The organism is Occallatibacter sp., from assembly GCF_049510455.1.
In the GTDB taxonomy this organism is placed as follows: domain Bacteria; phylum Acidobacteriota; class Terriglobia; order Terriglobales; family Acidobacteriaceae; genus Telmatobacter.
Genome location: NZ_JBEKYX010000002.1, coordinates 1 through 57,671, shown reverse-complemented (window position 1 = coordinate 57,671; position 57,671 = coordinate 1). Strand labels below are relative to the sequence as shown.

The following is a 57,671-nucleotide window of genomic DNA, read 5'->3' as shown; positions in this document are numbered from 1 at the left end:
GTTCCGTTTCCCGAATCTGGAGCAGGCCGCTGCTCCCCTGATACGCTCCGTTCTTGTGTAGAAGAAGCACCGCAAATAAAGAGACAGCGAAACTCACAGCCGAGGCTTCGCGCAATGGATATTGAATTTGGCTGCCAATGTATAGCGAAGGGTCAGGAAGGTAAGCCGCAAAAATGCCGAGGGCGCAAGTCAGAAAGTCGGCCACCATCTCGATCGCTGCCGAGATGCTCTGAAACAGGCGGATTGACATCGCGCGCGATTCTGGATGAGAAGCCGCGAGAGTTTCGGTATAGAGACGCGGTGTAACGGATTCATTTGTGCTCATTTTTCCTCCTTTCCGCAGGGCAGCGCGAATATGCGATTCTTGAGCTTCATAGAGACTGCCTTTCCGACTTCGCCACGTTGATCGAAGCGGAGGTCCTGGCATTCTCCACGGGAACGGCAGCCGTTATGAGTCTGCTATAGAGGCTGATGTACTGCTTTGCGAGAACGGAAGCGGAGAACTGAGGAAGAACAACAGGCTTTCTCTTTGGATCCTTGAGAACCTCCACAATAGCCTTTGCGAGCGTCATCTCCGCGTCTCGCCCCAATGCCACAAACCGGCATTGACCATCGCCTACTTCCCGATGCGCCGGTATGTCCGAACAAACAATCCGACAGCCAGCAAGAAGCCCTTCAGCAACTGGCAGCCCGAACCCTTCAGTCAAAGAGGGAGCTACGACGGCTTCACACCGCGTGTAGCACCATTGCAGCCCTGCTTCAGACAGCCCTTCAAGAAAGCAAATACTCCGGTCAAGGCTCAGGCTCGACACCAGACTGTGGATATTGTGAGTTTCCTGAGCAGGAATTCCGAGGATGATGAGCTTCATATTTGAAGCGACCTGTCCAGAACGAAGGAGCCGATCGAAGGTCCGAATCAGCAGTGAAAGATTCTTGTTACGGCGATGCTGCGCGACACAAAGCAGAAATGGCTCGCCCCGCCAGTTGGGGAGGGGTGACTGCGTAGCGCAGGCTGACTGCCCCTCAACGCAGTTATAGATCCGGACCCCTTTTTGCGATACGGCGTCCGATGAGTACTGCTCCAAGCGGAGACGCGTAGCGTCGGAAACGCACGCGATGGCGTCGACGTTGCGAAGACATTGCTTCAGGACCAGGCGATTGAAGATGAACTTAGGGAATCCAAAGTTCATAGGGATCTCGTAGGGATACATATCGTGCAGCGTCACCACCGTCGGACATCTGAACACGGCAGCATTGACGGGCATCGGATAGGTGAGATGGACCAGATCGACTTTCAGTCGTGCCGCAAGCTCCGGAAGCCTCCGGTAGTGCCAGACATTCCGGCTCAGTGAGCTTGGCTCCATGTCGGCAATATGCGTTGAAAGCCGTGCATCAGGCGTAATGCCCGCGGCCTGTACCAGCTTGCGCTGCCAGGGCGCGACAACGAGGTGCACAAAAGACACCTCCTGATGCTGCAACAAACTGCGCACGAGATTGCAAGCGTGACGTTGTATGCCGGAGATATTCGAGGCGTATGAGGCGGCAGCAATAAGAATCTTCACGATTGCGATCCCCCCGAAACCTCATAATGGATAGCCACGTATGAAACATAGTGCCTTCCCGTTATTTCCGCGTGTTGCCGACTCACCAGCGGCAGATATGGCGAGAACACGGGCGCACCGTAAAGAGCACGAGCTATGGGTAGGCTCCCGAGAACCGAGACGGTCGGATAGGAGCCATTGTGCGGAAGGTCATACGCGGCGTTCGCCAAGTGTGTTTTCATGCGCCGCCTCGCTTCAGGCGAATGGAGCGAATGCGCCGATGCAATACCGGCAGAACGTCGGCTGCGAGCACCTTGCGCGGATCGCGAGGATCGACCTTCGCCCAGTGATCACGGACCAGAATCAGAGTCGAGGCGCCCGCGAACGCAAGAAACGTAAACAACAGAGTTAGCAACAAGCGCGGGGGGAATGACTTCTTCTCCGGTATTCCCGGAGAATCGATCACATTAACAGCGGGAACGTCTTTGGCTTCTTCGATGCGAGCCATCTCGTACTGCTGCGTCAACAATTCAAAGACTGTCTCCTGCACTCTCACACGACGATAAAGATCGGCGTATGGCACCGCAAGGCGAGGGAGTTGTCGAAGCGGCGGATAAAGTTCGCCATTGTCATCTGCATTGAGCGTCGCATGGCCGGCAGGAGCATTTCCAGAAGGGAGAGGAGCAGATGAGCCCGTCATTTTTTCCAGGTCCCGTTGAAGAGACGCGATACGCGCTTCCGTTTCCCGCACGCGCACGTTCCCATCCCCATAGATTTGCCGGAGCGACTGGAGGCCAGACTGCTCTACCAGGAGCTCTCCTTGTACGCGAGCGCCCGCATCGACCAGCCCACGCGTCTGTTCTTTGATATCAATCGTGCTGGTCTTGCTTGCAAACTCGCTCAGGGCAAGCTGGGCCTGCTCAAGGTCCACTCCAACAGAGTGGAGACGGTTTTCGATGAAGACGCGCTCTTGATGTGCGGAAGAGGTGCTGGTCCGTGTGAGCAGGTTATTCAACTCATCAAGGTACCCCTGCGCCAGGTCACGGGCGCGCACGGGGTCCTTATCCAGGACTGAAATAGTAATGACGCCGCTCTTCTTATCGTCGGTGATAGTCGTGAGACGCGCCAGGTGCTTGGCCGTGGTGTATCGATAGTGTGTGTGATAGACCTGCTGCAAGTGAAAGCGATCTATTAGATGACCACTGACGGTTGCGCTTTTCAGAAGATCTTCATAGAGCGCCGCAGTGGGATGACCGGAGAATAAGCTCCCAGCCAGACTGCCAAGGCCGCCAAGTGCGCCGGCGCGGCCCGCCAGCGCGGAGAGAAGCATTGCGCCCGAACCCTGTTGATCAGGGGGCATAATGCTCGTGACGGCCTTGTAGCGCTTGGGTATGATAAACGCTATACCAAGACTTACGACCAACGCGATAGCCGTCACGCGCACAAGCGTTCGACGGTGCTTCCAAAGCAATGCCGCGCGCGCAACCCAGTTATCGACTGGTTCTGCCGGCATCTGTTCGGCCAGATTCGTAGATGAGGTCACGACCATCGGACTCATGGTTTTCTTCTCGCAATGGCACTGTAAGAGATCTGGATTGTGAGTGCGTCGTTGCGCTGGGGTGTTGGCGAAAGCAGAGGAAAACGCCACCACTCCGCTTGGTTTTCTACACCTGGCTGCCACTCAGGACGAACCTGGAGATTGGCAGCCACCATGCGAGCGCAGGCAATTCGCATCCATGTATAAAGGCTGAAAATAGCACCCGGAACATATCCCTCCGCAGCGAGACGATCGAGGGCGGGATAGACCCAGCTCTCAATTGGCACGTATGCCGACGCCATATCAGCGGTGCTACGCGAATTCGATGTGCCGCTGGCTTGAAGCATCGTAGTGGACATGAGACATACCAAGAAGATTGTTATGAAACGTGGTGAGAACATGGCGCGCTAGATGTTCGCCACAGCTGCGGTAATGGCAATCGATGAAGCGAGTTGTGCGGTCGTCAGCAGATTCCGCCAAAAGAGAGAAGCGCCGATGACCTTCTGGGGTACGACAACAACGTCGCCCGGATCAAGCTTTGTTGAGAGCACGCTTGGATCAAAAACACCCCCAGAATGACGACCAATGACCGAGCCGTTCGCACGGATCACAAAGATATCCTTGCGGTTGGCGGCGTCACTGGTTCCGCCGGCATGCTGGAGATACCATTTTGCGGTCTTGCCCTCCGTGAAGGTGAGTGCGGTGACGTTATAGACCTGGCCAGTCACAAGAACAAAACTGGGACGCTTCGGAATGGTCAGCACGTCTCCTCGGCGCAACTCAATATCTGCAGGCGTATTGGCCCAGCTATCGATGTCAGCGGTAATGTCGACGACCTGACGGCCACTCTCCGGCTGGCTCTTCAATTGCGCCAAGACCTGGTCTTGTTGCGCCTGAATAAGTTTCAATGTTGTCCCTGAATCGCTCGATCCCAGATTCGGTGAAAGACGTGCTGATGCGGAGCTGGTTTCAATCTGACGAATCAGCTCTTCCTTGCTTTTCTTTTCCAACTCGCGCACCTGATCCCGGACCAGCACTGCTCCAGTGGGATAAGCCGTATCGCGGAATCCTCCAGCACGCCGAAGAACGGAGCTAAGCCGCTCTCCCTCCTGAAACCCGTAGGTTCCTGGGAACTTTACCTGTCCAATAATCGTTACCGATTCACCAATGTCATTCCATCCAGTGATCTGGTGGATCGTCAAAATGTCCCCCGCCTTGAGCGGAACGTCCGCATCCGGACTGGTTCCACTGACCGCCGCCCCGATACGAACTGTCACGAGCTTTCCGCTGATCCGATTTCCATCCACTACTCCGTAGCTGGTCAAATCGGCGCTTTCCCGCAGCGCGTCACGCTTGAAGCCTCCGGCCATGCGCACTAATTGCGCGGCTGTAATATCCTTCGACAACGGATAGGTTCCGGGCCGAAGCACCTCGCCCTGGATCTTAACTTTAGGCGCATCGATTTCATAGCGCCCAAGGATGCGAATGGTATCGAACGGTTGGAGGTCGAGGTTTGCATTTCCGATAAGCACTTCAGGTACATCGAACTCGATGGTTTCCGCATGGAGATCCGGAGGTACAAGCCGGACGATCTCACCATGAGCGGCGGGCTCCGGCAGCATGTCACGGTAGCTGTGCAGTACATCGCTGAGACGCATGCCGTCGGTGTAAGGTAAGCGGCCAGGACGCGCAACGTGACCTTCGAGATAGATGGCGCGTTGACTGTACGGCAATATCGGTCCTATGCGGATGCGATCTCCGTCTTTCACCTGGAACGCTGCAACAGCGTCATGTTCGGTTTGCGAATTTTCCTCGTCGGCAGCCTTCAACGTTACCGTCTCACGCTGATGGTTGGCACCTATGCGCTCGATTGTGATATGGCCGAACGAAGCCGCGGCTGTAACGCCGCCAGCATCACCGATCACGGAAGCGAGCGTTGAGTCGTCAGGCTTGACCTCGTAGATTGCCGGCCGCTTCACCGCACCGGAGATTGCGACCTGGGGACCTGCTGGAGGCACAAGCAGGGTGTCCCCGCTTTCGAAATGGGCACTTCCATTACGAACTCCGTGCAGCAGGAAGTCATATAGATCAACATCCTCGACCAACTGGTTCCCACGATAGTGACGCGCGACACGGAGAGAGCCAACGGATGTTGGTCCTCCAGCGGCATAGAGCGCGCTCAACGGAGTTGCCAGTGAGCTGATGTCATAGCCGCCGGGGCGTTGCACATCACCGACGACATATACTCGCACGGAGCGCAAACGCGAGACGGTAACAGTAGCCTGCACATCCCGATATTGTTTCTTGAGCGCTCCTTCGATCAGGCTTTCCGCTCGCCGCAAGGGGAGCCCGGCGACATCGAGGGAGCCCGCATCGGGCAACATAATGCGGCCATCACGATCGACGGCACGACTGAAGCTCTGGGTCATCCCGCCCCACATGTTAATCGTGAGCGTATCTCCTGAACCAACAACATAATCCGGCCCCAACGGCACGTCGAGCGGGGTGTCGCGACCCGCGCCACCGCGCGCCATCGCGGACATATTCCGATTGACGAAGACCTCAGAACCAAACCGCTTCAGTGACGCAGTCTGTTCGGGAATCTGCGTATACAGATCACGCATCGACTGGAGGTTGTAGGGAGTGGGCTGCCGAAGAACCTTCGGCATGTCGGTAGAGGCATTCGCTGTCTCCCGACCTCGCCTTTGCTCAGCATCCAAACTGTTGCTCATGGAATTCATGGAGTTCGTGGAGTTCATGGATTGGATTGAACTCGTGCGAAGGTCGTTTTGATCCGATGAGGACGACCCGGAATCCAAACCAGAAGCTGCAGCGAGCCTCGTGGAGTCGGTGCTGTCAGATCCCGAAAGCGAGCGTTGCCCAGGGAATGGCTCGCCCCCGGTGCTTCCATCGACTACATTCGATCCCGCAGTCGGAAGATCGTTTGATGACGCATATCCGCGCGCTCGCAAAAACGTTGTAATGCTTGTGCGCAAGTTGGCATTCGTCTCGATCTGGTTGTAGAGCATCTGGTCAGTAATGTCGTTGGCATCGATCTCCGTTCCCTGTTGCTGCAGGCGATCGGCGACTTCAGACTTCAACTCCACGACGAGATCCGGATTTTGTTGCAGAATATGAATGATCTGGTCGGAAGAAAGGGAGAGTGGTGCTCCCATGCCGCTTGCACCCAGCGAGGAATTACGATCATCCTCGGAATCCTGGGTATCAGAGGATCCTGTCTCAGGCGAGAGTCCCGTCAAGCCCGAGCCATTGCTCTGCGTCGTGGACTGTGTCGTGCTCTGAGTTGGATCGGAGCCAGTCGGCATCTGGCCATACGCGACAGCGTGAGGGATAAATGTAACTGCTGCCAAAAACACCGCTATCAGAGCCGACTGCGGCATGCGATTGCAACAGGCGGGCATGCGCGATCGATCTCTTCGAGCAACACCGACATAACGGGAGAATACAGAGGATTGCGACAATGGGCTTCTCTCTTCCACTCTCACCGTAAATATCCGGCAATATCCGTGTGTCATGCGCTGGTCAACGAATTGTCATTCCTTTGTTGTCCGACGCAAAACCGCGAGAACTCACAAAATGCCGCCTATATTTCGGAATAAACCTGGTTCCGGGGCGCCGAGGAGTAGCAGAGCCCTCGGTGAGTCGAGTCAAAGGAGCGCATTCAACATAGCAGAAGCCTATTCCATGGATGCGCTTTCTTGATTGCGCCCGGCGTCATTCGATTAAGATCGTGACAATTCTATTACCCTGCGGTGACAACTTCGCTCGGCTCGTTCCTTAATCTCGGAGGCAGTTGCGCCCTTTTACGCCGGGGCTTCAGAAACGCTTTTTAAAATTTGGAATGCCTATGCCGCGAGTTGATGCCTTCGTTCAGACCGAGATGCCTTCTCCACTTTATGGAAAGGAGGAGGATAATGCTGCAGGCAGCGAGAGCATCCGATACAAAGCACGGCAGAAAGATACTACTCACACGTCGAGTAGACCGCAACATGCCCTTCTCTCCGACATGGAGCTACCGCTCCGTCGAACCTTTTTCCCGCTCGGTTTTGCTGTTGAGATTATCACGAATGATCCAGATGTCCTGGAAGCCGCGCATGAGAGCTTTGGGCACAGGCGCCTATGCCGGGGAAGCGCCATCCTGCAGGTGCGCATCGGCATCAGCGAAGGAGGCAGCTCAAAGTGCCCACCCGAACCCACGCAGCGTGAATACAACCACCTGTATTCCCTGGTTGCAGATGGGGATAACCAGGCCCTGCTCGATCTGAGAGCTTGCACGAGCTTCGTTTGGCTGAAGAAAGCCGCGCTGAACAACCGGCTCTATTTCCGTTATAACTTCCTCGAGAAAGTTGTGTACCTGTTGCTCGGTGCGTCCGCCGTGACTGACATCCGCGCCGGCTGCATCAGCAAGAACGGAAAGGGCATTCTGCTTTGCGGCGACTCGGGCGCGGGAAAATCAACTCTTGCTTATGCGTGTGCGAGGGCCGGATGGACCTATACGTCGGACGATACCTGCTACCTGATCAATGACTCGAAGACTCCGCGTGTGATTGGACACTCTCATCGAGTCCGCTTCCGCCCCGAAGCAAAGGCTCATTTTCCGGAGTTGGAAAACCGAAACATTACACCGCGTATGGAGGGAAAACCGTCGATCGAGGTGCAGATTTCCGAGATCCAGGAGCTGTCCATCAGGACTGCCCCCGAAGTCAAGGTTCATTCGATCGTTTATTTGAATCGTTATCCCCTATCAAGAGGAAAGCTCGCAAGATTACCTGACGGAACAGCAACATTGCGTGCCTGCCAGGAACTCTTTTCCGCGGGAGAGATTCGCGAAAAACATGAATCGATATTGCAGATTCTCTCCGACGTTCCTACCTATGAGCTGCATTATCGCAATCTCCACGACGCGTTATGGAAGCTCGAACTCCTGACTTGAAACGCATGGCCCAGACATTGTTCCCAGCCGGCGATGGGAAGAGAGCTTCGCTCTTGTTCCAAGTGGAGTAATCTACAGTCCGCCATTTATATGTTGCGCGATTGTAACTTGCCCTTATGGGAGTACTCGTCGACGCGCCACCGCGGTGAGCCAAAGGCTTCGGCCGCAGTCGGTACTGTAGAGCAGGGTTTTCGAGTCGGTCTCCCAGGATGGCTGAATCTGATTGCATGGCTCATCGGCGATGCGCCGTGTCACGCCTGTTCTCTGGTCGCGAATCCACAGATTCCACGCGCCAGATTCGAAATGACTATAAGCCATCCAATGCCCATCGGGTGACAACGCCGGATAGCGAGATTCACCCAGCGGGAGCGGAGTGTTTGAGTGTGCCGCGTCGGTGAGAAAAATCTGTGGCGGATGCCGTCCTTCAACCGCGGAGAATGCATATTCCTTTTCAGAAAGAAATGTTGCTTCGTAAACGTTGAGTGAAGGCGGCGTGAGTGCGGTCTCGATTGCACTCTCGGGAAGGGAGATTCTTCGCGCCATCAGCCGTCCGAAGCCATGATCATTGCGAATAAAGCCAAGGCTCAGACCATCGGCGGAGAGCATAGGATCATGCGCATCCTTGAGGACCACATGCGCCGGATCCTGCATATCGACGATCCCCGAATATGGACTTGAACTTCGCTCCACCCAAATGTGCCCAGCGCCGCCGGTAAAGGAAAGATCGTCGTCAGAGGAAGGATCGACCCAGGTCGAATTTAAATTCGCCGTTACCAAATGATATCCGCTTAGTGTGAACGCGATGTAACTGGTAGCGCCGCCCAGAAGCCTCGGGTTTGCCTCGAGTAACGCCTGAGTCTTCAGCGGCAGCCGGTACGCATACTCCTGCCGCACGGCGCGTTGCAAGTGAAGAGTGGAGGGTACGCTGATTGCCACCGACGCAAACATAGCGGCCATCCACGCATACTGAGTCCAGTCCCACGAGGACTCCTTGGTTGGATGCTCAGGCCATAGCAGCACATAGATCCCCAATAGAAGCGCGAGCATCAGGAAAAGACGTGGTACATACAACAGAATTGCCAGCCCCATGATTCTGCTTGGGCCAGGCATAGGAAAGCCGATGCCGAGATAAAGGACCAGCAGAACGGCCAGCCACCAATACCATTTGCGCTCCACCAACCTCGCTGCCAATACGCATATCGGTAGCACCATAAGCACAAAGTGATAAGAGGCCGGCATGGTGGAGATGGCCAATGATGCGGTCAACAGCGCTGACCACTCCAGCAAAATCCTGTGTTGCGTGCGGTCATTTCTACGGATGAGCAGCACGGCAGGCGCCAGCACCAACATTTGCAGCGTCGGCTGCAGCAGCGCATACCACAAGGGAGAAGAGTGCCAGGGATGCGGATTCCATTGCGGCTCAGCGAGGAATAGATAGTGCAAAACGCTGGAAATGGATGCGCTCGATGTCACATAAGGCGACATCCCTTCGCCGTGCAACGTCCACGGTAGTATCTCGTGCAAGTACGTGCGATGAGGGCTCCAGCCGAAGATCACGACAGAGACAGCTACGGTGGCCAGTCCTGTAACGACTCCTGAGGCCAGGGCTCGCCAGGATCGGCGCTGTAAGAAAAAAACAAAAAACAAGATAGGGAATATCTTGCAAGCTGCGGCGACTGCTACCAGAGCCCCGGCGAGCACGTAATATTCGCGCAGATAGGCCCAGCATGCCGCAACGATCAGCAGAAGAAGAAGCACATAAAACTGACCGAACTGCAGATTCCGGTAGAGCGGTATACTCAGCGAAAAAGCCAGCGCGATTCGCTGATAACTTAGATGCGTCATCGAGCGCAACATCCAGCCGATCGGAACCAGCAGCACCAGGCTCAGCAATATCCAGATGTGCTTGGCCGTCAGCGGCGCAAGGTCTGTGAGCGGCCACAGGGCCAATGTCGAAAACGGTGTAATGGGAATCATGCCGATGACGCGAATATCGACATCGTGCTGGTCCTTCTCACGCTGGATCCAGGTCCATTCATACATTCGCGAAGTGTCATAATGCTCATGGGCCAGCCGAGCGGACATGTAATAGTCGGGGAAATCGGTAACCAGGGCGGTCCAGGCGCGCGGCATGACATGGAAGCATATATAGCAAAGGGACAGGAACAGCACTCCACGTTCTATCCAGCAGGCGGTCCGGCGATGCTGCACGATGTCCATACATCTCAGCATGGTGTCCTTTGAAGGATTAATTGTCATCTGCTTGTCATTTGACGGCCTCCAGGTTGTCGCCTGCAAAATTATAACGACTACACGGACAGTGCAATGTCTCTACAGATCTGAAATCGATGTACACATCTAGCTCCCCCTGACAGATACCAAGGCCTCAATGGGTACAAATGCAGCCGGTGCAGCAGGAGCCATTCTTTCAGACGAGGCAAGAACATCCGTGTCCCTGCTCATTGGTTCCAATTCAGTGACTTTGCACCACAATGCCTCGATCCGAGCATACGTCGCGTCTGACTGTTCCGGCTCCCGCCAGGAGTCGACTTCTGCGTGCAGGGCATCTCGGACAGCCCGATAGAAGTCGGTATTGTAAGCTGCATTGAACATAATGCAGAGATCGTCGCTGTCGGTCCAGTTGCGCTTTTGTCCCAGTTCAGCCTGTACACGCTCGTAAAACACCGTACCCGGTAGTGGATATGAGAACGAAATACCGATGTCGTCCGGCCGTGTCTTACGAACAAAGTCGATGGTCTCCAGTAATTCGATCAAAGCCTCCCCTGGATAGCCAAATTGCAGAAAATAACAGGCGCGAATTCCTGCTTTTTTCAAAAGATTGCGGGCCGCAATCACGGAAGGAAGGCTCAGCCCCTTGTCCATCGCATTCAGCACGACCTGGGACCCTGATTCAACTCCCATCCACACTTCGGCGCATCCGGCGGTTTTGAGATGCTGGACAGTCTGCTCGCTCATTAAATCGGCGCGAGACTGTATTTTGAATGGAACCGCCGCGCTTCTCTTCGTAACTTCGGCAGCAAACTCTTCCACCCAATGGTGATTCAATGCGAAGACGTCATCGCCGAACCAGAGATGGTCGACCCTGGCTTCCTCCTTAAGCAGCCTCATCTCCTCCGCGACAGCAGCGGCAGGCCGCAAATGAAATTTATTTCCTGAGATTGGTTTTGCGCACCAGTTGCACTGATACGGACACCCGCGGCTGGACACCATGTTCGTTGAGAAATATCCGTGGGCTTCGACCCAGGCCTCACGATACGGCTCCATGTCGGTCAGATCTCGCGCGGGCGAGGAGAGCTCCGACCATGCAGGGTTCTTAGAAAGCTTCTGAGAACTTCGAACGACTTGACCACTCTGATCAAGTCTTACCAGACCATCGATCTTTGGCGCCTCATCGGCATTCAGAATGGAAGCGCATAGCTGTACAAGAGTCTCCTCTGCTTCTCCGCAAAGCACATAGTCGAAGCCGTTCGCCAGGAACAACGAAGGGTTATCTGTCGAATCGGAGCCATGCACGATCGTGACAGCGCCAAATGCTCGCGCCGTTTTCGCAATCTCCCACGCGACTTCTCTCATGCGCGTGAGGCACATTTTAGACAGAAAATTAAAATCATCCTCATAGACGGAGACAATGTTGGGGCGATGAGCGGCCAGCATTTCAACAAAACCATCGGACGGCGCTTCGAGCATGGAATCGAATGCAACCACAGAGAACCCATTTGCCCGAAGCGCCGCAGCCGCATATAGCGTACCGAGTGGCATGTATGGCTGCATTTTGCGTGATTGCTTCGGATCATACGGAAGATGATAGGAATGTGTCACCAATATCTGTGCCAAAGCTCACCTCGGACGCCTATACATCGTACGGCACATACAACTGCGATCCGTGCGTCAGGTGGATTGACGCGACCGAAACACTCCGCCTTATGAAACTCAGCGTAGCCACATGAACTCAAGAGCTTGTCGCGGAATTGTCAGCTCAATGTCATTCGTTAGTGACGGCGAGGCGCAGTCTGAGAGGAACTGAAATTGTTATCCGGTGAGCATAGATGACCGAGCTGGTTCCGTTTCGTGGCAAGATAGTGAGCTGAATGAGGATTATCTGGGACGTCTGCACTCACACGCTCGACAATTTCAATTCCTGCGGCGTAGACAGCATTGATTTTGTCTGGGTTATTAGTCATCAGGCGGAGCGAGCGAATCCCGAGGAACCGAAGAATCTCCACAGGAAGTGCATAATCGCGTAGATCGACGGCGTGACCCAGGCGAAGATTGGCTTCGATGGTGTCGAGTCCCTGATCCTGAAGTTCGTAGGCCCGGAGTTTTTCCATGAGGCCGATGCCCCGGCCTTCCTGCTGCTCATAAAGCAACACACCGGCGCCTTCCTCTGCGATCGCGCGCAATGCCAAATGCAGTTGATCGTGGCAATCGCACCGCAGAGAATGAAAGACGTCCCCTGTGGTGCATTGAGAATGAATGCGCACCACGGGAGGATGACCATGAATATCACCCAGAAGCAACGCCAAGGCAGTTTCCGGAACTTCCTCCCCTGTTTTGTGGCTGGTCTGGACACTTTCGAAGGCCAAGAGGCGGAAGTCTGCCCAGCGGGTTGGAAAGTTCACATCGGCAATTTGCTTCAGTGTCATCGGCACAGCTTGATTTCCTCGCCAGTCCTTCATACTTGATGGGAACCTGGATTCGCCCGTTCCGTAGGTGAAGCGTATCGCAGCCATCTCCTTGTGCGTGTCGTCATAATGTCTCGATTTCGTCATTCAAATGTCCGAAGCGTTGGATACCGGAGGTTTGCCGGTCCAGGCAGAAGACGCCGAAGATCACTAGCATCGCTGTGGCTCCGACAGGACGCATGGCAGTCGTCATTGTGCAGAACTCTCCATGTGCCGCCTCCAGCGACGAGACTCCCACGCAAAGCGAAGCCCTTCCACAGCATGAAAACGCAGACGGCGGAGGATAAAGTACAGTTGCGTGCGATACCTGCCAAGCCTCACATTGAGCGTCTCGTTCGGAAATGCCCGTATTACGGGAGGAGGCAAGCGTACAGGCAACAGAATCTGCCGTAGCGACCGTTTCGCCGGAACGCCGGCGCCCTCAAGCTCCCGTTGTAGCAATAGGTATAGCTTGCTCCCCGGATAGCTCCCGAAGACCGCTCGCCTCCCATATCTTTCCACCCACAGCCGCGCCGGTCGGGGAAGGCACGTGACGGTCCAGCCGGTTAACGCTTCCGGAGCAAAATCTCCCATGACATGCGCGATCAGGAGCGTGACCACTCCAAGTCCCAGGCACGCTCTCGGGTTCCCTCCGGCTGCCTTTCGAAGATCGCTCCAGAAGACGTGGTCATCGCGACGAAGGAGGACATGACGGCGGAACTCCAGCAGGTGAGCCACACGCGAGAACTCGCTGCACACATGCTTGAAGGCATGTACCCCCTGTCCTAAGAACAGATCGACCGGCGAGAGCACCGGCATGCCATATCCATATAAGTCACGCGTCTGCAACCGCTCTAACAGAGGGAGACGGCCCGAGGTGCTGGGCTCGATATGCAGCTCCACAGTATGGGATGGTTGGGCCTTGTAGAGGTCTTTCAAGGAAAGGCCCGGCATTTCATTAAGCTTGAACTCCCAGCTTCTGCCGCTTATAAGATACAGGCGATAGCCTCTCTGTTCGAGAATTTTCCTCGCCGCCGAAGCGCTTTCATCCGCTACGAGAAAGTCCAGATCGAACTGAGACCGCAGCTCCGGCCCCGGCACGGAACTTGGCCAGAGCGAGAGGCCCTTCAGGTTGGCATAGGAAAGACGAGCTTCCTGAAAGCCCCGCTGGATGGCAATCGACTCTGCGATCATGACGCGGGTTCGCTCGGTATTGTCCGCAAGGTTTTGCTGCAGGCGTGCCAACACGCCAGGAGGCAGCCAATCGGTCAACTTCAGCTCAACGATTCGATCGAGAAAGTACAGGGCCAAGCCGCTGATATCCAGCCAGCGCAGTAAACTCCGCCACTCCGTTTTGGAGAGGTGCTGCAATCGCGCACACTGGGGGGGTAAGGGCTCACAGAAAATCAACAGAACGGCCTCTCGCAATGGCCATTCGCCGCTCAATTGCGGTAACGCAACGCCGCTGGTTGGCGCAGGTGGAAATGCAGCAGCTTGAACATCCAGGAATCGATCCGTTTCCCGATGGCCGAACGCTGCTGCATTTAGATCGCAAAGCTCAGCTTCGCTTGACACCTGTCGACCGGATCGCAGTGGCAATGCAATGTCACCTCATTTTCAGCCCCACGATTCCCGCTTGCGACAGAAGGGGTTGCTTTGAAGACTAGCTGGGCATCAACTGAGGGTTTGTCATTTTCATGTAAAGCGATTGTCACTTTTTGTTGATTCGCCTCTCCGCGGCAGATCCTCTACCGAATTGACCGGAGCTGGGGCAATTGCTCCTTCGCATCTTCGAAACCGAAAATGACAATCAATTGACAAAAGGCAGACTATCCAGAGACACATTGAAGATTGACGAACGCTATTGTTGCTGGTATGCAGCGTCCGATACTTCAAACTCCCCTCGTCACAAAGATCCCGGTGATCCGGATCGGAATCCTGGCTCTGACCATGTTTTGTGCGGTGCGATATGGCGCCGCGCAGCAGACGCCTATACTCTCCGGCGGTGTTGGATTCTTTTCCAGCTCTCAGGGAGGCGACACAACCTACTCGCCGATTATCGAGCCACTCCTGGCTGCACCTATCGGCCAGCACCTCCTCATCGAGTCTCGCGCCATCCTGACCGAAACTTTCGCTCCAAACACCGACGGGCAGGCCGGTTACGACCATAGTCATTTCATCGGCCTTACGTATCTGCAAGGCGATTATCTAGTGTCGCCGCATTTGACCATCGTCGCCGGGAGTTTCCTGCTTCCTTTTAATACCTACAACGAGCGGCTGTCGCCTATCTGGATCGGCAATTTCCAGGATGGGCCAATCATCGGCACTCTTGGTCTCTTGTCCAGCGCCACCGGGGTCGGCGGCATGTTGCGAGGGTCCGTCATCTCCCGCCCCAAGTACTCCATCGATTACGCGGCATGGTTTTCCGGGCGCAGCGGCAATGCGCAGTTCAATTCGCTGCGCTCTTCCGGCGGTCGCGCCAGCCTCTATCTTCCCGAAAAACGTCTGGAGATGGGTCTTTCTTATGACCGTCAGTTGCAGGGAACGCGAGAGAACTTCTATGGCGCGCATCTTTGGTGGACACCGGCAAACACGGCATTTCAGCTTCGTTCCGAATTTGCGCGTGGCCATCATGCACAGGGTTACTGGGTTGAAGCAGCTTACCGCACGCAAGCATTTGGCGGCCTTAATAGCTGGATCGGCCGCTTCGAGCCCCTGTTCCGCATGCAGCAGACATTTCGTCGCGACGACATCGTCAGCGATAGTGTGCCGCTTGTAAACACACAGGAAGCTGACTTTGGGCTGGACTACAACCTGCCTCACAACACGCGAATTCTAACCAGCTACTCACGGCAGTTCTCGTCCTCCGGCGATCAAAACATCTGGCAGACCGGAATCGTCTATCGTTTTCTCTTCCCGACCTGGAAGGGAAAATCTCAATAGGCAGGAATCTGCTCTTGCTATTCTCAATTTCTCCGGTGTTATTCGGGTATTGACATCGCACGTTCTACCACCGTTGCCTGCAGGTATCAGAAAAGGCGATAAGATGCCAGATGTCCTTCTCTGAGACCTGCATAGATTGCGACAAAGGAGTGACAACCCAGTAACAACTATCGAGAGCACTCTCTTCATACTCAGGCTCAAGACAATACGATCTTTCGAGAAGGATCTTTAAGTTACAAGCGTATGAAGACCGCGTTCCTCAGAATATGTCTCACAATAACCGTGATGGCTACGCTTGCAGGAGCGCTTCCAATCTCTGGGCAAACGCCTGGCACCAGTGCGATCTCAGGCATCGCATACGATCCCGGCAACCGAGCGGTGGCAAACGCAAAGGACTTCCTTCTAAGGCAGGGCGCCGCGCAGAGTGGAAGCCCGCTCGGGTTAAGCAATGTGGGGCTCAGCATCGCCGGCGGGGGCAACAATGTAATCGCCCGTATGCCTGTTCAAGGCTTGAGCCCGGGATCGCTGTTTACCGAGTCCGTTTTTATAGCGAATTACAGCGCGTTGCAGACCAGCGTGACGAAGCGGCTGGTTGACCACGCGGATCAAGCCCTAGGTCAATGTGGAGATGGACGATGTTGACGATTAAAGAACTCGAGACAGCATGCAATGCTTCGCAGCGGGTGCAGCTTCCCAAGCATGTGATGGAGGGGCCCGAGCTTTCGCTGGGGGCGATGTTATATCCATTTGGCTTTCCGATAGAGATAAGGACGAATTCCGATCAGGTTCTCGAACAGATGCGAGAGATATGGGGAAAGTTTGAAAGACAGCATGATACTGAGCCAATGCGATGCGACGTGCAGCTTGTGGAGAGCGATTCGATGGAGTGCCCTCCGGAGCCGACACACCGCATCATGCTGCCCCAGATCATGTGCGTGGCGGATGCGAATAACTACAGTGTCGTTGATCTGGAACATTGCCAGACAAATATTACGATCTCACGTAGTGCGCTGCGCTATCCCCTGTACGCGCAGTATTTTCTGCTGGGAACGGCCATTTACTGCGTGGCGACCCGATATACGACACCTATCCATGCGGGATGCGTAGCGTTGGATGGCAGAGGCGTACTTTTGTGCGGCGATTCGGGCGCCGGCAAGTCCACGCTATCGTATGCCTGTGCCCGCGCCGGATGGAGTTATATAAGCGACGATGGAAGCTTCCTGCTGAACGGCGGAACCGACCGGATCGTGACTGGAAACTGTCACCGGGTGCGCTTTCGGCCAACAGCGGCAACCCTATTCCCCGAAGTTGCCGGCCTGGAGATTACTCCACGCGCGGCAGGCAAACCCTCCTTCGAGCTGCAGACCGCGTCGATGGCACACGTAAGAACTGCGCAGACAACACGCGTCGATTTCATCGTGTTCCTGAATCGCAGGTCAGATGATCCTCCTCGACTCGTGCCGTACCGAAAAGACGTGGCCAGGCAATTTATGCGGCAAACGCTTTATGGGTCCGCGGAATCGCTTGCCAGGCAATACGAAGCAATTGAGCGGCTCCTGGTCGGAGAGGTCTTCGAGCTCCGTTACTCCGAACTGGACTGGGCGATTGATCGATTGCGAACTCTGGTACGCGAGGGGCGCTGATGGATGTTCGGTTCGAAGCCCCGCCGGACGGAGTGCATGCTGTTTCCTTTTGGAAGAGTCCTTCCACGTGGTTCCGGCAGAAAAATCTGAGCCGAGGCTACTGGATATTCTTTTCGGCAGCTTTCTTCTTCGATGCTGGATTCTCGGTCTACTTTTTCCTGTTCAACCTGTACCTGCTGGATTGCCATTTCGATGAGCGGGCGATGGGGTTGATTGGTGGAGCGATGACGCTGGGATCGCTGGTAGGGACATTGCCAGCCGGAGCGCTGGCGCGAAGAATCGGCTTGAGGCCTCTGCTGATCTTTCTTTTTATCAGCGCTCCAGTCTTGAATGCGTTTCGTGCGTTATGGATTTGGGAACCTGCGCAGATCGGCTTGGCATTTCTGGCGGGCCTCGCATTGTCTTGCTGGGGCGTTTGCTTCCTTTCAGGAATAGGCAGCCTTACAACGGAACGGAACCGCACCGCGGCATTCAGCCTGATCTTTTCCACGAGTGTTGGCACTGGCATGTTAGGCGGGATTGTTTGCGGCTATCTTCGTCAGTGGTTCGGCATGGCAGGCATTGCGATGCAGGCCGCTGAAACGAAACGACTCCTTCTGCTGGTCTCTTGCGGCATAGTTCTGCTGGGGCTAATTCCGGCCTTGCAGTTGCGGATGCCATCGCAGTCGAAGGAAAAGACTGCGAACGAAAATAGGCACTGGTTACGCGAATGGAACCTCAATCCTTTCCTGCGGCGATTCCTTCCGTTGATGGCCCTCTGGTCTGCGGTGCTCGCCGCGTTTAATCCGTTCGCCAATGTCTATCTATCACGCAATCTGCACATTCCTATGACGCAGATAGGCCTGATCTTTTCTGTGGCGCAAGTGGTGCAGCTGTGTATGGGGCTCATAGCTCCTGTCGTTTTTCGTGTGTTGGGTTTAGTAAAGGGCATCACCGTTACACAGATTGCCGCGGCTCTTCTGCTCGTCTCCATGGCCGGGACACGAAACGGAGGACTTGCCATCGCACTCTACCTCGTATTTTCCGCCGCACAGTGGATGAGTTCACCAGGGCTTTACAACCTGCTGATGGATAAGACTCTGGACGCCGATCGCAGTAATGCCGCGGCGATGACACTCTTCTGCAATGCGCTGATTGGATCGGCAGCAACCGCGGGCGCTGGCATCCTTTTCGCGCGATTCGGGTATCCGCCTGTGCTGATTGGAATCTCCGCAGTCGCGCTGGTCGCAGCGCTGTTGTTTCTCGCTTTTATTTCTCCGCAAGCGCGAGTTACCCCAAAAGCAATCGCAGGATGAGAATTGCTGCCATAGCATTGGAAAAGGCTTCCCAACTCGCAGCAACCCGCGGGTATCCGGACTGTGAAACACGCTAACTGGCCGCTTCGCAGATTGAAATGCGACTCAGTTGCGCTTTCTGTTTGCGCCGGTGCGGCATGCCTCCATAAGAAAATCGCGTTAGACGAATTCGTACATGATAGCCGTTCCGTACAGTAACCAAAGGGAGAATATGACGAAGCACCTCATGATCGCGCTGCTTATGTTGCCCGTTGCACAGTTTGCCTACGCTGGTGTCTTGTTGCCGGGAGGCGTGCAGTTGTTGTGCCATCGCACTGCGAGCGAAGACATGCCCGAAAATACGCTTGAGTCACTGGAACAGGCGGCTCTGCTGGGGTGCAACGTGGTGGAGATCGACCTTCGCCGGACGCTCGACGGAAAGATCGTGCTGAATCACGACGGCATTCTTGAACGGCTTACCAATGGAGCCGGAGATGTGGAGACCAGCTACTACGGCAATCTGCGGCTACTCGACGCTGGCAACTGGATGGGCGAAAGATTTACCGGCCTGCACATCGTATTGTTCGAAGACGCGCTGCGCCTGGCACGCGAGCGGGATATCCGGCTGGTTCTGGACATCAAGGACAAGGATATTGGCGCTGACGTTCTGCAGATATTACAGCGTGAAGGCATGATGGAGCGGGTTCAGTTCAACGGTGAATGGGCAGATGTGAAGAAGCTGTATCCGAAGGCGACCGATGTCGGCGACGGAACCGTTTGGGTTCCGCCGGGAGTGACGGCAGAGCAGATGAAGGAGTATCACAGCCAGGGAAAGGCTGTAGTCGTAAATTTTTCGGCTAACGGTCATGAAATGGATCTGGCTGGAATGAAGGCCGCCGTTGCGGCCGGAGCGGATGGCATCAATGTAGACTACCCGCGGCTCGGCGCAGACGCGGTCGGCAGGCCGGTAGAGCGCCGGCTGCGCGAACTGACTCTTAAGGCTGATTCTGGCCAGAGTGGCGCCCGGATCGCGGCCATCCAAGAGTTGTCCCTTTACAGAGGATTCCCGCTGCAGGAGGATTTTGCGCGCTGGTTACTCGATTCGGACAATCCTGTTTCTCGCGCCGCGGCACTTGCTCTGGTGACGGCGCGCCCGGAGGCGTCTCATGAGGTCTTTGCAAGTGCTCTGCGATCGGAACATGCCGATGTGCGCGAAAATGCGGCCTGGGCTATGGGCATGATGAATGCCCCTGCAAGCGTTCTACTGCCGCTCCTGGGAGACAAGGATTCTGAGGTGTTGCAGGCGGTTTTGCTGGCGTTGGGACGCGCTCCGGGCAACGTGAGCGCGGAAAAGTTACTTCTGCTGCTGTCGAATGACGATCCCGGAGTACGAGGAGGAGCTGCAGTCGCGCTCGCGCGCCACCAGCCGGAACTCGCCGTCAAGGTCGTCCCAGCACAACTACGAAAGGAGATTGCGGCCGAGAAAGTTATTTACGATCGCCATATGCAAAGCGGCACATCTCAGACGTTTACACAGCCGGAGATCGCTGCTGTTATGAAGTCCTTCAAATGCCAGATGGAAATGGTGCGAGCGATATCTGCTCTCCGCGGCAGCGAGGCGACGCGTGTGTTGGAATCGTTGGCTTTCCAACCGGACAAGAGCTTCTCGCAATTGGATGGGATTGTGGCTGGATTTCAAATGTGGGACCGCATCGGGCCGGATGCTACACCTGCTGTGCAGGCACTCGAATCAAGCGATCCGCAAGTTGCAGATCGCGCTGAGTGGATGCTCGTGAAGGCCGGTCCAGCGGTTCTTCCGGATGTGCGCAAGGACCTTCAAAGCACGAATGAGGACGTGCGCCAGAGGGCTATTCGGATCGTGGCCTGGCAAGGGGACACAAACTCGGTCGACAGCCTTCAGGCCCTGCGAGCCATGAATGGCCCGGATGCTGCTCTCGCAGCATGGGCAATTGCCAAAATAGAAACTCTCCATCCAAAGCCGTAACGCAACACGAGATGTAGGTGATCGTATTCGATCCCGGAAGTCATTGTCTGCTCGTGCCCGCTATCATCGCGGGGAATTCTTCAATCAGGCACCCTCCCTGAAGACGGAAGACACGGTGAACGAAAGCCTGAGCCAGGACACGATGCGTTACAAGCACGACTGCCATTCCGGAGGTACTGAGATTCTCTAGTATCTGTCGTTCATTCTTCTCGTCCAGAGCGGAAGTTGCTTCATCCAGCAGCAGTAATCGCGCCCCGCGCAAGATGGCACGCGCAAGACCCAACCTTTGTCGCTGGCCACCCGAAAATAACGCTCCGTTATCGCCGACGCCGGTATCCAGCCCGAATGGTTGGGCAGCCACAAAATCGCCCAACTGTGCGGTCGTAAGCGCCGTCATCAGTTCCTCTTCGCTTTTATCCGGCAGCCCAAAGAGCAGATTATTCCGTATCGTGTCGTCCAGCAGGGCAATCTCCTGTGGCACATACGCGATATTCGCGCGGTCGACCTGGATCATACCCATTGTCGGTTGGGATACACCGGCGATCAGGTTCAGGAGAGAGCTTTTGCCGATTCCGGACGATCCGTGCAGCACAACCGTCTCGCCCTCACGCAGAAAAAGGTTCACGCCTCTCAGGATCGGCACATCTTCACGGAATGAAAAGCTCACTTCTTTCAACTGCACGACGAAGCCCGCGTCCGGCAGGTGTATCGGCAATTCGTGTACGCGGTGTCTTCGACACTCGTCCAACTCGGCCTCCACTATTCTTACGTTCTCGTAAGAACCTTCCATCTGGCCGGCGGTGATTGAGATCTGGCTAATAAGGGGAATCAACCGTCGAGAAAGCACAAAATAAAATGCCAGAAGGGACAGTATTTGGCGCGCATCTCCCTGACGTATTTGAACAGCCGCAATAATGCAGAGAAAAAGCAGCACCGCGCCTTGATCAGCCATGCTGCTCGCAATCTGAGGAAGAAACCTTATACGCAGATTGCTGGCCGCTACATGTTGCGCCTGCTTTTGAATCCGATCATGAAAGAACTCATGATTTCTATAAGTGCGAATCTCCTTCCCGGACGAGAATATATCCGCAAGGTTCCTCTGGAGCATACGGAGCGATGCTTCGCGACGTTCCGCCGCCTGTTGGAGCGTGCCACGGATGAACAGGCGATGCATTCCATAAAATGTACCGAGCGCAAGGGCGAAGCCACACGCAGCAATCAGACTCTGGTACACAAGAGCAGCGGTCATGGCGACTACGATCACCACAGCCGCGGTTAGCTCAATGCAGCGCTGATAGAACTCGGCGGCTTCGCGCGCAGTATAAATAGCGTGGTTCGACAGTTCACTGCGATTAGACTCAACGAATCTCGCCCAGTGCATCTCGTTATAGCCCTGTGTCAACCGCAGAAGCAGATCTGTATAGAGCTTCTGTATCTCTCGAATAACAGAGCGTGCCGAGAAGAGATCCATCAAGGCGCGGAGAACAACCAGGATGGATGTAATGACCGCAGCCGAGAGGGTCGTCTTTGGCATCCACCACAAATTGTGTGCCGGCAAGCGGTCCTGCAGGAGGAGGAACAGTAGATACATCGCGGCGGCAACGGCAAGATCGCATAAGCCCACCGCGATTCTCTCTAGCGTCAGCAGCGCAAGCGCGATCCGCTGCCGATTGCCCAGAAGCCTCATTGCTACCCCGAGAGTCCCACCGACAGGAGCAGAGTCTTCGACCCCAGCAGCATTGATGGGACGTATGGTCACTTAAATCCTCACGACTCAAGCCTATCAACGGATGCGGTTCGGAGTTGTCAGGCTTCAGTCGTTGAAATGTCAGCAAAATGTCAACGGAGCAGCCGCGGCTTGCCGGGTTTCAGGCGATCCTTTGACCAATCAGTCCTGGCCGCAGAACTCAACTCGAGAAGCAATCGAAGTCTTTATCGTCTCTTCTGTTGCGATTCGATAGACGCCGTTAGTGCTGGCGACTAAACGTTCAATGAAGACATTACGGTGACAATTGGCCCGTGACGGAGACGTAAGATCATAGCCGGCAAGCGGCAGGTAAGCCGAAGCACCGCAGCCTGGAGGTGTCGATGTTTCGACCCCGCGGTATCGGAATCGCCTGCGCCTGCGCCGGCGCTCTCGCGGCAATTATAGCCCTTACGCCCAATGTGGCCTTCGCTGATCTGGCGCCGGTGGGTTCCTCGGCCCCAAACTTTACCTTACCCTCACAGGAAAATAAACCCGTCGCACTTTCCGACATCCCAATCGCACATGCAGTTCATCACGACCGTTGATTGTACCGACGAGGAAAGACGAGCAGTGAAACGCATCTCCACTTTTTTCCGTATCTTCCTGGTGCATGCAATCTGGTTCAGTGCCTGCATCTATGCCCAGACAGCGTCTTCTCCGAACGAAACGTCGACCGGCGCCCCGCACGCAGGGTCACCCTGGATCAATGTCGTCAGCTATGGAGCCAAAGCCGATGGAGTTGCAGACGATACTACGGCGATCAACTCTGCAATGACCGCTTGCACAACCCGTGCAGTTCCAAACAATGGATGCGTTCTGTACTTTCCTGCGGGCGTCTATATCACAACAGGGATTACGCTCAAATCATACGTGAGTATGAAAGGAGATGGGTGGGGGACGTCAGTCATCCTGCTCAAGCCTCACACTGCGTCAGATGTTCTGACCGTTCCCATCGATACGTTCAATTTCAGCCTCTATGGCCTCACGCTCGATGGAAACTCTGCAAGAGGCGGAACCGGAAATTGCTTTTCCGTGGCTCCGACTTCGACCCAGCCGGCGGAATGGAACACGGCGAACAAGCGAAGAGCGCCGGTCAATGCGCAAAAGTGGGGCCATGTAGAAGAAGTCATGTTCTCCCATTGTTCGGTTGACGGCATTCATATCAAGGCCTTCAATTACATGCTGTTCTTCGACAACTTCTATTCCTTCGATAACGGCGTCTATGGCCTCTATACCGAAGGAACGAACAGCGGCTTCTCAAACTTCGAGATCGAACGCAATGGGACAGCCGGCATTCATGTCGACGGCGCGAACGATCGTTTTATCTCGGGAGAGGTGATCTGGAATGGATTCACCAACAGCTCCGAAGCCGGGATGTTTGTGTCCGGCTTTCGCAACATAATTGCCGCGGTTGAAACGGAAGATAACTATACCAGCGGTTTCTCTGACAACGGCAATGACAATGAATTCATTGGATGCGTTTCCGATTCCAACGGGTATGTAAAAAGCAACCCGGCCGCATCTTCCAGATCCGCAAGTGGATTCATTCTGAAGGGCACGGGCGGAGTTTTTGCAGGAGACAAGGTAACGAGCTATCGAGGCCGGCTTCCGGACGGGAATTTCACAACCGAGTGGCCGTACACCATAGAGAACTCACACCAATCAACCATCGACATCAGCTACGACAGTACAAACAAACCGGCGCCCACCATCCCCAGCTCATCGCTGGGCATACAGTCTTCCGCTTTGGGCAGGGCCAGCTGCATCAAGTCGCCTGGACCTCCTGTCGTGATCGGTTTCTGCTCCACGAAGGTCAGTTCTTCGGGCTCTTGTACCTGCAACTGAGGAGGCTCAGAGTCTCGTTGGTTCCTTGTCATTTTCCGAGACAATCCAGTGACAAACTTCAGACGGTTTCGTGACATGCAGCCGCAGCCGCAGCATTAGGCTGTATTTGTGTGGCATCAATTAACCGCGCAAAAAGAGCGCACGGTTGTCCGGTGACTCCTACACTTTACTCAGTGCTGGTGCAGTAAGTTTTTCTGGTTTTGTCACATTCTTATGCTTACAAGGAGCAACAATGAAGCACTTCGCACGACTAACGTGGGGCCTTCTACTGCTCGCTGCCACCGCAGCTATGGGCCAGGCAAAGAGTTCGCCGCCGCAACAGCCCCAGAGCAAAACACCTTCGAAGGCAGTTCATACCGTGAGTCCTAACCGAGGACAGCAGGTATTCGACCAAAACTGCTCTCGATGCCACAACGCGCCGGAAGGATTCTCACAGCGTGTCTCCGGTACAATCGCCATGCACATGCGGGTACGCGCCAACCTTAGCGATGCCGACTATAAGGCCCTGTTACGGTTCCTTAACCCTTAAGGTGCGCTTTGCCAGGACCCGCCGCAGTTTCAAATGACAGCATTCCGACAATTGAGTAACGGGTATGTGACAACTGATTCATCATACGTCGTTACGGTGTGTAGAGGGTTGCCAGTGGATAGGGTCGAGACGAATAGCCTTGGGCAGCCAATCGCCTGGAAACTCCTGTGTCACAAATATGTTCTTGGAGGGATTATGAAAAGGAAGTTCATGTTGCCGGCTCTGCTGGCAGCACTGCTGGCAACAACGGCATTCTTTGCACCAACGGCTCGGGCTCAGGCTGCTGCACCCCGGCGAATCGACATTGTATCCAAACGGTTCTCCTTTGATCCCGGCGAGATCACTCTCAAAAAAGGCGAACCGGTAGTGCTCGTGTTGAAGAGTGCGGATGTTGCCCACGGACTTCGTTTCCGCGATCTCAATGTCAATATCAAGGTTAATGCGGGTGGCACAGCAGAGGCGCAGTTTACACCGGACAAGACCGGGGATTTCGTCGGCGTTTGCTCCGTCTTTTGCGGCTCTGGTCACGGCATGATGACCTTGAAGTTGCATGTGGTGGAGTAACAATGCGCGTTCTCTTTGTTGCTATCGCCGCCGCTTGCCTCATCGGATTGGCAGGGTGCAAGGCGAGTCCTCCAGGAAAACTGGAGACAAAGACTATTACTTACGCCAAGCACCACTTTTTTATCCGCAATAAGAGCCAGAAGAACCCGTTGCCCAATACGCCGGAGACCTGGGCAGATGGCAAGGAGGCCTTCTCGCATTATTGTGTGGCCTGCCACGGGATGGACGGCCAAAACACGGGCGTCCCATTCATCGACCATATATCTCCTCCCATTCCGTCGCTCGCCTCCCCCGATGTGCAGAGTTACACGGATGGACAGCTAAAGTGGATTCTCGACTATGGAATCACGCCTTCCGGAATGCCCGGTTCCAAGGGAACTCTGAGTGACGATGAACTGTGGTCGATCGTGGCATTCTTGCGCCACTTGCCGCCCGCGGGCAGCCTGGGAACGCCAGATATGTATACGCATTAGGTGAGGCGAAGCACACCGGCGAGAGAGCGATAGCGGATTGATGCCTCCGAAAAGTTCATCCGGCGCTTTATCCGATTCTTTTATCGAGGAAGCATGTCGCCAAACATCGATAGTCTGGAGAATGACCCGCGCAGCAAGTCGTCGGTGGGCGGCGTGGCCTCTGCAGTCGGCTTCTATTTCGCCTTCCGGGTCATCACCGTGCTCGTATCGGTGCGCATCTTTGGGGCAGACCCGCAAACCGGAACTGTAATAAACATTGCGCTCGATTGTTTCCTCCTGCTTGCGACTGCATTTTGCGCGATCGGGCAAGTCCGCTATCCGTTCCGGAAAATGACAAAACTGACAAGCATACGGTGGGCGTTGCTTTTTCTCGGTTTCTCCTGCTGCAGTCTGCTATGGAGCAGTACGGCATCGCTCCCTGATTCTTTGGCATATTGGTGTGCCATGGCTGCGGATTTTGCAATTGTCGTTATGCTGCTTCGTGCCGGACCGCTCCTGGATGTCTCTGACTCATTGATGAAGGGCTTTATATGGGGCGCATGCACGGTGGCTATCATTGCATGGCTCATGCCCGCACAATCGGACCTCCGCCTTGGCGACGATGAACTTCTGGGGCCCAACCAGATCGGGTACGTCTGTGCCTTCGCTTTTTTCTTCGCGCAATACCTCATACGGGAAAAGAGAGCGAAGCTGGGTACGCTGGCCGTCGTGCTTGCAGTTACGCTGCTTCGAACTCTCAGCAAGACAACAATTGCCGCATTTTTGGTCGGCGAGGGGTTCCTATTGATTAGGGACAAATCAATAAGCCGCAGAAGCAAAATTCTGATCACTGTCGCCGCTGCCGCAGTGGTGACGATATTCTCGGGTCTATTAGCTTCTTACTACGACATCTATAGCAATGCCGGCAATCAGTCGGAGACGTTGACTGGAAGGCTTGGAATTTGGGCCTATTTCCTGGCTGAAGCTATCCAGCAGCCGTGGATTGGGCATGGATTCAATTCTGCCTGGAAAGTGATTCCTCCGTTTGGCGTCGATCAGTTCGAAGCAGCTCACGCGCACAATGAACTGATCCAGCAGTTCTATGCCTATGGGCTCGTTGGAGTGTGTCTGTTCGCGGGCATCTACTGGAGCCTGTATAGGCATATTCATCGGCTCATGCGAGGGCCACGCAAAGCATTTTTTCTCGCCTTCCTGATGTTCATTCTCGTGCGTGGCATGGCAGACACCGAGCGGTTTGATATTTCGCTCCCCTTATGGGGAATCGTTATGATCAGCCTACTCATAGAACATGCGCATATAGCCGAAGAGCAAGTACCCCAAACTATAGTGGTGAGCGGATCGCTTTCATGACGATTCGGCACGGCTTGCGATCCTAAGTTGAGGATTGACGGAAACAAAGGTTATCCGGCCCTTTTCAGAAAAGCACGAGTAAAGCGCTTTTTGAATTCGCAAGGCACAGGGCGCTCTCTTATGGCATCACTCTTCGGAAAACTGCCACAGACGATCCTCGAAATGGAGGATAGGCCCGAATGAGTTTCATGCAAGCACTCTTAATCCGGCTTCCGCCGCGACTCTGGGGCCAATCAAAATAGAGCTGACGAATGCACTGCAGTCCGACGCTGCACGCGATATCGCAAAGCTCCTGCCGTGTGTATTCCCTGATGTGTCCGGGGTTGGCCGAATAGAGGCGGAGCCGTTCAAACGGATTTCGTCCGTAGGCCAATCGGAGACGCTTCGCAACATCCGCCGCGTTCGGCGTTGTACAAATGAGGATGCCATTTTCGGCAAGCAGAGAATTCAGAAAAGCGAACACAAACTCTGGAGCAACGCTAAGGTGTTCCAACACTTCGGAAAAGACAATCAATTCGAAGGATTTACATTTTGGCCAAATGTCGACTCGGTGTGAATTCAATAGGTCAAACGTAATATGAGGGACTGTCTCCATACTGCTCGCTTCCCGGTGTCCTCCGGCATCGGCATGGAGATCCAATCCCAATGTAGTTACGTGCGGATAGTACTTCAGGAGATACGCGGTAAGCTCACTTCTTCCTATGTCCAATACTCGAGCAGACGGGTTGGCAACATAGAACTGACATAGCCGCAGTATGTCGGAAAAACGATCCTTATGCAGATCGACATAGTATTGTCTCGATGCGTCGCTGGAGGTGTGTGCCTTCTCGACCTTCATAAGTTGCAGGAGTATTCCCTCAAGGCGACTCTTCGCGCTCATCGATTCTTCCTCCTCAACGTGAAGTACAGCATTTGGATCAATCACGCTCAGCGAGCGATTGCCAATCATCTTTAGGCTGCGGAAATTGCTCACTGGAAATGTGCTCAGAACATATTTAAGTCGAATATGGGTGAATGAGGTGTCACGAGAATGTCTTCGATTTGTATGATTCTCTTCTTTCTATGGCTGCTCCGAGCAGTCGCTGCGGTTGGATCAGGTGAAGCATAGTCGCGTTCAATCGGCTCAAACAAGAGCGAATTCCGTCCCAGCCCCGCAAAAATTGTCATACCATTGTAATTTCATGCTCATTTTCAAGCTAGAATAGGGCAGTCTCGACCAGAATATAATACAGAGGGTCTAGATCATGATCCAAGAGATAGAATTGGCAACAGAATCCCAAAACGAAATTCTACCAGCGGTGAGCCTCGGCACCATCCTTATCATCGAAGACGATCCTCGCATGCAAAAGGTGCTGCACAGAATTTTTACGGAAGAGCGCTACACCGCCGTTGTCGCGGGCGACGGCCAAACAGGGCTGGATCTGTTTCGCCGCGAGCAGCCGCTTGCGGTGGTCCTCGATTTGATCCTTCCGAACATTTCCGGACGAGAACTCTGTCAAACCTTCAAGAGCCTTTCCGCTGAGACTCCGATCGTAGTGCTCAGCGCGATCACGGAAGTCGCGGATAAGGTATTGCTTCTGGAATTGGGGGCCGACGACTACGTCACCAAGCCCTTTAGTCCAAGAGAACTCACGGCCCGGGTTCAGGCGGCCATCCGCAGGCAGCGTAAGCCGGCGCCGCCAACAATCTATCGCTTCGCTGATTGCGAAGTCGACTTTAAGAAAATGACCGTCCGGCGCGGCGGCAGATCTGTCGTCCTGACTGCTCATGAGTTCAAGCTCCTGAAGTTCTTTACCGAAAATGCCGAGCGCGTCCTCACACGCGATGTTCTGCTGAACGAGGTTTGGGGATATAACTTTTACCCGACGACCCGTACCGTGGATAATCAGATCCTGAAGTTGCGCCAAAAGCTGGAGCCGGATCCTGCGGATCCGAAGCATCTGCTGACAATTTATGGCGCAGGATACAAATTTGTCCCATGATGCTCATCCCGAAGGCGAAGCCATAAGGGGAGGAGCGCGCACACGAGAGAAGCAGGGCCTTCGAACATACGTGCTTCTCGTCGTCACGATGGCGTTAGTAACCGCCCTGGTGACTGGCACCAGTCTCTTGCTGATTCGCCACCAGTTGAGAGAGCAGGTAACGGACGATTTTTCCCAGGACTTGAATCACTCGGTCGTTGCATTTCAGAATCTGCAGGCCGAGAGACTCGGATCCCTTGAGCGCGAAAATGACCTCCTTGCCGAACTGCCCACCCTGAAGGCGCTGATGACCAGTGGGGACGATCTCACCATTCAGGATGGAGCCGCCGAGTTCTGGCAGCTCAGTGGCACTGACCTGTTTATGCTCGCCGATCCGAGCGGCCGGGTTGTGGCGGCTTATGCAAAAAACGCTCCTGCCGACAACACTCTTCGCCAGGGAGTGAAGGCTCTCCTGGCGTCTTCCACAAAGCGCTATTTGATTGATGGCGGATCGCTGTATGCCTGTGCGCTGCGTCCGCTCTATTTCGGCAGCGATCAGGATGGAACCCTGTTGGGATACGTCTTGAGCGGCGTTTCGATTGAGCGCACAGTGCGCCAGATCAGTCAGCCCACCGGGGTCGAAGCGACTTTTCTGAGCGGTGGCCAGATTGTAGCCAGCACGCTTGCGCCAGATGTGCAGGCAAGTCTGGCAAAGCAATCTGGCACGCTTTCCAGCGCGTCCAGGGGACCTGCCGGGGTGAAGCTGGGAAATGCTCAATTTCTCTCGGCCACCGAGGATCTCTCCGCAACGGCTACGTCTCCATTGCAGTTGGTTGTTCTGAAATCCTTTGAACCTGCCGAGCGCTCGATCAACCGCATTGACCGCATGGTGCTCGCCGCAGGCCTTCTCGCGCTTCTCTCGGGCACGATGCTGATGATTGTCATCTCGCGGGTGGTGACACGTCCGCTCGAAGAGCTCTCCCGGAGTGTCCGGGCGTTTGGCCTAGGGGACGTGGAGCATCGTGTACCGCGCTATGGCACACAGGAAGTACGGCAGTTGAGCACCGCCTTTGCCCGCATGCGCGGCGAAATCCAGAAAGCGAATCAGACGGTGCTCGAGTCCGAGCGGCTTGCAACGATCGGACGTATGGCGAGTTCCGTTTCTCACGATCTCCGTCACTATCTCGCCGCCATATTCGCCAATTCGGAGTTTCTGGCTTCAGATCGCTTCTCTGCAAAGGAGCGCGCTGAGATCTTTGGGGACATCCGGTCAGCGGTGAACGGCACAACGGATATGATTGAATCGCTGCTGATCTTCAGCCGGACCGGTGCCAGCATTCGGAGGCAGCCAGAGCTGATGGCAACCTTGCTCGAACGGGCGACAGCCCTGGTCAGGGCCCATCCCGATGCAGACGGGGTAACGCTGACAACAAACTATGGCGATCCTACGGAAACCGCAGTCGTTGTGGACGGCAAGCAGATTGAGAGGGCCATCTCAAATCTGCTGCTTAACGCCTGCCAGGCTGTCCGCACCACGGGAGCGTCAGCCAGAGTTGTGATCACTCTGGAGACGCGGGAACGTCAAATGATCATCAATATAATCGACAACGGCCCGGGCGTACCGGAGAAGATTCGCAAGAGCCTCTTCGAGCCCTTCGTGAGCGAGGGGAAACAAAAAGGGACGGGACTTGGACTTACCCTCGCGCACCGCATTGCTGTTGAGCACGGAGGAGAGGTCATTTTACTTAGCAGCCGTCCCGGTGAGACGATCTTCCAGATGAAAGTGGTGGGCGAACTTCCAGCGGAAGATATATCAGATACATTTGAGGATGACCACCGTGATCGGGCGACCCCAGATGAGAATGTGCATACATAGCCAAACTCGGAGTTCCGGTCTCAGCACTCACGCCTTATGGAGAGTCCTGCCTCTCCTTATGATATTTTTCGGAACTCTTGTGAATTTTGCCTATGCACAGGCCACCACTCAGGCGAATCTGTCACAGCAGATCCAGAATTTGACCGATGCCATGGCGCGCACGCAGGCTCAACTGGAACAATCGCAGCGTCAATTGGATGAAATGCGGAAGCAATTGAGTGAATTGCAGCGTCAGATGGCACAGAGCGGAGCGAACGCAGGCACACAGTCGCCTGCAGGTCCAGTTTCGGCTCCTCCTTCCTCTTCTCAAGCCAGGCCCGAGGCTACCTCCGCGGCGATCCAGGACATTCGCGAGCACCAGGAAATGCAGGATTCTCAGATTGCTACCCAGGAACAATCAAAGGTGGAGAGTGAATCCAAGTATCCGATCAAGGTCACGGGGCTGTTGCTGCTGAACGGTTTTGTGAATACGGGCGCAGTCGATATGGCCGCGACCCCGACAGTCGCGCTTTCGGGGCCCGGCAGCACTGGTGCGACCGTGCGCCAAACAGTGCTCGGGATCGACGCACGCGGGCCTCATTTATTTGGCGCGCGTAGTTACGCAGATATTCGGATTGATTTCGACGGAAGTCCCGCATCCAGTAGTTCGACGACGACGGCTTATTCCGGCTATTACGATGCCACTACTACTCTGCTGCGGCTGCGCACCGCTCACGCGGGCCTGCAATGGGAACATACGGAAGCCTATTTCTCGCTCGATCATCCTATCTTCAGTCCCGATGCGCCAACTTCGCTGACGGCCGTAGCCATACCAGCGCTGGCATGGTCCGGCAACCTATGGACGTGGAACCCGCAAGTGGGTATAAACCAGGATTTCGGACCGTCCAATTCCGGTGGTATCCGCCTGCAGGCTGCGTTGATCGATGTCGGCGACGCGCCACTATCGCCACATGCCCCCACGGCGACTTCCCCAAGCACTGCTGAGGAGAGCCGATGGCCCGGTGTCGAAGCGCGTGTTGAGCTTCGGGGACCTGTAGTGAGTAGTAACGAAAACCGCGATCATCTTGGGATAGGAGGATATTTTGCGCCTCACTATTCCACAGTGCTGGGTCGCGGCTTCGATTCCTGGGCAGCCACCCTCGATGCCAGGCTGCTTCTGCCCGCTCGTCTGGAATTTACCGGGAGCTTCTATCGCGGACAGGCGTTGGGGGGCCTTGGAGGGGGTGCTTACAAGGATTTTGCATATAAGGTCGACTCGGACTCGACAGGCTTCTACTTCCGTCCATTGGACGACGTTGGAGGCTGGGCTCAATTGAAGGAGAGGCTTTCCGAACGAGTTGAATTGAATGCTGCCTTCGGAATCGACAACGCTTTCTCCGATGAGCTGCGGCATTATGCGGTTTCCGGTGGCACCGCCTATCAGAATCTTTCCAGAAACCGCACCTATACCGGGAATATAATTTATAGTCCAAGCTCCTATTTACAGTTTTCGCTGGAATATCGAAATCTCGCAAGTTCCCCAGTCATTGGCCTGCCGGCGGGCAGCAATATCATCGGTCTGGGAGCGGAATATAAATTTTGACAAGGAAAAGGAGATTCGGAAAGTGGATTCTCTGCGCTGCTACATTAGCGTCGGGGATCGTGTACGCCCAGAATCTCCCTGCAACAAGCTCATCCGCGGAGTTGCACCTTCACATCGTCTCCTCACTGCCAGGAAAGCATCGCGCCATGCCAGCCGTGATCTGGCTGGAGCCGCTGGCAGGCACACCGGCTCTTTCTTTCCCATCGAATGGCCGTTACACCCTGCTTCAGAAAAACCGCACGTTCATCCCCCACCTGCAAATAATTCCTACTGGCAGTGTCGTCGAGTTTCCGAATGAAGATCCTTTCTTTCACAATGTCTTCTCGCTCTTTGAAGGCAAACGGTTCGATCTGGGACTTTACGAGGCCGGCTCAAGTAAGTCGGTAACTTTCTCGCGGGAAGGAATCTCCTATATCTTCTGCAATATCCATCCGGAAATGAGTGCTGTGGTCATAGCTCTCAGCACGCCCCTCTACGCAATGGCTGACTCAAAAGATTCAGTCCTTCTTCGCGGCATTCCACCAGGGGATTACAAATTAAGTGTCTGGATTGAAGGGGTTCCCCGATCTTTTCTCGACAGCCTAAGCCGCACTGTGCATTTTTCTGATCATACGGTTGACCTCGGAGTGCTCAAAGCTCCGATAGCGGATGCCAGAACCATACCCCACACCAATATGTACGGTCAGGAATACGCTCCGGAAAGCCAATCACCCTATTCTCCTCATTGATATCGATACCTTGGTTGATCCGGCATTTGGCGTTATTCAGACGTTTGAGCCAGAACTGCGATTATCTGCGCCCTTGCAAATAGTCGCTGATTGCTGCGACTCCCCAGCCTCAACTTCATGACAATCCGATGACAGCGCGCTGACAACTGCTGAATTTCCGCGCACTACAGTGTCGTTAGTTGACAGCATTGAATCCATGCAGTGTTCAACATACCTGCAAGTTTCAATTTGCTACTGGGAGCATAGGAAGCAAGACGCAAACGGTTCCTTTTCGCTTCGTCAGGTTGTGTCGACAACGAGGTCATCTTATGCACAGAAACTCTCCGTTTACTGACGTCCAGACTGCCATTGAGGAGATTCGCGCCGGACGAATGGTTGTGGTTGTCGATGATGAAGACCGCGAAAATGAGGGCGACCTCACCATGGCGGCGGAAATGATCACTCCTGAAGCAATCAACTTTATGGCCAGGTACGGTCGAGGGCTCATTTGCCTTGCCATGACACCAGAGCGTCTGGATTATCTTCGTCTGCAGCCGATGAGCATGCAGAACACGGCGCGCTTCGGCACCGCATTCACAGAGTCGATCGATGCCCTGTGCCGAGGTGTCACTACAGGCATCTCCGCCCATGACCGTGCCGAGACCATCCTGTGTGCAATCGATCCCCAGGCGCATCCTTCCGACCTTGGCCGCCCTGGCCATGTATTCCCTTTACGAGCACAAAACGGCGGAGTGCTGGTTCGGGCTGGGCAAACTGAGGCGTCCGTGGACTTAACCCGGCTGGCCGGTTTGACGCCCGCGGGCGTTATTTGCGAAATCATGAATGACGATGGAACTATGGCACGAGTACCGGATCTAATTGATTTCTGCAAAGAACATACATTGAAGATGATCACAGTGGCGGAATTAATTCGCTACCGAATGGCCCATGAGCGCTACATCTATCGCAAGGGCGACGCTGTCTTGCCGACCGAGTTTGGCGAGTTCTCGATCATCGCTTATGGCTCCGATCTCGATGGAGAATCCCATGTAGCTCTGGTGCATGGCGACCTGAATTGTTCTGACGATCCGGTGCTGGTGCGAATGCACGCTCACTGTCTTGCGGGAGATGTGTTTCACGCTTCATCGTGCGAATGTACCTCAAATATTCGCGGCTCGTTGCAGCAAATTGCCGAAGAGGGACGCGGAGCCCTGATCTATTTGCACCAGAATTCACTCGGGTTTGCGTTTGAAAATATCCTCGGGGCAGATAAACTTCGATTCCATCATGAAGAGGAAAATTCCGACAACCCTGAGCGCAGCCAGCGCATGCAGCGTGAAGTTGGAGTCGGATCTCAAATCCTACTCGACCTCGGCATTCGCCGCATCCGTCTGCTGACCGATCATCCTCGCAGGATTGCCGCACTCGAAGCCTATGGCATTGAGATCGTCGAGCATTGTCCAATCTCCCCAATCGAAACCCGCGCCTTCGGTTCGTTGGAAGAGGATGTCCTGGTTGAATCGAACTAAGCGCCGCGCGCGCGTGGCGCATCGGCACTTCTGTAGATACAGAAGTGCATGGCACTGTCTGTCTTCGGGCACATGCGAACGACGCTCATTCGTTGGAAAAATTTTACTTGAGGTCGGTGTCATAGGGCACCATCTTGCCTCGCGCCGAAGCCCGTGAGGACGTGGAAGAAGTCGTGGGCTTCGGCGCAGAAGGCTGCCGGCGTCAAGGCGAGAATCCACGATCTTCGCCACCATGCCAATACGGTCATGGTCGAGGCTGAGACGCCCCTTTCTACGCTCAAGACCATCACAGGACATGTGACGGATGAGATGGTCGAGCACTACACCCATGTCAGGGACGAGGCAAAGCGGAAGGCGGTTGACGCGCTCGGAACTATCAATGTCGGGATGATTCAGTAAGGGGCCAGGAGTAGGGAGTTTTTTGGAATCGCCGTTTTTCGATCCCCATGATTTGGGGTCTTTTACTCAGGAGATGTTTTATAAGGGCATAAATATACTTGACTAACCAACTCATATTCGATATTCTGTTTCTGTAAACATAAGAGGCGAAAATGGAAGACCTTAAATCACTCACCGCAGCAATCCGATTCTTCGCTGATCCGATGCACTGCATTGATACCGTTGCCCTAATGCGCTGGCCCGATGGCAAACCTGTTTGCCCCTCTTGTGGATGTGACAGGCATTATTGGCTTGCCAAGCAGATGCGCTGGAAGTGCCGTAACGGTAAGTGCAACAAACAGTATTCGGTTAAGGTGGGAACCATCTTCGAAGAGTCCCCCATTAAGCTCGACAAGTGGCTGATAGCCCTCTGGCTGATTGCGAATTGCAAGAATGGCATCTCAAGCTATGAAATTGCCCGGAATGTGGATGTCACTCAAAAATCGGCATGGTTCATGCTGCATCGGATTCGCAAGGCGCTAGCAAATAGCTCTTGGATGAAAATAGGCGGCGAAGGAAACGGGCCTATCGAAGTCGATGAGGCTTTCGTTGGCCCCGACCCTCGCAAGATGCACGCCGACCGCAGACAGGCCAGATACCGTGAGTTGGCACCACGCTCCAAAACTCCGGTGATGGGGATGCTCGACCGCGAAGCGCGTCAAGTTCGCGCAATGGTAATTCCCAACGTCAAACGCGAGACTTTACAGAACGAAATCCTAAACAACATCGAAAAGAAATCAACCGTCTACACTGACAGCGCGACAGGATACGACACTTTAACCCTCAAAGAATTCGTGCATGAAACTGTGAACCATGTAAGCGAGTATGTGCGCGGTGAGATTCACACTCAGGGCATTGAGAACTTCTGGTCCCTACTCAAAAGGGGTCTACGCGGCACCTACGTGGCCGTAGAACCCTTTCATCTGGACCGTTACGTGGGTGAGCAGGTATTCCGCTATAACAACCGCGCCACAAGGGACAATCCGCTTACAGATGCAGACCGTTTCTGCTTGGCTCTATCACAGATTGCCGGGCAACGTCTGACCTACGCCGAGCTAACCGGCAAGGTGTTAAAAACGACGGAATTCTAAGAACGTCCCGAAGTGGTTGAAGAGACAAGGCCGGGGGAAACGATAGGGCGCACTCGCTCTTGTGTTTCTCCCGTCTTCTTTGCCTCTGCTCGTTCGGCGCGGTCCTCCGCAATCTTGGCTCTGACCGTCTCGACCGGAGCCTTAACGACTGCGCGGAGCAGGTTCTCGAAGTTTTGGTGGGCTTGCGAGTTCATGGCATTTATCATAGCGCAGTTGGAGAATAGAACATGAACGAACAAGAACAAAAACAGTTCATTCAGTACCTCATCAAACGCCTAAAAGAAGTCCATCACTTGACCGTAATTTACAGAGTCGCTATTCAGTTTGCCAAAGACTATGGAGTTACAAGCATGGACGATGTTCTAGAATCTGCTCGTGTTTCTCCTGCGACTCAGGCAGAGACGGACAGGTACTTTCAAGGTTTTGACGAACTGCTCGGCACATCTCATCTAGACGATCCTGGGGAAGCGGTTCAAGCATGGCTTCAACAATGGAAGTCAAGCGGAAAGCCAAATTGAGATCCAGTGATTGCACCCGACACTCCTTTATGCCAATACGCGCTTTAGAAAGTTCATGTTTTAACCAAATCCCTCGATGCCAGTCGGGGGTTTTAGCTTGTCGATCGCTTTTTGATACGCGGATGCCTTTCACACATCGTAATCAGGTCTTGCTCTGTGTACTGGCCCCAATCGTTGGGTACGGAAATGAGCATTCTTAAAGACATCCTATGTTTCTCAATCGGCCTTGTTTCGGTTGGGTCATCTTTGCGAACCTTCCGCACTTCATAAGCCAAGAAATCGGCTACCTGCAAGGGAATCACTGGGCGCGGTCCCTCTTGTTCGCAAGCTGATCGGAAGATGGGTGTAAATTTAAGTTCCTCCAACATCAGGTCGCTTAAACCTCCGTGGCCCTTGGTCCCCTGATGAAAAATACACTCCATTGGGACGCCTGGGCGGTTCTTTGCAGCCCAATCATTCGCTGCACCAACAGCAGTAATTCCTGCCAAAGCATACTCGCTCTTGGTGTAGTCCCTCAGTGTATATGCTTCGTTTACTCTTCGATATTCCGCATGCTGGACAATTGAAGCGAAACCATATTGAACATGGGTCTTGAGAATCTGGCAGGCGCGGCGAATAAATGGTTTCCTCTGATCTTCGCACCAGCACTTGAATGCTCCTTTCCATTGGGCGCAATCCTTCATAGTGAAGGATTCGAGTCCATATTCAGACAAGAGACCTTGCCAGTCTTCGGTGAATCCTTCCCACTGTTCTACCGACGCAATCCATCCTGCTACTGCTGTATACCCATGATCCGCGCCACCGGCGTCGTCGAAGTAGCAAGTAAGCAAAGCGAATAATCCTTGTGAGGTGTAGTCTCTCATCCAGAGCGAACGTCCGATGTGTTCCAAAACGAAGGGTACCGCGCCGGAAGCCTTCGAGCATTGTACGGGGGCGGGAATAGCGTAAGAAACCATTCCTATTTAATCGCACAGAATCAATCCCATATTGGTTAGCTATGTATATTTATGCCTTTATAAGTGATTGATTCTAATGGTCGGGGCGGAGAGATTCGAACTCCCGACCCTCTGCTCCCAAAGCAGATGCGCTACCAGACTGCGCTACGCCCCGACGCTGCTATTGATTGTAACGTGAAATACGGCGACAGCGGCGGGATGCAGGCCTTCAAAGAGGAGGGCGAATAACCATGCAACGACGAGGATCGGAATGGCGAAGACGACGCCCAACGCGCAGAGGAGCAGCAAGAGAAAGCACCAGTCGCGCCAGGTATGCATGCGCGGCTCGTGCAGATGACGCTGGAGCAGGAGATAGTTGCGGCGATTGGCCTTCCAGGCAACGTCGAAGATGTCTCCAAAAAGGGGAATGGCGCCGACAAGGACACCAATGGCAATGTTGACAGCCATGCGAAAAAGAGTGACGTAAGGGACTCCACGAATCCATGCGGCGATCGGGATGATGAGTGAGAGCAGGCCGGCTAGAACGTCGCCGAGGCCAGGAATGAGGCCGATGATGCCGTCGATACCGAAGCGGAAATTGGTGCCGGGAATGCGGAAGGCTTCGTCGAGCAGCACTTCAAGCTGACGGAGGGTTTCATCGCGGAAGAGCCAGGCCCCGCGGCCCCATCGACCACTGGCGGGAGGCAAAATTACTGGAGTTTGTAATGGTTCCGGCAGCTTGGATGGGTAGTTCGGCATACAGGTTTCGGGGCCAGTCAAATTGGATTTAATGGTACAATCAAAGGGTTGCATGGCGGCTATAGTTCAGCGGCAGAACGCCTGACTGTGGCTCAGGATGTCGTGGGTTCGATCCCCACTAGCCGCCCCAATTGACACTTCATATATTCAATTATCGAGCGTTTTTCATACCTTTCAGTTGTGCCTTTCCATCGTGCGATTCATGCCAATCTATTGCAAACCGTTTGGCCGGAATTGAGACAGGCTCAAAGCTCTGGCTCTCTGCAGGAATCGAACTCACTGTCATGGCTTAATGGGCTTTTTGGAATGCTCCTCAGGCTGGTCCGCCACGTGCGACTCCGTGCTCGCAACGATTGTGGCATGGCCGCCTTCGTGGTCGGGGGCATGGTCTGGCGGGCATTTGTCGCTCTCACTGAGGGCGTTGCCTCGGTCGCGCGGCACGGCCGCGGCGACGCTTCCCATTGGTTCATCGTGCGCGGCTGTCTGTTCGGCTTCATCTTCAAGCTTTTTCTTTGCGTCTGTCATGATTTGCTCCCTTTGCGTCTTTTCCTTCTACGCTTTCTTGGATGCAGGTTTTCTCTTCGATGTCTTCTTGGTCGCTTTGCCGCTTTTTCCTGGCAGAAATGCTGAATGCCCAATTGGTCTAACCATAGCGCTTCAAATTATGATGGCTGAGCATCTGAAAGCCCGACCAACATAGACTCCTGCAATGCTGCCATTTCGTCGCTTCTATCCGCGCTCAATCACCCTGCTGCTTTGCATCGTATTCTGCTGCGCTGCTGTTGCTCAGCAGATCCCCATCTCACAGCGCATGGCCAACGCAACGATAACTCGCTGGCCTCAGGGCCGCTTTACGGTGCCGGATGAAAAGTGGAAGTGGAACTATGAACTGGCCACGCTGCTGAATGGCATGAACGCGGTCTGGTACTCGACCGCTGATGGCAGCTATTTCCGATACATCAAAGAATCCGTTGACACTCTGGTTTCGCCCGATGGCTCCATTCCAACCTATGATCCGGCCGCGAGCACGCTGGACAATATCGCGCTGGGCCGCGAGTTGCTGCTTCTTTATCGCGTGACCAGAGATGCCCGTTACTACAAGGCCGCGACTTTGCTGCGTGGGCAGCTTTCTACGCAACCACGTGCTGCATCCGGAGGCTTCTGGCACAAGCAGATTTACCCGGATCAGATGTGGCTAGATGGCCTTTACATGGCTGAGCCTTTCTATGCCGAATATGCTGAGGTCTTTCAGGAGCCGCAGGACTTTGCCGACATCACGCAACAGTTCACGCTGATGGAAGCACACGCGAGAGACCCGAAAACAGGGTTGCTGTATCACGCGTGGGATGAATCGCGGAAGCAGCCGTGGAGTAACAAAACTACGGGCGCTTCACGCATCTTCTGGGCCCGCGGCATGGGCTGGTACATGATGGCACTGGCAGATGCCCTGCCCTTTTATCCGCAGAATGACCCAGGACGGGCCAGGTTGATCGGCATTCTCAATCGCACAGCCCAGGCCGTAGCGCTGGTGCAGGACGCGCACACCGGGCTCTGGTACCAGGTGCTCGACAAGCCCGGCGAAAAGGGAAATTACTTCGAGTCCTCCGCAGCATGCATGTTTGCTTATGCGCTTGAAAAAGGCGTACGTCTGGGTTATCTGCCAGCACAGTACTCCGCCAACGCAAGCCGCGCCTGGAAGGGTATCCAAGATCATTTTTTCCAGACGGGAACAGATGGTTCGATTACGTTGACCAGCAGCGTGAAAGCAGTCGGGCTCGGCGGCACGCCATACCGTGACGGCAGCTACGATTACTATGTGCATGCGCCCGTGGGCGACAACGATCCCAAAGGCGTTGGTGCATTTCTACTGGCAGCCTCCGAAATGGAGAACTCACCGGATAGACCCAAAGCGCAATTCGATGCGCGCGGCCAGACCGTTGTTGTCGATGCGTGGTTCAACAGCCAGAAGCGAAAAAATGCTGCCGGACAAGATGAATTCTTCCATTACAAATGGGACGACATGAGCGACAGCGGCTACTCGCTGCTTGGCAGCATGTTTGCAAGCCATGGCGCGGCGCTCGGAACGCTTTATAGCGCGCCTACAGCGAAGAATCTTGAGCAGGCGCAATACTATGTGATTGCTTCGCCGGATAATCCTTCGAAAAATCCGAACCCGCACTACGCACAGCCCGAGGACGGCGAAGAAATTGCTAAATGGGTCAAGCAGGGCGGCGTTCTTGTGCTGCTTGAAAATGATCCCCCAAACGCCGACATTGAGCATTTCAACAATATCGCTGATCGGTTCGGCATTCACTTCAATACTGTCCTGAGTCATCACGTCGTGGGGGATGACTATGCTCCGGGCCTGATTGCGGTGCAGCCCGATGGTGCGCTATTTCATGGCGCGCACACGCTCTATATGAAGGACACGTGCACGATTACGGTCTCCGCGGCGGCTCGCTCTCTGCTTACGGATCGCGGAACTATCGTTATTGCCACCACGAAATATGGAAAGGGCACAGTGTTTGCCGTTGTCGATCCCTGGATTTACAACGAATACACCGATGGGCGCAAACGTGCCCCTATTGATGACAACTTTGCCGCGGGCCAGGAAGTAGTGCGCTGGCTGATCGAGCAGCAGAAGCAGCAATAAAGGCCGTTCTGGCGCATCGGCGGCGAAAACACCGATATGAATTCAGCTCCGCTGAAAATTCTTTGCTGAATTGAAAGGTATCTGCATGAAACTCATTCCGGCTTTTATTTGGTCCATAGCGATTGCTGCTCCAGTGCTCGCGCAATCGGCATCCGGCGCTCAGGTTTACGCTGGTAAAGATGTCGCGGCGCAGCTTGAGGCGCTTATTGCGCCGGCCAAAGCCTCCGGCAGCAGTGGCGCTACGCTTGGCGATTTCCAATCGCACGCCATCAAGCTATCCGTCCGTGCCAGTAGCGGCGGAGCCGAGATACACGCGCATTTCGACGACATTTTTTTTGTCACCGATGGCAGCGCCACGCTGGTCACCGGAGGGCAGGTGCAGCACGCACAAACAGCGCCGGATGGTGAAACAAAGGGAAGCGGAATTGATGGCGGAACGCGCCAGGTTATCCGCAAAGGCGATGTCGTGCATATTCCTGCCGGCACGCCGCATCAATTGATTCTTGCACCGGGAGAGACATACAGCAGCATTGTGATCAAAGTGAAGGAATAGCGTGCTCCTATCGCGCCATCCATCCGCCATCGACTACCAGGACTTCGCCAGTCACATAGTTGCTTGCTGCCGAGGCGAGAAAGACAGCGGCACCGGCCAGGTCCTGGGGATCACCCCATCGCCCCGCCGGAATCCGCTCCAGAATTTGCCGGTTTCGCGTTTCATCCTGTTGCAGTTGAGCAGTGTTCCCCGTGCGAAAGTAACCGGGAGCGATTGCATTTACCTGCACATTGCGCGCGGCCCATTCGTTCGCAAGGGCCTTGGTCAGTTGCGCCACGCCTCCCTTGGAGGCGGCATAGGCCGGCACACGGATGCCGCCCTGAAACGCCAACAGAGACGCGATGTTGATGATCTTGCCGCGCTCGCGCTCGAGCATTGCGCACCCTGCAAGCTGGCTCAGCCGGAAGACACTGGTCAGATTTACCTGCACCACTTTCATCCATGCTTCCATGTCGAAATTCTCCGCTGCATCCCGGTAGATCATTCCGGCATTGTTGACCAGAATCTCGGGAGTACCCATGCTTGCCGTAACCGCGGCATAGAGCGTGTCCGCTCCGTCCGTGGCGCTGAGGTCTGCGGCAAAGCTTTCCGCCGTGCGTCCGAGCGAGCGGACGAGCTCTGCCGTATCGTGGGCTGCGCGCCGATTGCCATGGCACGCCACATTCGCTCCCGCCTCTGCCAGAGCCACTGCAATCGCCGCACCCAGCCCACTTGCTGCTCCCGTCACCAGCGCCACTTTTCCATCCAGCCGAAACTTATCCAGAACTCCCATTGCAACTCCCGCTTGCTGATTTCAGAAACACCAGTGTATTGCGTACGGAGGGCGGCGCGTCTCATACGCGCGTAGCCTATGAGGAAAACCATGCAGTCAAGCCGTCGCCGATTTCTCGTAACCAGCGCTGAAGTCGCAGGGCTTCCATTGGTCTTAATGCCCAACACCCTCGCCGCTGCCGGCGAACCACCCGCCGGCACCACTTCCGTAAAGCTCAATGTCCGTGATTTTGGCGCAACGGGAGATAGCGTAACCAAAGACACGCTCGCCTTTCAACAGGCCATTGACCGGGCCAACGCATTCGGTGGGGCAGAGATTTTTGTCCCGCAGGGCGACTATCTCATAGGCAGCATCGTATTGCACTCCAATGTGCATCTCCATCTTGACGCCGGCGCATCGCTCCTCGGATCGCCTGAACTCGCCGATTACCCGCTCATGCAGGTCCGCTGGGAAGGACGCTGGGTTAAAGGGCACAGCGCGCTTATCACCGCTACCGACGCGCGAAACATGGGCATCTCCGGCACGGGTCGCATCGTCGGAAACCCCACCATTCCGGGCCGCCTTAACAAGCAGACAGGCCTCTGCCCTGCTTGAGTTCACCAACTGCACCACGATTCAGATCGTCGATTGCATTACCGAGCAAAACGAGATGTGGTCCATTCATCCGGTCTGCTGCGACACAGTCTCCTTCCGCAACGTCACCGTGCGCGGAGGAGCCGACGGCATCGACATTGACTCCTGCAAAGGTGTCGTCATCGATGGCTGCAAATTCTCAACCGGAGACGATTGCATCTCACTCAAATCTGGCCGTGGTGCTGAAGGTTACGCGCTTGCTCGTCTTACTGAAGATGTGCGTATCACTGACTGTATCTTCGCGGATACCAACTGGGCTTGCATCGGCATCGGCAGCGAAACCTCCGGCGGCATCCGCAATGTCCACATTGAGCAGTGCCAGTGTACCCTGGCCCACACGTTTGCAATCTACATCAAAACTCGCCTTGGCCGCGGCTCATTTATTGAAGACATCTTCGTCAACGATCTTGATGTCAGCGGCGCGCAGCAGGGTTTTCTCCGCATTAATCTTCTGGATAGCGGAAAGCAGGATGAGTTCCCTGTCCCCGGAGATAAAGGCATTCCCGCCGCTCGCGGATTCCATTTCAGCAACATCCGCGTCAACAAGGTTCCGACCCTCGTCCAGGCCACAAGCACTGTGCCTTCCGTGCCGATTCAGGGTTTCACTCTCGCAAACATTACCGGTACGTGCGGCAAGGGCATTTTTCTCGCAAATATTCGGCGCGCAGACCTGAGTGAGATTCATGTAAGTGGCTTTAGCGGCCCGCTGCTCAGCGCGGTGAACGTAACGGGCAAGGGGCTCGACGATGCCACGCCGCTTGAAGCCACTCCAGCGCCTGCGCCCATTCCACCGCCTGCTATGCCCTACCAGTTGCAGTGACTTTTGTAACGGACACACCATGCCAATATCCCGATTTGTTCCCGCACTCCTTCGCCGCTTTACTTTGATTTGCGCCTGCACGGGCATCGCCTTCGCGCAAGTACCCGCTGCGCATGCTCCCAGCCAGGGCCGTATTGAACTTGTCCAGTCTTTCAACGCTCTGGCAGACAAATATGTCGCTGCTCGTCAGACAACAGTCTCATCGATCACTACGCGACAAGCTGCCGAGGCTCGCCAGGCAGATGTTCACAAAAAGATACTTACGCTTCTGAATGGCTTGCCGGAACGAACTCCGCTCAACGCGCATAGTGCAGGCATTATCTCTGGGAGCACGCGCCTCAGTTCAATCGCCCATGCAAGGTACGGAGGACCTAAGCCAGGACCCTACTCCTCTACGCGAGCTTCCAAACTGACGTTTTTCAGATACCTATCTGTCCTGAGATTAGAACGTAAAGCGCGAACCGAACTGGAACTGGCGAGGCGAGTTAACGGTGGAAGTAATCTGGCCGAAGAGTTGAGCCACTGGGTTGACTGTCTCGCCTGGCGGTGGTGGAGCTAGTGTTTGAGTCATGCCAGGAACGTTAGGCATACCAAACTGCGCGCGATTGGCGATGTTATACGACGATGCTTCGATGCGGACCGACCGGGTCTCCCCAAGGCTGAACACCTTGTAAATAGAGAGATCGAGATTTTTGGCGCCCATGGTGCGTACACCGTCAAGATAGGCAGGCGCGGTGCCAGCTATGTATGGCGATGGAATAGTAAAGCAGTTGTAGTTGAACCAGGTGGCCAGGGTGTGCGGCGCGCCAGCGGCAGGATTGCAGCTCAGATCTGGACGCTGGTTGAAGTAGGCGTTGGCGGCACCGACGACCGGCGAAGCGATAGGAATGCCTGTGCTCCAGTAGTAGATACCGTTGAGGGTCCAGCCCCCGAATACAGCATTGCTTGCGCGGTTAAGAGCGACGGCACGATCCCTGCCAAACGGCAGATCGTAGGAAGCTTCGCCGGTGAACTGGCGCTTCACATCCTGCGGGCTGACGGAGTGCTCAAACGAGAGGTTACGAGTATCCTGCGCAGCGCCGAGGTGCGAGCCAACGAACCCGAGTGGTGGATTGCCGTCGTCCGTCATGAGCTTGGCCCAGGTGAAACTGCTGAGCATCGTGAAGTGCTTGGTAAGACGCTTCTGCAGCTTGGTCTGCAGCGAACTGTATTCAGAATCCCCACCAGGATAGCCGTGAATGTTCACGCCATTGCCGGAGCCATAACTGCCATTGCCGAACTGCGGGAAGGGTTGCAGGGCGATGAAGAGCGGAACGGTCGCCGAGCCATAGTAAGTGTTCGTCGGGTCTTGAATGGACGCCCACTGATTGGGGACGAATGTATTTTGCAGAGCGGACTGATATTTGCCAATGGTGGCAAGATCGAGTTCGTTGACGTCCACGACGCCAAACGGCAGAAAGAGCCCACGGCTGCCTACATACGCCGCGCTGAATACGATGGCGTGCGAAAGTTCAATCTGGTAGCCGAAGTTGAAGTTGTATGTAGTGGGCGTGCGCTGAGAGTGCAGCATGGCGTTGAGCGTGGTGCCAAGGTTATTGGCGTAGCCGGTGGGATGCGCAATTGGCTGCACAACTCCATTGGGAAATGGGTTATTGAGCGGATTAAGAATAACGGTGTTGCCCTGGAGACCGCAGAGATTTGGGTTGGAATTGCAATCGTAGTTGATCGTGTTAGGGTCGTTGTTCCATTGCGTGGCATTCCATGTGGTGCTGGTGGAATAACCATCGCTATCGAGATTGGCGTTGCCGACCATCTGCACGCTGGGACCGTAGTAAATGCCTGCGCCGCCGTTGAAGACAACGTGCTTGGTAGGCTGCCAGGAGAAGCCGAGACGCGGGCCCAAGTCCGTGAGGTTGGTGGTGAAGGGCGAGCGATTGCCATTCGATGCGTAGACTTCCGCGCCGGTGTAATTCACACCACCCGCAGTCGCATTGATTGCGGAATCAAAGTATTCGAGCCGATTGTGGCGTTCGGTCTTGCCACCGAAGATATCCCAGCGAAGCCCGGCGGTAATGGTGAAGGATTTTGTAGGATGCCAGGTGTCTTCTACGAACGCCGCATAGTAGGGGCTTGCTTCAGCGGCAAAGAGGTCCTTGGTAAAGCTCGGATAACCGTTCGATTCAGTTCCGGGCGTTGTGCCCTGCCCCAAGAGAAACGATGCGAAGTCACTGCCGCCAACGGCGGTGTTGGTGGTCTGGTCAGTGGCGGAAATATCAAAAGCGTAAGCACCGGAGGGAGCCGGAGGCTGGCCAATATTCATAAAGCGCTTCATGTATTCGAAGCCCGCAGAAAGTTCGTGCTTGCCGAAGGTTTTGGTGAGCGCGGCGCTCGCATCCGAGTTTTCGCTGGCGAACTGGAAGGTGTTGAAATCCGCAGTTCCACCGACGCCGTCGATACCATTGTTCGCAAACGCATCGTTGAATAAAGCAAAGGGTAGTAACTTGTCGACCTCCTGAGCCGCAAGCGAGGATGGAAAGCCGAGCGTAGTGATGTCGAAGCCGTTCTGCCGCGGATCGCCGCCCTGATCCTCAAAATGACGGGTAAAGGAGTAACGCAGATTCAGCGCCATGGTTGGGCTCAGCGTCAGATCGTCGGCAATAAGAATGTTGCGCGCGTTGGTAACGTTCTGCGCATAGTAAAGATCCCACATGTTGTCAAAGGCGTTAAAAGTAGCCTGAGTATGTTGATCGAAGGAGAAGCGTCCGAAGATACGCTGATTCTCGCTCTGGACCCAGTCGATGCGGACATCGAATTTTTGCGCGGTGGAGGGATCGAGACCCGGCAAAAAGAAGTTTGGAGAAAGGTCATCTGATTGTGAATCGCAGGCAACGCCGTTCACATTGCTCATGTTGCACTTGGGCATCTGTGCAAGGAACTGCGTAGCAGTGGCGTTCGGTGTGGCGATGGTGTTGTTGGTTACTTGCTGACGCGTACCCGCCAGCGGACCAGAAGCAATATCGGGCTGCGTAGGGTCGTAAATCGTAAAAGGATCGGCTGAGAAGTCGCCGCCACGCTCTGCAGTGGTAGGAACGACAAAGCGGTTGGAGGCATCATATTGCTCCTGCTGCGTGGCCTCATAGTCGCCAAAGAAGAACAGCTTCTTATGCCAGAGCGGCCCGCCGATGGACCCGCCCTCCTGATACCGATGGAATTCCGGCGGGGTATTAGGCGTGCCTGCCTCAATCTGGCTCTGCTTGTTGAAGTACTCGTTTGCGGCGAGAACACTGGGACGGAAGACGCCGAAGGCAGAGCCGTGGAATTTTTCTGTGCCGGATTTGCTGGCCACACTGATGACGCCGGCTGCACCGCTTTGATAGGAGGCCGGAGTATTCTGCGTCTCCACGCGAACTTCATCAACGGCATCTTCGGGAATATCTGTAGATGGAAGTATGGTGGCTGCGTTATTTTCAGCCACGCCGATGGGGCTGCCATCCACCATGTAATAGACCGATCCTACGATCGCGCCATTGATCGTGTAGGAGGAAACGTCGATGTTCGGGCGTCCGGAAGAGATGTTATTGATGGCATAAGAGCTGGAGGAGTTCGGCGTGCCGTTGGCGGGAGTGACACCGGCGCTGAGCTGAATAAGGTCGTAAACATTGCGTGTCAGCAATGGCACACGATCGATAGTCTCGGCGTTGATGAGCTGGCCAACCGTGGAGTTGCTGGTGTCGACAAGCTCTGGAGCCTCCGTAACCGTGACCACCTGGGCGACAGAGCCTACCTTCAGCGAAAGATTGATGGTAGTTGTCTGGTCGAGAGTTACAACGACATTCTTTTGAAGCAGGGTGTCAAATCCCTGGGCGCTCACAGAGATTTCATATCGGCTGGGAGAGAGCGAAATAAAGGAATATAGCCCTGATGCGGTTGACTTGGTAACAAGCTGTGAACCTGTTGCGGTATCTTTCGCGGTCACTGAAGCGCCGGGGATGATGGCGCCGGTGGAATCCGTAACAAGACCGCTGATGGCTCCTCGGCCAGCCTGCGCCAAAAGGAGGCGCGAAGAGACGAGTAACAGGATCAGGCAACATAATTTGCTCAGGAAAAACATCCTTCCAAATTTTTCAATTCTCATCTCGGGCCTCCGGGATTATATTGATTGAAACGTTTGAATCAGCGTTTAGCGAACTATATGTCCGATTTGCTAAGGTGTCAATAAAGAAAATTCCAAGCCGAAGAGATCGGTGGGCAGGAGGTATGCGGGTGGGCCAGCGAAAGTCAGGACACGTGACACTACTCGACATCGCGCGCGCTAGCGACTTCTCCGTATCTACTGTGTCGATTGTTCTGAGTGAAGCTCCGCTCTCGCAAAACGTGGCTGAAAAAACGCGCGAACACATCCGCACAATTGCGCGTCAACTCGGCTATCACCCGGATGCGTACGCGCGAAGCCTGCGGCGGCGCAGCACAATGACGATCGGCGTCCTGGCGTTCGATCTTTCAGATCCCTTCTGCGTACCGCTCATGCGCGGTATTCAGGAAGGCGCGCACAAAGCAGGCTACATGCTGCTGGTCATGGATGCGCAGACGCAGCGCAAGCTCTTCGATAACTACCTGCATACTCTGCTGGAACGGCGCGCCGAGGGCGTGATCGTATTGGCGAGCTGGGTATTTGAAGAAAACAATCTTCTGGGAGATATTCGCAAGAACAATGTGCCCATTGCGATTGTTGGCCGCGACCTGACCTCACGCGAGATCAACTCAATTCTCGTGGACAATGAGGTGGGCGGGGCGCTGGCGGCACGGCATCTATATGATCTCGGCCACAGGCGAATCGCTGTGATTCGCGGGCCGGAAGAGATGTGTGACAGCGAGCCGCGATGGGCAGGCATTCAACGCGTTGTCGCAGAGACCGGGATGAAGTTGGATCAGAGCCTGGTCTTTCAGCTTCCAGGAGTGGTTGGGCCTGCTTCCGGCTTTGAGGGCGGTCTGCGCTTTGCGCGTGAGATGCTGAAGTCGCGCAAACAATTTACCGCGGTGCTTGCATTCGATGACCTCACGGCGCTGGGCGTAGTACGCGGGCTTTCCGAGGGTGGAGTGCGAGTACCGCAGGATTATTCCGTCACAGGATTTGACGATGTGCTGCCGGCGGAAGTGGCAACGCCTGCAATCACAACCATTCGACAACCTCTGCGCGAGATGGGAATCGAAGCGGCTGAACGCGTGCTGCAGGCAATTCAGTCCGGCGCAAACTCGCCGGCCAAGGCAAAACTACACAAGACACAACCAGAGCTGATTGTGCGGACATCAACCGCGCCGCCGGCAAAGCAGAGACGGAAGGAGACTTCGCGGTGATGAAAATGGGATGGGGTTTTGCATTTCTGGCAATACTGACATTGCCTGTGGCTGTGGCTCAGAAAAACTCAACGCCGCTGCACGATGGATGGCGGCTGCAATCGGCATGCACTTTGCATGCGGGCGGAGAGGCCATCTCCGCGCCAGGATTCGCGGTAGAAGATTGGCAGAACGTGCGCGTGCCAAGCACAGTGCTGGCCGCGCAGGTGGCCAATAAGCTTGTGCCCGATCCATTCTTCGGAATGAATCTGAGATCGATCCCGGGCACGACCTATCCCATGGGTCAAAATTTCTCCAATCTCCCGATGCCGAAGGACAGCCCTTACAACTGTGGATGGTGGTATCGCACAGAGTTCGCAGTGCCATCGAGCACGGAGCGCGATAAACGCACGTGGATACACTTCGGCGGAATCAATTATCGCGGCGAAGTGTGGGTAAATGGCCGCAAAGTTGCCGATGGAACAACCATCGCTGGCGCATATCGCACTTATGACCTGGATGTAACGGATTATGTGAAGCCAGGCGCGCAGAACGTGCTGGCAGTGGAGACGTTTGCGCCGACAGAAAAGGATCTCGGCATCAACTGGGTGGATTGGAACCCTTGTCCTCCGGATAAAGATATGGGCCTGCAGGGAGAGGTGATCCTCGGTTCATCCGGCCCGGTTACGCTGCGCTCGCCAATGGCCGTGACGCATTTTCAAGACGAAAGCCTGAAGGTGGCAGAGCTGACGGTTTACGCCGAGCTGCACAATGCGGCCGACCATCCAGTAAAGGTCACAGTCACGGGCTCGGCAGCGGGCGTGCATTTTGAACAGCCGGTAGAATTGGCTGCCCATGAAGACAAGACGGTCGTATTTACGCCAGAGAAATTTACGCAATTGAAGATTCATAATGCCACGCCGTGGTGGCCGGCACAGATGGGAACGCCGCACCTCGAACAGCTTTCCATGAGTGTCAATGTCGGCGGCGCAAAGTCCGATGAGCGCAGCGTGGACTTCGGATTCCGCGAGATCACCTCCGAGCTAACTTCAAATGGCTCGCGGCTCTTTCGCGTCAACGGCAAGCCCATTCTGATTCGCGGCGCGGGCTGGAGCCAGGATATGTTGCTGCGCACAGATGAGCGCAGGCTGAAGGATCAGTTCCAGCTCGTGCGCGAGATGCACCTGAACACAATTCGCCTCGAAGGCAAGCTGGAAACGGAGGACTTCTTTCACCTGGCCGATGAGCAGGGAATCCTGGTGATGTTGGGCTGGTGCTGCTGCGATCATTGGGAGCGCTGGAATACCTGGACGCCGGAAGATCTGATCATCGCCACAGCTTCCTTGCGCTCGCAGATGCTGCGGTTGCGCCATCACGCAAGCCTGCTGGTATGGCTCAACGGCAGCGATAATCCTCCGCCCGCAAATGTGGAGAAAGCATACCTGGATGTTGAAGTGGAGACGCATTGGCCGAATCCAACGCTGTCTTCCGCGACAGGCGCGCCCACGGTGAACGCGGGCCAGACGGGCGTCAAGATGAGTGGCCCGTATGACTACGTCGCTCCAAGTTACTGGTATGTAGACAAGCAAAATGGTGGAGGATTCGGATTCAACATGGAGACGAGCCCCGGTCCTGCAATTCCCTCTCTTGCCGGTAGAGCGAAGTTCCTGGCCGATCCGGAAGCCTGGCCGCCAAGCGATGCATGGAGCTTTCATAACGGCGGCGGAGAGTTCAAAACTCTTACCGTCTTTAACGAAGCAATGGCCGCAGTATATGCGCCCCCGCACAGTGCCGCAGAGTATGAGCGCGTGGGGCAGACCATGGCATACGACTCAGAGCGCGCCATGTATGAGGCGTACACCCGGAACAAGTACAGCTCAACCGGCGTGATCCAGTGGATGCTCAACAATGCATGGCCGTCGATGATCTGGCATCTATACGACTACTATCTCGATGCAGACGCAGGATACTTTGCGGTACGAAAAGCCTGCGAGCCGCTACATATTCAATACTCGTATGATGATGCGTCCATCGCTGTGGTAAACAGCACGTACCAGCCCGTAGAGGGTCTGCAGGCAAGCCTGACAGTGCATGGAGTGCATTGGAATGAGTTGTACAAGGAAGATGTCACGCTGAACTCCGCTGCGGATAGCGTGCAGCGTGTCTTTTCGATTCCCGATTCGCTGTTTGTGGGACCGGAGCGGTTGCTTTTCGTTGACCTCACACTGAAAGATGCAACAGGACACACAGTCAGTCGTAACTTCTACTGGGTTCCCAGAACACTGACAAGCTTCGACTTTCCTCACACGGACTACACTCACACCCCTGCGCAGCGTCATGAGGATTTAAGCGCGCTGGCAAGCTTGCCGCCGGCGAAGGTGGAAGCCTCTGTCACGGTTGATAAATCAGAGCATGGACGCGTGCTGCACGTGCGCTTGAACAATTCTCCACAGGCACTGGCCTTTCAGGTCCGCGCCGCAGTCACAACAGAAAACGGAGGCCTGATTGCTCCGGTGTACTGGTCCGACAACTGGATCGAGCTTGCGCCTGGCGAAACATCTGAGCTTACCGCGCAGTTGCCGGACGACGCGCCCGATACGCTTTCAGTGCAGGTAGAGGGATGGAATATCGCGCCGGTTAAGCTAACGCCGGAGAAGACTTCTACCACCAGCAAAGGTGGGCGATGACAGCTACGACGCAGGAAACTGGACTAAAGCGCAGCCTGGGCTTCTGGGATCTGGTGCTCTACGGCATCATCCTGATTCAGCCCACGGCGCCCATGCCCAGCTTCGGCGTAATTTACCAGGAAGCGCGCGGGCACGTGGTGACGGCGATTCTGCTGGCGCTGGTGGCCATGCTGTTCACCTCCATCAGCTATGGCCGCATGGCGCGCGCGTATCCGCAAGGCGGCTCAGCATTTTTGTACGTGGGCAAGGAGATTCATCCAAGCCTGGGATACCTCACCGGCTGGTGCCTGGTCATGGACTATGTTTTGAATCCGCTGATCTGCACCATCTGGTGCAGCAAGGCTGCGGGAAACTTTCTTCCCGGCGTGCCGTATTGGGCCCTGGCCATCTTCTTTGCAATTTTCTTCACGCTGCTTAACCTCAATGGAGTGGAGACCTCCGCGCGCATCAATGCAGGCATGGCAGCCGCGCTGGGACTGGTGATTGTGCTGGTGCTGGTTGCGGCAGTGCGATGGCTGATGCATCTTTCGCATCCCGGCACAGCTTTTTTTCTGACGCCGTTTTATGATCCCTCCACATTCAGTACCCACGGGCTGCTGCGCGGAACCTCCATCGCGGTGCTAACCTACATCGGCTTCGATGGCATCTCCACGCTCACCGATGAAGCGAAAGATCCAGCGCGCAGTGTTCCGCGCGCAATCGTGCTCACCTGTCTTGTCACAGGCATTCTTGCCAGCGTTGAAGTCTATGTCGCGCAGCTCGTGTGGCCGCGCGGTCTTGCTTTCCCTGACCTCGATACAGCCTACGTGCATGTCTCCGGCCGAATGGGCGGACCAATTCTCTTTCTCATCGTGAACAGTTCCCTGCTGCTGGCAAACATCGGCTCCGGCATGGCCTCGCAGCTTGGCGCGGCGCGTTTGCTTTACGCCATGGGAAAAGATGGCGCGCTGCCCAAACGCTTCTTCGGCGCAGTCGATCCCAAAAGCCGTATTCCGCGCAACAACGTGCTGCTGATTGGAGCCATCTGCCTGGTAGGAGCATTGATCTTCAGCTATGAGCTCGGCACAGAGCTGCTCAACTACGGCGCACTACTCGCATTCATGGGCGTCAACGTGGCTTCCATGCTGCGTTTATGGCGGCACGGAGGCGGCCGGAAGTGGTTTCCCATGCTGCTCTCACTCGGAGGCTTCGCCACATGCCTTTGCCTCTGGGCAAACCTCGGATGGCTTGCCCTCATCGTAGGCTCGTGCTGGGCCACAGTCGGAATCCTGCTATGGCTAGTGAGGCGCCAATATACAGTGCTGCCGGAAGGAGCGTAGTGCGATTTGTGATAATCTGAGTTAGATAAGTCAAAGAGAATAATAGTGCGAATGTTTCTTGTTCGCACAAGCAGTGCCTCTCTTTCTACTTACTTTTATCGGATGGACACCACAGCCCACTCGCTTCAGCCCGCCGCCTCTGTGATCTCTGAAATCGGCACGCCTCTCGGCACATCCGCTCTTCCAATCGTTGCCAATCCAAAAGCTCCATCCAACTGGCTCAGCACATTCACGCCCCGGCGCGGGCTTACCAACGGACACGCCCAGACAATCGTCGGCGATGTCTATCCCCGCTCAGCCTTCCGGCTCGCTTCGAGCACAGATGAAATCGTGGTGGACCCGCGAGACAACAGCCGCGTACTCTGTCATTGCCATTGGCAGCCCGGCAGCGACACCGGCAGCCGGCTCACTGTCGTACTGGTGCATGGGCTTGAAGGATCGTCTGACTCTCGCTACATCCAGGGCATAGCCACGCGCGCATGGAACGCCGGATGGAACGTAGTGCGCATGAATATGCGCAACTGCGGCGGCACAGATGCGCTGACGCCCACGCTCTACCACTCCGGTCTTTCCGAGGACGTAGGCGCAGTAGTGGAGCATTACACGCGGCTCAAGAATCTTGAGCACGTAGCGCTTATCGGCTACTCCATGGGCGGCAATCTTGCGCTCAAGCTCGCCGGTGAGTGGGGCGCGCGAACGCCTCTCTGCGCAGTAGCCACCGTTTGCCCAGCCATCGATCTGGCAGTCAGCTCTGACGCTCTGCACACGCCTCGCAACCGCTTTTACGAGTGGCACTTTTTGCGGCGGCTTTTGCGGCGTTACAAGACCAAGGCCGCGCTCTTTCCCGATATTTACTCCACAGCCGATCTCGCATCCATTCGTTCGCTGCGGGACTTCGATGACAAGATCGTGGCGCGCTACTGCGACTTTCGCGATTCCAGCGATTACTACTATCGCGCCGCGGCAGCCCGCGTCCTTGACGGCATTGCCGTGCCCACATTGGTGCTGCGCGCGCTGGACGATCCATTCATTCGCCTCACGCAGGAGACGCGCGAAACCCTCCTGGCCAACCGGCAGATCACGCTGGTGGAGACCCCGCACGGTGGGCACTGCGCTTTTCTTTCCACTGGAAAAGGCATGGAAGTGCATTGGGCTGAAGCGGCAGTGATCCGTTACCTTCAGGAAGTTGCCGCCTGAGACATGGAAGCCGACTGGGAGTTTGAGATCGGCCCGGACGCTCCGGTAATCGACGCATCGTGGGAAAGCCTCGTTAATCTGGCCGCGCATCCCGAAAAAGCAACTGAGTTACCGGAAGCTGCGGACTTCCCCCAGTTGGCTGAGGCGCTTATCCGTTTGAACAGGCCGGACGCGATTGTACGGACGTCGAAGTGCGATGTGTGGCCAGTGAATCTTGACGAAGAATCGCTCGATACGGATGAACTGGATGCGCCGCCCGGCATGGCAGAGGCCGCATCGGCCTGCTATATCGATCTAACGGCTCGCGATCCGCAGCGATGGGAGAAGCCAGACACGATCAGGCAGGACTGTGTTGATCTTTGTGCTCAGCTTCGCCTGGTTTCGCTGCGTTGCTGCCGTACGGATCTGGTGATTCGGCGCGCTGTTTTCGCCGGCAAAGTTGCACTGGGCGTGACCGCGTACCTCACGGCCTGCGGCCAGTCGGAAGAAGCCGCCAAAATTGTTCTCGGAGAAGCACTGCATACCTTTGCAGATTCCGTTTTAGCTGTCTGGGCCAACCGAAATTCCAATTCGCCGCTACAATAAAAGAAGCGCAGTAAACGAGTTACGGGCGAGTAGCTCAACTGGACAGAGCACCGGCCTTCTAAGCCGGGGGTTGCAGGTTCGAGCCCTGCCTCGCCTACCACTTAGAATCAATAACTTAGTGGACTTTGACCTCATGGTCGGGGTTTGACTGTGGGGGAATTTGTGGGGATTCCAACTCCATTTCGGAGTTTATGTGCATCTCCACCGCGCGCCGCTTCGCATCGGTTTTCGCGTGCGAATAGCACTCAAGCATTTTCCGGCTCACCCGCCCTGAAAGCAACGTCAGCATCGAGTCAGCCACCTTCGCGGCGCCGAGATTGGACACGTCGAGCTGCGCTGAAGCTGCCCATGCCGTGGCTCGAACGCATGACTCTCTGTTGATTATCGCTTCTACTCAAAACGATCTGAAAAACGAGATTGAGAATGTCAGAATGCTGGTCAGGCATCGTGTTGATGGCCTCATTTCAGGAGATTGGACGCACAGTCGCGATCTCCTGTTTGAACGGATACTCGGGAGTGCGAGCAGTCTTCAAAAGACGCCAGGGAACTTAAAATGCTTGATACTCATCTCATTTTGCGCAGATCTTGCGGGTGCGGAGAAGCGGACTGACCGTGCCCTGTCAAACGCCAATCGTCCTGGCGGAATTCATGCTGGATTCGCCATAATTCCCCGTAAATCGAAAAAAACATTGACAACGGAATAGAGTAGTAGCAAAATAATTCTAAATTTTTGGAATCGTTACCATCAGGCACAAAATTGGTTCCAATGCTGCAAGAAAGACATCGACAACGAGGAAGGGCCACTGAAGAATGTTGCTGTTTTTGGAATCGTTACCAGCGCATATTGGACTCGGTTCCATGCTTGTCGAATGTCCGCGTAGAAACAAAAATATCTCTGCAAAACCCGTTATTCAACGGAACTTACTTGGCGAAAACCAATGCAATTTTTTGGGAGGACTCAGATGCATCACGTTCCAACAGAGCATTCTCTACGGTCTCTGATAGGCCGGATTGGCGGATTTAACGCAAGCCGAGCCCTTGTCCTGTTGTGCTTATTAAGCGCAATCTGTATGAGGCCATCTTATGGACAGGAGTTCCGCGCAACCCTTTCCGGGCGAGTGTCAGACCCAACGGGCGCGGTGGTTGTCAAAGCTACGGTGACTGCTGTCGAGGTAGATTCCAAAACCACCTATACGGCCAAAACAACCAACGATGGCACGTACTACATCCCTTATGTGCTTCCGGGCACCTATACGGTCAGCGTCACGGCCAAGGGATTCAAGACTGCCATCCAGGACAATGTGCGCATGTTCGCGGCGCAGGGATTCGGCCAGAACTTCAAACTGGAAGTGGGCGCAACCACAGACCAGGTAACGGTCACGGACGCTCCTCCGGAGCTTGAAACGACCACCGGGTCCGGCGGTAACCTGATCCAGGAGCGAGAACTGCAGGCAGTCCCGCTCAACGGGCAACAAGTCTTTACATTGATCGGGACCACCCCCGGCAGCCAGTCCTATAACGGCTCGATGGGACCCAACGGAACCGGCACCCGCGGCTCGGATAACAACAACGGATACAGCATTGGCGGTGGCGCGCCCCAGGGCGACGCAGCCCTCGGCTCCTCCAATCAGTTCACCCTCAACGGCGTCAATATCACGCAGCAGACCACCTTCCAGAACCAGGCCGCCGGAGCCTGGAATGTCGCGCCCGATCTCAACACCGTGGGTGAAATCAATGTGATGACCACCAACTACGACGCCCAGTACGGCAGAACTGCCGGCGGCACCATCAACGTCGTCACCAAGGCCGGTACAAACAAGTTCCACGGCGATGTCTCGGAGAACTACGGAGGCGCGCTCATGGAGGCCAATTCCTTTCTGAACAATCTTATTGGCCTTCCTCGCCAGGGGTATGTAGAAAACCAGTACGATGGAACCTTCGGCGGGCCGATTTTCAAGAACAAGCTCTTCTTCTTCTTCGGATTCGAAGGATACAACGAATCGATCAGTGGCGGAGTCTCGATGAACGTGCCGCCGGCCTATCTCCGGCCGGGCTTCAATGGCAATGCGGGCGTGAATTTTGGCCTTGTCTCCGCAATGGATCCCACTCATTTTGGCCCTTCGACGGGCCAACCTTACGGGATTCCGATCTATCAGCCGGGCACGTCAAATTGTCCCGCAGGCGAAGGTACCCCAGCAAATGGTTGCAACAACAACTCCAACGACCTGTATCAAACCCCGTTCCCGAACAACACGATTCCCTCAAGTCAGATAAACGCTACCGCGTTGGCGATTTTGAAGTATATCCCCTTGCCGAATATAGCCGGCGCTACGAACTTCGCGAAGGGCGACAACTACTTTCTGCCTCAGCCGCTCCTCACACACTATTACCAGCCCAGCGTCCGCGTGGACTACAACCTCAGCGACAAGACCAAGCTGTACAGCTATTTCGAATGGCAGACCGGCTCGCAATACCAAAGCAACAATGGCCTGACCGGACTCGCCGCCAACGGAGCAATCAACCAGACCCGTGAGAATTGGGCGGCAGGGCAGGACGTCACCCATACCTTCTCGCCTACATTGCTGCTTGACGCCAAGGTCTCCTTTAGCCGCTTCGTGGAAATAGCGCCGGATGG

At 55.1% G+C, this 57,671-nt stretch carries 45 protein-coding genes and 3 tRNA genes (1 of these 48 running past the window's edge); 30 read left to right on the top strand and 18 right to left on the bottom strand.

Going from position 1 to position 57,671, the window contains the following annotated elements:
• From ABSG47_RS00690 to ABSG47_RS00670, 5 genes are all read right to left on the bottom strand, one after another.
• On the bottom strand, positions 1-325 hold the 5' portion of the coding sequence (locus ABSG47_RS00690; protein WP_424165049.1) for an exopolysaccharide biosynthesis polyprenyl glycosylphosphotransferase. 1,148 nt of this gene lie to the left of the window's left edge; 325 of the gene's 1,473 nt are visible here — the first part of the coding sequence; its start codon is at positions 323-325; its stop codon lies beyond the left edge, outside the window.
• Between the two features lie 46 nt (positions 326-371).
• Positions 372-1,562 (bottom strand): glycosyltransferase family 4 protein, encoded by a 1,191-nt coding sequence (locus tag ABSG47_RS00685; RefSeq protein ID WP_424165046.1) that lies wholly within the window; start codon positions 1,560-1,562, stop codon positions 372-374.
• A gap of 217 nt (positions 1,563-1,779) precedes the next feature.
• Positions 1,780-3,099: a GumC family protein gene (locus ABSG47_RS00680; protein ID WP_424165044.1), complete on the bottom strand. Its 1,320-nt coding sequence runs from the start codon at positions 3,097-3,099 to the stop codon at positions 1,780-1,782.
• Positions 3,096-3,437 carry a hypothetical protein gene (locus ABSG47_RS00675; RefSeq protein WP_424165041.1) on the bottom strand — a complete coding sequence of 114 codons (342 nt, stop codon included), beginning with the start codon at positions 3,435-3,437 and terminating at the stop codon, positions 3,096-3,098. The genes ABSG47_RS00680 and ABSG47_RS00675 overlap by 4 nt, the downstream gene beginning before the upstream one ends.
• A gap of 48 nt (positions 3,438-3,485) precedes the next feature.
• Positions 3,486-6,500, bottom strand: a complete 3,015-nt coding sequence (locus ABSG47_RS00670) for an SLBB domain-containing protein (protein WP_424165039.1) — start codon at positions 6,498-6,500, stop codon at positions 3,486-3,488.
• A 392-nt stretch (positions 6,501-6,892) separates the two neighbouring features.
• Here ABSG47_RS00670 and ABSG47_RS00665 point away from each other — a divergent pair, with 392 nt between their 5' ends.
• Positions 6,893-8,032, top strand: coding sequence for an HPr kinase/phosphorylase (locus ABSG47_RS00665; RefSeq protein WP_424165037.1), 1,140 nt, complete (start codon positions 6,893-6,895; stop codon positions 8,030-8,032).
• A gap of 114 nt (positions 8,033-8,146) precedes the next feature.
• Here the strand turns inward: ABSG47_RS00665 and ABSG47_RS00660 are convergent, their stop codons facing one another.
• The 5 genes from ABSG47_RS00660 to ABSG47_RS00640 form a co-directional block, all read right to left on the bottom strand.
• Entirely contained in the window at positions 8,147-10,165 is a 2,019-nt protein-coding gene (locus ABSG47_RS00660) for a glycosyltransferase 87 family protein (RefSeq protein WP_424165034.1), read from the bottom strand.
• Positions 10,166-10,390: 225 nt separating this feature from the next.
• Positions 10,391-11,887 carry a B12-binding domain-containing radical SAM protein gene (locus tag ABSG47_RS00655; RefSeq protein WP_424165031.1) on the bottom strand — a complete coding sequence of 499 codons (1,497 nt, stop codon included), beginning with the start codon at positions 11,885-11,887 and terminating at the stop codon, positions 10,391-10,393.
• A 155-nt stretch (positions 11,888-12,042) separates the two neighbouring features.
• Entirely contained in the window at positions 12,043-12,729 is a 687-nt protein-coding gene (ribA, locus tag ABSG47_RS00650; RefSeq protein WP_424165028.1) for a GTP cyclohydrolase II, read from the bottom strand.
• A gap of 70 nt (positions 12,730-12,799) precedes the next feature.
• Positions 12,800-12,928 (bottom strand): hypothetical protein, encoded by a 129-nt coding sequence (locus tag ABSG47_RS00645; RefSeq protein ID WP_424165025.1) that lies wholly within the window; start codon positions 12,926-12,928, stop codon positions 12,800-12,802.
• Positions 12,925-14,085 (bottom strand): nucleotidyltransferase family protein, encoded by a 1,161-nt coding sequence (locus ABSG47_RS00640; RefSeq protein WP_424165022.1) that lies wholly within the window; start codon positions 14,083-14,085, stop codon positions 12,925-12,927. The genes ABSG47_RS00645 and ABSG47_RS00640 overlap by 4 nt, the downstream gene beginning before the upstream one ends.
• Positions 14,086-14,141: 56 nt before the next feature.
• Here ABSG47_RS00640 and ABSG47_RS00635 point away from each other — a divergent pair, with 56 nt between their 5' ends.
• From ABSG47_RS00635 to ABSG47_RS00615, 5 genes are all read left to right on the top strand, one after another.
• On the top strand, positions 14,142-14,381 hold the full coding sequence (locus tag ABSG47_RS00635) for a hypothetical protein (RefSeq protein ID WP_424165020.1): 240 nt from the start codon (positions 14,142-14,144) through the stop codon (positions 14,379-14,381).
• A 184-nt stretch (positions 14,382-14,565) separates the two neighbouring features.
• The gene (locus ABSG47_RS00630) at positions 14,566-15,657 is read left to right on the top strand and encodes a hypothetical protein (protein ID WP_424165017.1); all 1,092 of its coding nucleotides are present in this window, start codon (positions 14,566-14,568) and stop codon (positions 15,655-15,657) included.
• Positions 15,658-16,292: 635 nt separating this feature from the next.
• Positions 16,293-17,300, top strand: coding sequence for an HPr kinase/phosphorylase (locus ABSG47_RS00625; RefSeq protein ID WP_424165014.1), 1,008 nt, complete (start codon positions 16,293-16,295; stop codon positions 17,298-17,300).
• On the top strand, positions 17,300-18,595 hold the full coding sequence (locus ABSG47_RS00620) for an MFS transporter (RefSeq protein WP_424165012.1): 1,296 nt from the start codon (positions 17,300-17,302) through the stop codon (positions 18,593-18,595). Before ABSG47_RS00625 ends, ABSG47_RS00620 begins: the two co-directional genes overlap by 1 nt.
• Positions 18,596-18,806: 211 nt before the next feature.
• Entirely contained in the window at positions 18,807-20,579 is a 1,773-nt protein-coding gene (locus ABSG47_RS00615; protein WP_424165009.1) for a glycerophosphodiester phosphodiesterase family protein, read from the top strand.
• A gap of 40 nt (positions 20,580-20,619) precedes the next feature.
• On the opposite strand, the gene ABSG47_RS00610 is transcribed toward ABSG47_RS00615, so the two are convergent.
• A complete protein-coding gene (locus ABSG47_RS00610) occupies positions 20,620-21,828 on the bottom strand; it encodes an ATP-binding cassette domain-containing protein (protein WP_424165006.1) in 1,209 nt (402 codons plus the stop codon).
• A 1,068-nt stretch (positions 21,829-22,896) separates the two neighbouring features.
• On the opposite strand from ABSG47_RS00610, the gene ABSG47_RS00605 reads away from it, so the two are divergent.
• From ABSG47_RS00605 to ABSG47_RS00590, 4 genes are all read left to right on the top strand, one after another.
• Positions 22,897-24,171, top strand: coding sequence for a glycosyl hydrolase family 28-related protein (locus ABSG47_RS00605; protein ID WP_424165004.1), 1,275 nt, complete (start codon positions 22,897-22,899; stop codon positions 24,169-24,171).
• A 739-nt stretch (positions 24,172-24,910) separates the two neighbouring features.
• Complete coding sequence (locus ABSG47_RS00600; RefSeq protein WP_424165002.1) at positions 24,911-25,264, top strand: cupredoxin domain-containing protein; 354 nt, start codon at positions 24,911-24,913, stop codon at positions 25,262-25,264.
• Positions 25,265-25,266: 2 nt separating this feature from the next.
• Positions 25,267-25,737, top strand: a complete 471-nt coding sequence (locus tag ABSG47_RS00595) for a c-type cytochrome (RefSeq protein WP_424165000.1) — start codon at positions 25,267-25,269, stop codon at positions 25,735-25,737.
• A 93-nt stretch (positions 25,738-25,830) separates the two neighbouring features.
• Positions 25,831-27,087, top strand: a complete 1,257-nt coding sequence (locus ABSG47_RS00590) for an O-antigen ligase family protein (RefSeq protein WP_424164997.1) — start codon at positions 25,831-25,833, stop codon at positions 27,085-27,087.
• A 118-nt stretch (positions 27,088-27,205) separates the two neighbouring features.
• Here ABSG47_RS00590 and ABSG47_RS00585 read toward each other — a convergent pair whose 3' ends face one another.
• Positions 27,206-28,060: a methyltransferase domain-containing protein gene (locus ABSG47_RS00585; protein WP_424164994.1), complete on the bottom strand. Its 855-nt coding sequence runs from the start codon at positions 28,058-28,060 to the stop codon at positions 27,206-27,208.
• Positions 28,061-28,331: 271 nt separating this feature from the next.
• On the opposite strand from ABSG47_RS00585, the gene ABSG47_RS00580 reads away from it, so the two are divergent.
• The 8 genes from ABSG47_RS00580 to ABSG47_RS00545 all read left to right on the top strand — a co-directional run bounded on the left by ABSG47_RS00580 (position 28,332) and on the right by ABSG47_RS00545 (position 36,789).
• Positions 28,332-29,069 carry a response regulator transcription factor gene (locus ABSG47_RS00580; RefSeq protein WP_424164992.1) on the top strand — a complete coding sequence of 246 codons (738 nt, stop codon included), beginning with the start codon at positions 28,332-28,334 and terminating at the stop codon, positions 29,067-29,069.
• Positions 29,059-30,924 carry an ATP-binding protein gene (locus ABSG47_RS00575; protein ID WP_424164989.1) on the top strand — a complete coding sequence of 622 codons (1,866 nt, stop codon included), beginning with the start codon at positions 29,059-29,061 and terminating at the stop codon, positions 30,922-30,924. Before ABSG47_RS00580 ends, ABSG47_RS00575 begins: the two co-directional genes overlap by 11 nt.
• Before the next feature lie 79 nt (positions 30,925-31,003).
• Positions 31,004-32,506 (top strand): hypothetical protein, encoded by a 1,503-nt coding sequence (locus ABSG47_RS00570; RefSeq protein ID WP_424164987.1) that lies wholly within the window; start codon positions 31,004-31,006, stop codon positions 32,504-32,506.
• Positions 32,507-32,652: 146 nt separating this feature from the next.
• Positions 32,653-33,234: a cupredoxin domain-containing protein gene (locus ABSG47_RS00565; protein WP_424164984.1), complete on the top strand. Its 582-nt coding sequence runs from the start codon at positions 32,653-32,655 to the stop codon at positions 33,232-33,234.
• 308 nt (positions 33,235-33,542) lie between these two features.
• A complete protein-coding gene (ribB, locus tag ABSG47_RS00560) occupies positions 33,543-34,742 on the top strand; it encodes a 3,4-dihydroxy-2-butanone-4-phosphate synthase (protein ID WP_424164982.1) in 1,200 nt (399 codons plus the stop codon).
• A 153-nt stretch (positions 34,743-34,895) separates the two neighbouring features.
• Positions 34,896-35,141: a tyrosine-type recombinase/integrase gene (locus ABSG47_RS00555; protein WP_424164979.1), complete on the top strand. Its 246-nt coding sequence runs from the start codon at positions 34,896-34,898 to the stop codon at positions 35,139-35,141.
• A gap of 152 nt (positions 35,142-35,293) precedes the next feature.
• A complete protein-coding gene (locus ABSG47_RS00550; RefSeq protein WP_424164976.1) occupies positions 35,294-36,271 on the top strand; it encodes an IS1595 family transposase in 978 nt (325 codons plus the stop codon).
• A 227-nt stretch (positions 36,272-36,498) separates the two neighbouring features.
• Positions 36,499-36,789 (top strand): hypothetical protein, encoded by a 291-nt coding sequence (locus ABSG47_RS00545; RefSeq protein ID WP_424164973.1) that lies wholly within the window; start codon positions 36,499-36,501, stop codon positions 36,787-36,789.
• Positions 36,790-36,881: 92 nt separating this feature from the next.
• Here the strand turns inward: ABSG47_RS00545 and ABSG47_RS00540 are convergent, their stop codons facing one another.
• The 3 genes from ABSG47_RS00540 to ABSG47_RS00530 all read right to left on the bottom strand — a co-directional run bounded on the left by ABSG47_RS00540 (position 36,882) and on the right by ABSG47_RS00530 (position 38,483).
• The gene (locus tag ABSG47_RS00540; protein ID WP_424164971.1) at positions 36,882-37,652 is read right to left on the bottom strand and encodes a hypothetical protein; all 771 of its coding nucleotides are present in this window, start codon (positions 37,650-37,652) and stop codon (positions 36,882-36,884) included.
• A 170-nt stretch (positions 37,653-37,822) separates the two neighbouring features.
• A tRNA-Pro gene (locus ABSG47_RS00535) sits at positions 37,823-37,899 on the bottom strand.
• A complete protein-coding gene (locus ABSG47_RS00530; protein ID WP_424164968.1) occupies positions 37,890-38,483 on the bottom strand; it encodes a DUF4112 domain-containing protein in 594 nt (197 codons plus the stop codon). Before ABSG47_RS00530 ends, ABSG47_RS00535 begins: the two co-directional genes overlap by 10 nt.
• Before the next feature lie 55 nt (positions 38,484-38,538).
• On the opposite strand from ABSG47_RS00530, the gene ABSG47_RS00525 reads away from it, so the two are divergent.
• Positions 38,539-38,613, top strand: a tRNA-His gene (locus tag ABSG47_RS00525).
• Positions 38,614-38,765: 152 nt separating this feature from the next.
• Here the strand turns inward: ABSG47_RS00525 and ABSG47_RS00520 are convergent.
• Positions 38,766-39,008 (bottom strand): hypothetical protein, encoded by a 243-nt coding sequence (locus ABSG47_RS00520; RefSeq protein ID WP_424164965.1) that lies wholly within the window; start codon positions 39,006-39,008, stop codon positions 38,766-38,768.
• 184 nt (positions 39,009-39,192) lie between these two features.
• On the opposite strand from ABSG47_RS00520, the gene ABSG47_RS00515 reads away from it, so the two are divergent.
• Together ABSG47_RS00515 and ABSG47_RS00510 are read left to right on the top strand one after the other, a co-directional pair.
• Positions 39,193-41,136 (top strand): glycoside hydrolase family 88 protein, encoded by a 1,944-nt coding sequence (locus ABSG47_RS00515; protein WP_424164962.1) that lies wholly within the window; start codon positions 39,193-39,195, stop codon positions 41,134-41,136.
• A gap of 85 nt (positions 41,137-41,221) precedes the next feature.
• Complete coding sequence (locus ABSG47_RS00510; protein WP_424164959.1) at positions 41,222-41,689, top strand: cupin domain-containing protein; 468 nt, start codon at positions 41,222-41,224, stop codon at positions 41,687-41,689.
• A gap of 7 nt (positions 41,690-41,696) precedes the next feature.
• Here ABSG47_RS00510 and ABSG47_RS00505 read toward each other — a convergent pair whose 3' ends face one another.
• Positions 41,697-42,461, bottom strand: coding sequence for an SDR family oxidoreductase (locus ABSG47_RS00505; protein ID WP_424164956.1), 765 nt, complete (start codon positions 42,459-42,461; stop codon positions 41,697-41,699).
• Between the two features lie 90 nt (positions 42,462-42,551).
• Here ABSG47_RS00505 and ABSG47_RS00500 point away from each other — a divergent pair, with 90 nt between their 5' ends.
• Together ABSG47_RS00500 and ABSG47_RS00495 are read left to right on the top strand one after the other, a co-directional pair.
• Complete coding sequence (locus ABSG47_RS00500) at positions 42,552-43,055, top strand: glycosyl hydrolase family 28-related protein (RefSeq protein WP_424164954.1); 504 nt, start codon at positions 42,552-42,554, stop codon at positions 43,053-43,055.
• Positions 43,048-43,914, top strand: a complete 867-nt coding sequence (locus tag ABSG47_RS00495; RefSeq protein WP_424165116.1) for a glycoside hydrolase family 28 protein — start codon at positions 43,048-43,050, stop codon at positions 43,912-43,914. Before ABSG47_RS00500 ends, ABSG47_RS00495 begins: the two co-directional genes overlap by 8 nt.
• A gap of 442 nt (positions 43,915-44,356) precedes the next feature.
• Here the strand turns inward: ABSG47_RS00495 and ABSG47_RS00490 are convergent, their stop codons facing one another.
• Entirely contained in the window at positions 44,357-48,049 is a 3,693-nt protein-coding gene (locus ABSG47_RS00490; RefSeq protein ID WP_424164951.1) for an outer membrane beta-barrel protein, read from the bottom strand.
• A 122-nt stretch (positions 48,050-48,171) separates the two neighbouring features.
• Here ABSG47_RS00490 and ABSG47_RS00485 point away from each other — a divergent pair, with 122 nt between their 5' ends.
• From ABSG47_RS00485 to ABSG47_RS00455, 7 genes are all read left to right on the top strand, one after another.
• The gene (locus ABSG47_RS00485; protein WP_424164948.1) at positions 48,172-49,269 is read left to right on the top strand and encodes a LacI family DNA-binding transcriptional regulator; all 1,098 of its coding nucleotides are present in this window, start codon (positions 48,172-48,174) and stop codon (positions 49,267-49,269) included.
• Positions 49,269-51,935 carry a glycoside hydrolase family 2 protein gene (locus ABSG47_RS00480; RefSeq protein WP_424164946.1) on the top strand — a complete coding sequence of 889 codons (2,667 nt, stop codon included), beginning with the start codon at positions 49,269-49,271 and terminating at the stop codon, positions 51,933-51,935. The genes ABSG47_RS00485 and ABSG47_RS00480 overlap by 1 nt, the downstream gene beginning before the upstream one ends.
• Entirely contained in the window at positions 51,932-53,254 is a 1,323-nt protein-coding gene (locus ABSG47_RS00475) for an APC family permease (protein WP_424164943.1), read from the top strand. The genes ABSG47_RS00480 and ABSG47_RS00475 overlap by 4 nt, the downstream gene beginning before the upstream one ends.
• Positions 53,255-53,305: 51 nt before the next feature.
• Positions 53,306-54,451: a YheT family hydrolase gene (locus ABSG47_RS00470; protein ID WP_424164941.1), complete on the top strand. Its 1,146-nt coding sequence runs from the start codon at positions 53,306-53,308 to the stop codon at positions 54,449-54,451.
• A 3-nt stretch (positions 54,452-54,454) separates the two neighbouring features.
• On the top strand, positions 54,455-55,036 hold the full coding sequence (locus tag ABSG47_RS00465) for a hypothetical protein (protein ID WP_424164938.1): 582 nt from the start codon (positions 54,455-54,457) through the stop codon (positions 55,034-55,036).
• A 23-nt stretch (positions 55,037-55,059) separates the two neighbouring features.
• A tRNA-Arg gene (locus tag ABSG47_RS00460) sits at positions 55,060-55,136 on the top strand.
• 970 nt (positions 55,137-56,106) lie between these two features.
• Positions 56,107-57,671, top strand: a 1,565-nt coding sequence (locus ABSG47_RS00455) for a carboxypeptidase-like regulatory domain-containing protein (protein ID WP_424164935.1), incomplete at its 3' end; no start/stop codon positions are given.

Coding starts and splice junctions, on each gene's coding strand:
- ABSG47_RS00645 (WP_424165025.1), bottom strand. CDS start 12,928: ATGACGACTGCCATGCGTCCTGTCGGAGCCACAGCGATGCTAGTGATC.
- ABSG47_RS00615 (WP_424165009.1), top strand. CDS start 18,807: ATGACGAAGCACCTCATGATCGCGCTGCTTATGTTGCCCGTTGCACAG.
- ABSG47_RS00485 (WP_424164948.1), top strand. CDS start 48,172: ATGCGGGTGGGCCAGCGAAAGTCAGGACACGTGACACTACTCGACATC.
- ABSG47_RS00505 (WP_424164956.1), bottom strand. CDS start 42,461: ATGGGAGTTCTGGATAAGTTTCGGCTGGATGGAAAAGTGGCGCTGGTG.
- ABSG47_RS00620 (WP_424165012.1), top strand. CDS start 17,300: ATGGATGTTCGGTTCGAAGCCCCGCCGGACGGAGTGCATGCTGTTTCC.
- ABSG47_RS00540 (WP_424164971.1), bottom strand. CDS start 37,652: ATGAGAGACTACACCTCACAAGGATTATTCGCTTTGCTTACTTGCTAC.
- ABSG47_RS00470 (WP_424164941.1), top strand. CDS start 53,306: ATGTTTCTTGTTCGCACAAGCAGTGCCTCTCTTTCTACTTACTTTTAT.
- ribA (WP_424165028.1), bottom strand. CDS start 12,729: ATGAAGGACTGGCGAGGAAATCAAGCTGTGCCGATGACACTGAAGCAA.
- ABSG47_RS00530 (WP_424164968.1), bottom strand. CDS start 38,483: ATGCCGAACTACCCATCCAAGCTGCCGGAACCATTACAAACTCCAGTA.
- ABSG47_RS00510 (WP_424164959.1), top strand. CDS start 41,222: ATGAAACTCATTCCGGCTTTTATTTGGTCCATAGCGATTGCTGCTCCA.
- ABSG47_RS00480 (WP_424164946.1), top strand. CDS start 49,269: ATGAAAATGGGATGGGGTTTTGCATTTCTGGCAATACTGACATTGCCT.
- ABSG47_RS00595 (WP_424165000.1), top strand. CDS start 25,267: ATGCGCGTTCTCTTTGTTGCTATCGCCGCCGCTTGCCTCATCGGATTG.
- ABSG47_RS00500 (WP_424164954.1), top strand. CDS start 42,552: ATGCAGTCAAGCCGTCGCCGATTTCTCGTAACCAGCGCTGAAGTCGCA.
- ABSG47_RS00490 (WP_424164951.1), bottom strand. CDS start 48,049: ATGAGAATTGAAAAATTTGGAAGGATGTTTTTCCTGAGCAAATTATGT.
- ABSG47_RS00520 (WP_424164965.1), bottom strand. CDS start 39,008: ATGACAGACGCAAAGAAAAAGCTTGAAGATGAAGCCGAACAGACAGCC.
- ABSG47_RS00635 (WP_424165020.1), top strand. CDS start 14,142: ATGGCCATTCGCCGCTCAATTGCGGTAACGCAACGCCGCTGGTTGGCG.
- ABSG47_RS00590 (WP_424164997.1), top strand. CDS start 25,831: ATGTCGCCAAACATCGATAGTCTGGAGAATGACCCGCGCAGCAAGTCG.
- ABSG47_RS00515 (WP_424164962.1), top strand. CDS start 39,193: ATGCTGCCATTTCGTCGCTTCTATCCGCGCTCAATCACCCTGCTGCTT.
- ABSG47_RS00550 (WP_424164976.1), top strand. CDS start 35,294: ATGGAAGACCTTAAATCACTCACCGCAGCAATCCGATTCTTCGCTGAT.
- ABSG47_RS00580 (WP_424164992.1), top strand. CDS start 28,332: ATGATCCAAGAGATAGAATTGGCAACAGAATCCCAAAACGAAATTCTA.
- ABSG47_RS00680 (WP_424165044.1), bottom strand. CDS start 3,099: ATGAGTCCGATGGTCGTGACCTCATCTACGAATCTGGCCGAACAGATG.
- ABSG47_RS00475 (WP_424164943.1), top strand. CDS start 51,932: ATGACAGCTACGACGCAGGAAACTGGACTAAAGCGCAGCCTGGGCTTC.
- ribB (WP_424164982.1), top strand. CDS start 33,543: ATGCACAGAAACTCTCCGTTTACTGACGTCCAGACTGCCATTGAGGAG.
- ABSG47_RS00565 (WP_424164984.1), top strand. CDS start 32,653: ATGCCAGCCGTGATCTGGCTGGAGCCGCTGGCAGGCACACCGGCTCTT.
- ABSG47_RS00660 (WP_424165034.1), bottom strand. CDS start 10,165: ATGCCGCGCGCCTGGACCGCCCTGGTTACCGATTTCCCCGACTATTAC.
- ABSG47_RS00610 (WP_424165006.1), bottom strand. CDS start 21,828: ATGACCGCTGCTCTTGTGTACCAGAGTCTGATTGCTGCGTGTGGCTTC.
- ABSG47_RS00675 (WP_424165041.1), bottom strand. CDS start 3,437: ATGTCCACTACGATGCTTCAAGCCAGCGGCACATCGAATTCGCGTAGC.
- ABSG47_RS00465 (WP_424164938.1), top strand. CDS start 54,455: ATGGAAGCCGACTGGGAGTTTGAGATCGGCCCGGACGCTCCGGTAATC.
- ABSG47_RS00670 (WP_424165039.1), bottom strand. CDS start 6,500: ATGCCCGCCTGTTGCAATCGCATGCCGCAGTCGGCTCTGATAGCGGTG.
- ABSG47_RS00625 (WP_424165014.1), top strand. CDS start 16,293: ATGTTGACGATTAAAGAACTCGAGACAGCATGCAATGCTTCGCAGCGG.
- ABSG47_RS00545 (WP_424164973.1), top strand. CDS start 36,499: ATGAACGAACAAGAACAAAAACAGTTCATTCAGTACCTCATCAAACGC.
- ABSG47_RS00600 (WP_424165002.1), top strand. CDS start 24,911: ATGTTGCCGGCTCTGCTGGCAGCACTGCTGGCAACAACGGCATTCTTT.